The following is a 40,489-nucleotide window of genomic DNA, read 5'->3' as shown; positions in this document are numbered from 1 at the left end:
GTTGTATTTATTCCATATGCGCATCATTTTAATAATTATTTTATAAACAATTATGAAACAATACCATAATTATTCTTTTTGCGTAAGTTATTCACTATATTTTATACTCATACAAATAAATATCACTACTATCTAAAACGATATACTCCTTACAACATATAATGGATATATGATTACATATATCTATTTATAGCAGTACATATAGGTCTAGGGATACCAATCAATTCATTAGTAAAATTTTAAATAGCATACTTAATTTCACAACAAAAAACTACCCTACATAGGAAACTCCGTATATAGGGTAGTTACATTTCTCTGATATCGTCTTATCGAATAACTTTTGATAAGAAAGACTTTGTTCGTTCATGTTTTGGAGTATCAAATACTTCTGCTGGTGTTCCTTCTTCCAAAATTTCGCCACTATCTACAAATAATACACGTGTCGCTACTTCTTTGGCAAAGCTCATTTCATGAGTAACGATGACCATAGTCATCCCCTCTTTAGCCAAATCTTTCATAACGTCTAATACTTCACTAACCATCTCTGGATCTAACGCTGATGTAGGTTCGTCAAAAAGCATGACTTTTGGTTTCATCGCTAACGCTCTAGCAATGGCTACACGCTGTTGCTGACCCCCAGATAATTGTTCTGGGTACGCCTCTGCTTTATCGGATAAACCTACTTTTCCCAATAAATCACGAGCAATGCTTTCCGCTTCAGATTTTGAAAGTCCTCTAATTTTTTGTGGTGCTAAAGTAATATTATCTAGTACAGTCATATGAGGAAATAGATTAAACCGCTGGAATACCATGCCCACTTCAGCGCGTACGTTGTTGATGTTTTCTTTCACATTTAAGTTCTTGCCATCTACAATCACGTCACCTTCTGTTGGTTCTTCTAAATAGTTCATACAGCGTAATACAGTACTTTTACCAGAACCAGATGGTCCAATAATGACCACTACTTCACCAGCATCGATTTCTGTAGAAACACCTTTTAAGACATGGAGTTGTCCAAAATATTTATGTACATTCTGTAATTGAATCATTTGATATTATATTTCCTTTCTAAGTACGCTACGAGTCGGGAAATGGTTAATGTCATAATCAAGTAAATCACCGCTACAGCTGTCCAAATTTCAAAGGAACCGTAGGTACGAGCGATAATTAATTGTCCTCGACGTGTCAATTCTTCAAAACCAATAACTGCTACCAGAGAAGTATCTTTCAACATAGCAATAAATTCATTGCCCAATGGTGGAATGATGGCTTTGAAAGCTTGTGGCATAATAACATAGCGCATCGTTTGGAACCAAGTTAAACCTAAAGAGCGACCTGCTTCCATTTGACCTTTATTAATAGATTGGATACCGGCACGGAAAATTTCAGATACATAAGCACCAGAGTTTATAGAACAAGCCAAGACGGCGGCTAAATAGGGCCCAATTGGTTCTGGCGCACCATTGGCATTAACGATAGCCCCCAATAATTTAGGACCACCAAAGTAAATCATAAAGATTTGTACTAATAGTGGTGTGCCACGAAATAGTTCTACATAACATTTTGCGATCAAACGAATCACTTTAAATCGTGATAAGTTCATCAGCGCCACTACTAGTCCAATAAAGAAACCAAAGCCCACACTCATGAGGGTAATTTGAATTGTAATTCCAGCCCCTCCAATTAACAGGGGTAAAGAGTCGACAATTAACTGCCAATTAAAATCCATCGTTACCTATCCATCCTTTCATTCAACACAGATAAGGAGGCACAAAGCCTCCTTATATAGTACATTATTTTCCTTCGTATGTCACGGGAATATCCTTAGGCATGTCAGTTTTAAACCATGTTTGGTATATCTTATTTAAAGTACCATCTTGCTTCATCTCTGTCAATGCTTTATTTACACTATCTACTAGGTCTTTATTCTTTTTATTCATAGCTAAACCAAAGTATTCTTTCGTATTTGGATAAGCGATAATCGTTAAGTGTTGATCACTATGTTTGGCTACGTAATACTGTGCCACTGGCAAATCAATTAAGGCCCCTTCTACACCACCATTTTGTAATTCTAATAAAGCATCGCTAGTATGGTCAAAGTTTTTTACTATAGCTCCATTGATTTTATTTGCTAAGTCTGCCCCTGTAGTACCCATTTGTACGGCAATCGTTTTTCCTGTCAAATCATCTAAACTTTTAATAACGCTACTTTCCTTGACAACCACAGCCATACCGGATTCATAATAAGGCATACTGAAACCAACTTTTTCCATCCGTGCTTTTGTAATGGTCATCCCCGATGCTGCTAAATCAATTTCGCCATTATCTAAAGCTGGTACTAGTGCATCAAAAGGAACATTTTTAAATTCAATAGTTTTACCTGTCCGTTTCGCAATTTCTTTAGCTACATCGATGTCAAAACCTTGTAATTCTTCGGATCCTTCTTGCTTAAACTCAAACGGTACAAACGTTGCATTAGTGCCTATCTTCAAGACACTTCCTTTTTGTACTTGGTCTCCTCCTTGAGAGCCACATCCCCCTAGTAGTGCTACTACACCTAAAGCTAATAAGCCCGTACATATTAATTTTTTTACATTTGCTTTCATAATTGGTCTCCTTTACTAAATATCTTATGTATATCTTATGCACTAATTATACATCTACATGAATATTTAGTCAACATAAATTTACATATATTTTGTATTTTTATTAATTCTTGTTATATTTGTTAAATTGTATAAGCAATATATAGAAACTGATATACCAAAAAAGCATAAAAAAATACACAGCAGAACAATTTCTGCTGTGTTTCATACGGCTGACCTGGTCTTTGCCCCCACACTCGCCTGCTGGAAGGTTCGCTCTTAAGCCATGCTCCCCACTACTACCCCTCTCGACATATTTTGTCGGCAGGTCTTACATCTAAGCCGCACCATGCTCACAATTTCTCATTGCTTATGTGGATCGTTTCGCCTGCGACTGGCCTCGACTTTCAACCACAGACCCGTTATGTACTCTTATTATATCTATATTTTTTACTTTTGTCACTTAGGAACTATTATGATATTTTTCATTTTACTTATATCATTTTTATATAGTACATCTATAAAAAAGACTTGCTTTTTTTCATCAAATATACATCAGCTTTACTCCATCCCACGTTTATCACATTCTCACTTTTTATGTAAATGATGAGAACTTTTCAGTACATTTTTGTCCACTCTATAGGGTATATTCAAGGATAGAATTTTATTGTATAATGTGTGTACTTAAGTAAACGAAGAATATAAAAACGGTGGTTTTCCAAAAGAGAGTACACCGTTTCTGTTTGTTAGGAAGGGTTTGCACATGTTTATGTTATCATTAATTCAAGAATCAGGGGCTTACGAACAAGATAAAAGCACCTTAGAGTTAGTAACCTTACAACTCTTACAAATGATTCAGATGAAAAGCCAAACTTTATATGTGCATTCAGTACAGGTTGCCAATTATGCTGTAGCCATTGCTGCTAAAATGGGTTTGCCAAAAGGTGAAATCGAATTGATTCGCCACGCAGCGTGTTTACACGATTTAGGCTTAATTTGCTTACCTACCACTACCTTGATGAAGTTTCCCTACTTCAACCGTCAGGAATTATCCAAATACAAGCAACATCCTGTATTTGGGGCTAGCATGATTGAAAACTATCCATGTTGCCAGCCTATCATCCCTTACATTAAATACCATCATGAGCGTTGGGATGGCACAGGTTTTCCTAAACACTTACGAGGTGCTAATATACCATTAGGAGCTCGCATCATTGGTATTGCTGATTACTACGTAACAGCCATCGACCCAGCTTCAGATACAAGCCTACAACCTCGTAGCGAGATCAAACAAGAACTATTTAGACACTCTGGCACACAATTTGATCCAGATGTGGTGAAAGCATTCATAGAAATATTAGGATAATCATTAGGCTCCACTTGCTAAAGTGAGAGCCTTTATGTTTGTCTTCGGCAAGACAGTATGAATTGTCTCCGCTGCTTCTAATAAGGTGGCCCCTGTTGTATAGATGTCATCCACTAGTAATACACTGATTTCTTTGTCTACATAGACATCCACCATAGTAGGACGAACTAAGAAATGACCTTTCATATTTTTTCGTCGTTCTTCCTTCGTCAACGTCCACATCGGTTTAGATCCATCTAACTTCAACAATAGATCCTCCCATTTCCAACCTTGTTGCATAACCCAATTTTTGAATAGCACATCCACTTGATTATAACCCCGTTGTTTCCGTTTGCTTTCACTAATGGGAATAGGTACAACAATGGTTGGTACATACTTCATATCCAAACAAGTAACTGTAAAACGTTGTAAAAAAGGAGCGGCTCCTAGAGCTCGCTCCTTTTTTCCATTAAATTTTATATCGTGTAGCATGGTTTTAATGCCACCTATATAATCTGCTAGAATATATATACATTCTAAAGAAGAAAATTTTGGACCTATTATACAACGTTCATGCATAACTGCTTGCAAACATGCATCACACCATTCACCTTGGGTATACACATCTTTACCACAATGGATACAAGTAGGTGGACACAATACGTCCCATAATCTCATTAGATCGCCCCCTCTAAGCGTTCTTTAAATAATGTATATCGATAATTTGTATCTACTCGATTCACCGCTGTATCTACAGCCGTTTCGCTACCGATAAGTAACACCTTATCCTTAGCACGTGTAATCGCTGTATAGAGTAGATTTCGCTGTAACATCACATTATAGGCAGAAATAAATGGTAGAATGATACGTTCATATTCACTACCCTGTGCTTTATGAACCGTAATTGCATAAGCAAGTGCCATCGTCATCATATCTTCTTCGTCAAGAGTCATCGATTTATCTGGAAATTTTACATGTACCTGTTTGCCAAGTATATCTGTAATTACACCAATTTCTCCATTGTACACATCTTGATCATAATTATTTTCCATTTGAATAATCTTATCTCCAATGCGATACACTGTACCATCTACTTTTAATTCTTCTTCACCGCTTCTTCTCGGATTCAATTCTTCTTGCAAATATTTAGAAATAGCCGCACTACCTATGACGCCTTTACGCATAGGACAAACGATTTGAATATCTAGGTCAGACTCTACGTACTGTAATTCCTCTCGATAATGCTTAGTAACCGCTAATAGGACACTTTCCACATCATGAGCACTTTCAAATTGAAATTCATCACAACTCGATAGATCGGGCATCTCACCATGATTGATCGCGTAGGCATTATCGATGATTCGATTCCCCTCTTGTTGACGATATATCTGCGTTAACCCTTGATAAGGTATCACAGAACTAGTCAACATATCTCGCAAAATAAAGCCCGCACCGATAGGTGGCAATTGATCTACATCTCCCACAAGGACCACATAAGCACTAGGTGGAATCGCCTGTATCAGGGCATAGTATAGCTCTAAATTAAGCATAGATGATTCATCAACGATAACTACATCTACCTCTAATGGCTCATCTTGATTCCGGGCAAAGGTATAAATAGTATTATCAAGTTCTGGCTCTAGCAAGCGATGAATAGTATAAGCCTCCATACCCGTTGCTTCCGACAAACGCTTCGTAGCTCGTCCTGTAGGCGCACAGAGGACAATACGTTTTAGGTTTCCTTGCTGAAATCCTTCTACTAAGGCTTTGATAATAGTGGTCTTTCCTGTACCTGGACCTCCAGTGATAATAGAGAATCGATGACTAAGCGCCATATGAATAGCTTGCTTTTGCTCCACCCCTAACTCCATGGAATGCTTAATTTCATAACTTTTGCAGAAATCATCACCATCCAATAAAGGTAGTACATCATTATCTAGGAAAGCTTCTGTGAAATCTACGCTGTCTACTTCTGCTCGATACACAGTAGGGTGGTAGATATACAGTACATCGTCGTGATCTACCTGTACATAGCGCTTTGTTTCAATTAAGGTTTCTAAACGGTCTACAATCACATCGATATACTCATCACCTAATAGATTCGACAACTGTACCATCAATTCCTCTACGGGCATACAAGAATGCCCTGAAGATCCGATCTGCTCCATGGTAAAGCGAATCCCTGCATCGATGCGCTTTGGATTATCAAAGGGAAATCCTAATTCTGCTGCAAAATGATCTACTACAGAAAAAGGCAAGTTTGTATCCACCGTCAATAGGTAATAAGGATTATCTTGCAGCATTTCTATGCTTTTAGCACCGTACACTTCGTAAAGTTGGCGACTCCAACGATTACTCATATTGTATTTAGCAAAAAAATCATTAATTTCCTGCAGGACTCCTTCACCTAACAAAACCTTATACAGTTCTTGCTTTGTTCTAAGGGATATATTAGGAACTTCTAATAATTCCATAGGATTTTCGTTTTTAAGAATCTCTAGAATAGAAATTCCAAAATAGTCCAGCAGCTTATCTAATGATTTAGGCCCTAACCCTTTCACACTAAGACTTTCTAAATACCGTCTAGCACCTGCTAAGGTATCTGGCATCACACGTTGTATGCTTTGGACAGCAATCTGTTTGCCATATCTTTTATGGATGACAAACTTACCTTTAATTTCCACCTCTTCCCCTACTTTGGGAGGTGCTATATTTCCCGTACAAGTATGAGTATCTTCCTGATAATCCCGCACGATAAATATACAGTAATCTTCTTGAGGGGACTTATAGATTACACGGTATACCGTTCCTAATACCGTTATCATAGAGATGCATTGGGCAATGCAGAAATAACAGCTTGTACCACATCTGCTACATTGCTAATATTTTCAATTTTAATGTGACTCACACGTTCATAAATTGGTTGACGCTCTTCGTACAGTCGGAAAATATATTCAATACTTTCTTTTAATAATGGACGAATTTCCATATCTAAATCGTCAAGGATTTGTTTTACATCTCGTTGGATTAATACCACATAACCAGATTCACGCATCAGTTCAGCTGTGGCATCACACAATACCGTACCACCACCTGTAGCAATGACACTGGCATTTTTTTTGCTCACCAAATCTTGAATTACATTGAGTTCTAATTGGTGGAATTCTTCTTCTCCATCATGAATAATAATATTTTGAATGGATTTTCCTGTACGCTCTTGGATTTCTGTATCCACATCAAAGAACTCTAAGCCTAATGCCTGTGCTAAGGCTTTACCAATCGTTGTTTTACCTGCTCCAGGCATACCAATTAAGAAAATATGTTGATGAACATGGTTCTTTTCATACTCTTTAGAAATACGAATTACCTCATTCATAAACTCTTTTGCATAATCCGCTAATTCAGGGTTTTCCAATGCTTGTACAGCCGATGCAAGGATTTCTTGCTCTCTTTGTACATCATGAATTTTCATCTGATGCTCTTCTTTATATTTTGCAATATCTACCACAATACTCAAACGTTCTTCAAAGAGGCGAATCATTTCTTTATTAATAGCATCAATTTTTTGGCGATTTTCTTGTAATTTCATAGATATACTCCTTAGAATTTTTTATAGATAGTACTATGTAAATGCTTTAATGCAAAGGTCTTATCATCTTCCATTTGATCGATAAGGGCTTGCAGGGAATCAAACTTTACTTCTCCTCGGATAAAAGCAAGAAATTCTACCTTAGCCACTTCTCCGTATACATCATCAGAAAAATCAAATAAATGGGTTTCAAAACGATGATATTGATTTGTAAAAGTCGGATTATCTCCCATATTACCTACTGCACCATACCATTTACCACCGATGTATACTTGGTTTACATACACACCATCAGCTGGCGCTGCCATAGTATCCGGAAAATGAAAGTTTAACGTAGGAAACCCCAAAGTGCGCCCCCGTTGATCCCCTTTTACTACTGTGCCAGTAAATCGATAAGGTCTACCTAGCATGGTATTAGCTAATTCAATATCACCACGTAAAATGCTACTGCGTATGGCAGTACTCGATATAGGCGCATCAATCCAATCATAACGCACCAATTCTTGATCATGGACTTCAATAGACGGATATAACTGACGAATTAACTGAGAATTGCCTAACCCTTTATATCCAAAATTAAAGTTTGCACCTACCACTATTTTCAGTACATTACGATGGGCACATAAACCATGAATAAAATCTTCCCCTGACTGCGCTACTAATTCTTGAGTCATAGGAAGCTCCAATATATAATCAACACCCATAGCCTTTAACATATCATATCGTTCTTCTCGTTGTAACAAACGAGGTGGAATTTGTTTCGGTTGTAATATAGTAAATGGATGGGCATCGAAGGTAACAATCACAGAAACTCCATGACATGCCTTAGCGCTGTCACAGACTTCCTTAATGATTGATTGATGACCTAAATGCAGTCCATCAAAGGTTCCCATTCCATATACAATGGGCTCCTGTATCGTATCTAACTCTGATATCGTATATAAAATATTCATATTGATCCTTATCTTTTGAAATATGAAATAAAACTTTTATTTCGTTTACTCTTTATTATAACACAACCGAAGACTATAGAAAGTGTATACATGTATTTCTCTAAAAGAAATACAATGTCACCATATACAGTTTTATTTGTAATATCCTATTCATTATAATACACGCCATATAAGATTCTTTTCTATCAAATAGTATACACAAGAAAATGGTCAGGTTCCCTTGAGGTTCCTGACCATTTTTATACTTACATCATATGTATATATTTTTCTCTACTTTTAAGGTATCATCCAATCGTCGTAAGATACTCATAAACCCATTCGCATCATAGGCTCTCACTAATGTATCTACTTGGATTTCATCTGGCGACACACAGAAAGTTTCATTCGGTTTGACTGTATGGATTGGAACTTGTTTCCCTTGCACCAAGCGCGTTCGATTAATATCATTGATATACACCGCTGGCAAGTGCGTTAGCAAAGTATCTACTGGCTGCACAGCTTGTTCCACCAGTGTTTCTAGTTCTTCGATGGTCACAGACTGTTCAATGTTGCATTGTCCTACTGCAGTACGACATAGTTGTGTCATCATACCACATAGATCCAATCGCTGACATATATCCCGTAACAAAGCACGCACATAAGTGCCCGCAGAACATCGTACACGAATGGTAAAGAATGGAAATGCATAGGCTAGTAACTCAATGTCATGGATATGAATCAAACGAGATGGCAGTTCAAATTCTACTCCTGCACGGGCTAAATCATAAGCACGTTGCCCATTGATTTTGATAGCAGAATACTTGGATGGTCGCTGTTCAATCGAACCTTCGAAGGACTGCACTGCTTGTTCTAGTTCGTCCCAACTAGGAGCCTCAATACTATCTAAAGTACGTAATATATTCCCTGTGCTATCTTCTGTATCTGTTTCAACGCCAAATTTGCATTCCGCCACATAGGTTTTACCGATGGACTCTGTGTATTCGATGGCACGAGTGGCTTTTCCGACAAAGATAGGTAGCACTCCATACGCCAATGGATCTAACGTCCCACTATGACCGATACGGCGCTCTTTCAAAATGCGTCGACAAATACCGATCGCATCATGGCTCGTGATGCCTGGTGGCTTGATTAAAGAAATAACACCATCCATTAATCAATCACCGCTAAGATTTGTTCCAATGCTTCGTGGATAGGACTTTCGATAGAGCAGCCAGCTGCTCGAATATGCCCACCACCGCCAAAGTGACTAGCAATTTGATTTGCATCTCGCACTTTGGAGCGAATGCTAGCACGAGTTACCGTCTCTGTTTTCGCTTTTAAAACGATAGCTACATCCACACCTTTGATGTTTCGAATCATGTCCACAAATCCATCGGTATCATCCCCAATGCGCTCCATCAGCGGTAATGTCAAGCACATGGATACCACTTGCCCTTCATGATGAAAGGACACATTATCTAAGATCTGTTTCATCACCTCGATACGACCTGGTTCTACCATTTCTATGGCTTCAGAAATCACATGTGGTTGTGCTCCTGCTTGTAAACATAGACCTGACATCTCCATCGTATGTGCTGTTGTATTAGAGAATTTAAAGAACCCTGTATCTGTAGCCATAGCCATGTACAAAGCTTGTCCCATCGATTGAGTGATTTCCCAATTCCATATCTTACATAGGTACGCCACGGTTTCTCCAGTAGAAGAAAAATCAGGACGTAAATATAAGCCGTCTGCAAATTCTGTATTAGAAATATGATGGTCTATATTAAAAGTAGGTGCACTCACTCGTACACCTACTTCTCCAATTCGTTCAAATGTGCTAGCGTCCAAAATAAGTAGCATATCCGATGTATAACCGGTTTCTAAACTTTCAATAGGCTCAATCTTAGAGCATAGAGGAAGAAAAGAAAACTTTTCAGGAATCACATCATCTACTACCATGCGAACTGCTTTCCCTTGGGCTACCAAGGCTTCATACATAGCGAGCATGGAACCAATAGCATCTCCATCAGGACTAACATGAACGGTAAGAAGAATGGAATGGGCTGTATCAATCGATGTTTTTAGTTGATCAATACTAATTTTTGCCATTATTGTTCCTCTTGTTTAATAGAATTTAATAATCCTTCGATGTGCATACTGTAATCTAAGGATGTATCTGCATCAAAGGCAATGCTAGGAATATGGCGCAATTGAAGCACCTTTCCTAGTTCAGAGCGGAAGTAGCCAGCGCTCCTGCGCAAAGTCTCTAAGGACTGTTTTTTCTCCGCTTCACTACCGAATAAGCTTACATAAATCGTAGCTTCTCGCAAATCACCAGTAACACGTACATCGGTAACAGTGACAAATCCGATGCGAGGGTCTTTCAACCCGCGCAGTAAGATTTGACTTGCTTCTTGTTTAATAAACTCTTGTAATTTTCGTACACGAACTTCACTCATGGATACCTCCTATACTTCTGGGGCAATTTCTTCCATTTTGTACGCTTCGATAACGTCGCCTTCTTTCACATCGCGGTAACGTTCTAAGGAAATACCACATTCAAAGCTTGTCGCTACCTCTTTCACTTCATCTTTGAAACGGCGCAAGGAATCGATATGGCCTTCATGGATAACAATACCATCACGGATTAAGCGAATTTCAGAGTTATTTGTGATTTTACCTTCCGTTACATAGGAACCAGCTACAATAGCTTTCGGAGTAGAAATCACTTGGCGCACTTCTGCACGGCCTAAAATCACTTCTTTAAATTCAGGAGTTAACATACCACGCATAGCGGCTTCAATTTCATTGATCGCATCGTAGATGACACGGTATGTACGAAGGTCAACACTTTCTTTTTCTGCTTCTTTACGTACATTCGCATCTGGACGCACGTTAAAGCCGATAATAATCGCACCCGATGCAGAGGCTAACATCACATCAGATTCGTTGATAGCACCTACTGCACTGTGGATAATGTTGATGCGTACTTCTGGGTTTTTAATGCCCTCTAAGGATTGACGTAACGCTTCTACAGAACCTTGTACGTCACCTTTGATAATAATATTTAAGTCTTTCAATTCCCCTTGTTGCATTTGGTTGAACAAATCATCAAGAGTGACTTTTGTTTTCGCATTCATTTCAGTAATGCGTTGTTTTTCAATACGTTTTTCTGCAATGGAACGAGCTTCGTTGTCATCTACAGCGAATATCACTTCACCAGCTTGTGGCACATCAGATAAACCTAAGATTTCCACAGGCATAGATGGACGAGCCACTTTTACTTTTTCTCCACGTTCATTCGTCATAGCACGTACTTTACCGTAGGCTACGCCGGCAAGGATCGTTTCCCCTACACGTAAGGAGCCTTTTTGTACCAATACTGTACATACAGGACCACGGCCTTTATCCAATTGGGCTTCGATAACGATACCTTGTGCCTTACGGTTAGGGTTCGCTTTCAATTCTTGTACTTCTGCTACCAACAAGATAGTTTCCAATAGGTCTTCAATACCTTGACGTTGTTTAGCAGATACAGGAACCATGATAGTATCACCGCCCCATTCTTCTGGCAACAAACCATGTTCAGACAGTTGTTGTTTTACATGGTCAGGGTTCGCACCTGGTTTATCCATTTTATTGATAGCTACGATAATTGGCACCTCTGCAGATTTAGCATGGTTGATAGCCTCAATAGTTTGTGGCATAACACCATCATCAGCAGCTACCACAAGGACTGCGATATCCGTGGACTGAGCACCACGCAAACGCATCGCTGTGAAAGCTTCATGGCCTGGTGTATCAAGGAATGTAATTTTATTACCTTCATAGCGAACTTGGTAGGCACCGATATGCTGAGTAATACCACCTGCTTCAGAAGCTGTTACATTCGTAGAACGAATCACGTCCAACAAAGATGTTTTACCATGGTCAACGTGACCCATGATGGTAACAACTGGTGGACGAGCTTGTAAGCTTTCTGGGCTATCCTCGATTTCGATGATCTCTGTAGGATCTTGTTCAGGTTCTACTTCTACCACTTCTACACCGAAATCTTCAGCTAATACCATGGCAGTTTCCACATCAATTTCTTGGTTGATGGTAGCCATAACACCTAACATCATCAATTTTTTGATGATTTCAGATACTTCACGGCCCATTTTTTCAGCCAATTCTTTAACAGTTAATGGCCCAGACAGCTCGATAGACGTAGCGATGGCTGCTTCAGCCTTACGACGTTCTTCTTCTTTTTGTTTGATGTGTTGCTCATTACGTTGCTTAACCTTATTTTTATTTTTTTGCAACGCAGAAGATACTAAGGATTGAGTACGTTCGCCTTTTTTGCCTTTTTTATCTTTTTTATTGCGACGCTCGCTACGATTTTCATTACGATGTTCAGATTCAAAACGACGATTTTCTTTTTGACGATCCACTTCACGGCTCGCTTGACGATCACGACCTTCTGTTTTCACAGTAAGAGCTGGATCCACTTGTGGAATCTCTAAGCGGCGTTCACGACGTGGTCCATCATTGCGACGATCATTATTACGATCATTATTACGATCGTTACTACGATTGTTGTTGCGATCATGATTGCGGTCATTATTGCGGTCGAATCTGCCACCATTGTTAGGACGATTACCACCATTACGATTGTCTTGACGTTGATCATTGCGACCTTCTGGACGACGACCATCACGGTTTTGACCATTTCGTTGGTTAGAACGATTGTCTCCACGGTCATTTCTGTCATTGCGATGATCTCGTTGACCATTATTTTTACCATCACGATTGAATGGGCGGTCACGCTTTTCACCACGGTCATTACGGTCTCCACGATCGTTACGATCATTGCGATTATTTCTATCTTGTTTAGGTCCACGTCTTTCGCTATCTTCATTGCGACGGTATTCGTGTACTTTCTTTTGCGGTGCTTGTTGAGTTGCTTTTGGTGCTTCACTTTGTGCTTGTTTAGCGCCACCTGCTAACGATTGTTTAATCATAGAGACTTGTGAATCCTCCACTGTACTCATATGGCTTTTCACTTCTACATTGTGCTTTTTTAAAGCATCAATCACTACTTTATTTTCTACACCTAGGTCTTTTGCTACTTCATATACTCTTTTTTTGGACATCTACATTCCCCCTCTACTGATTCTTATCTATTTCAGCTAGCAAGGATTTAGCAAATCCAGCATCATTTACTAATATAACTGCTCGCATTTCTTTTCCCAATGCTCTACCTAGTTCCTCTTTGGTCCCTACTAAACGAAGGGGCACCTGATGAGACTCGGCTAAGTGCATATATTTTTTAGCATTATTCTGCGCACAATCTTCCGCCATAATCAACAGTGGATAGGCTTGCCGCTTCATGGACCGTTCCACTACAAAATCGCCCGATAATAAGCGACCTGCTCGCTGTGCTAATCCTAATATATTCAACACTTTTTCTTTATTCATGGGATATTTGTTCCTTTAAAGATTCATAAATTTCTTGTGAAACTTTATGTTTTAGCGAACGCTCTAATCGTTTGGCTTTATACGCCATGTCTAGGCATTCTACTTTCATTTCCATATATGCTCCCCGTCCAGGGGCTTTACCTGTGGGGTCAATAGAAATCTCTCCCGTTGGACTCAACACAACACGTGTTAACTCTTTCTTGGGAAGAAGTTCTCCACATCCCACACATACTCGCATAGGCTGAGACTTCTGTTTCATATTAGTCTTCATCTCCAAAAGCATCCAAGGAAATCATATCATCAGATTCCACATATTCACCGGCTTCAGCGGCTTGTGTTTCACTTTTAATATCAATTTTCCAATTTGTTAATTTCGCTGCTAAACGGGCATTTTGGCCTGCTTTACCGATCGCCAGTGAAAGTTGGTAATCTGGCACCACAACAGAAGATGTTTTTTCTTCATCACGAGCTACTACGCTTACTACTTTCGCTGGACTTAAGGCATTGGCAATATATACCGCTGGATCTTCATCCCATTTCACAATATCTATTTTTTCGCCATTTAGCTCATCCACGATATTTTGTACACGTTGTCCTTTAGGACCAACACACGCGCCTACTGCATCCACTTCTTCCTCGCGAGATACAACAGCAATTTTAGAACGCATACCTGGTTCACGAGCTACCGATTTCAATTCCACTGTACCTTCTGCAATTTCTGGCACTTCTAATTCAAACAAGCGTTTTAATAAACCAGGATGTGTACGGGAAATCATAATTTGAGGGCCTTTTGTGGTCTTTTTCACTTCCACAATGTAGCATTTAATACGATCTCCCACAGCATAGCTTTCACTAGGAATTTGCTCAGATACAGGTAAAATCGCCTCAGTTTTTCCTAGATTAATGAATACATTTCGACCCTCAATACGTTCCACCAAACCAGTCAAAATATCGCCTTCACGGCTGGAATATTCATCATAGACAATGTTGCGTTCTGCTTCTTTCAAGCGTTGAATCAACAATTGTTTTGCCGTATGGGCTGCACTACGACCGAAGTTTTTTGGCGTCACATCCACTTCGATAATATCGCCGATTTCCATACGTTTATCCAATTGACGAGCATCTACTAACGCAATTTCTACTTCTTCATTTTCAGGCGTGTCCACTACTGTTTTCTTAGCCAACACTTTATAATCACCTGTTTCACGATTGAAATAAATATATGCCTCTTGATTTGCTCCCACCTCTTTACGATAGGCTTGTAATAATGCCACTTCAAGAGAATCAAAAATAATCTCTGGTGCCACCCCTTTTTGTTTAGTAACTGCTAATACCGCTTGTACTAATTCTTGACTCACTGGTTTCCTCCCTTAAAAATCTAAATGTAAACGAATTTGTGCAATAGCTGCACGTTCTAGATCAATACGTTCTTCTTGCACCTGAATCGTGATGACTTCATCAGAATAGCCTTGTAAAGATCCTGTGTATTGCTTTTTACCATCAATAGGTTTAAACAATTGAATATCCACATCACGTCCATGGTAGCGAATGAAATCTTTTTCTTTTTTCAACACTCTATCCAATCCTGGAGAAGATACTTCTAACAAGTAATTTTCTTTGATTGGGTCCTTTGCATCCAATACTTCGCTTAATTTTTCACTCACCATTTGGCAGTCATCTAAGTCGATGCCACCCTCTTTGTCTAAAAATACACGCAAGTACCATTCCCGCTCATGCACGTACTCCACATCTACAAGCTCTAACTCCGTAGACTCTATAATCGTTTCTACTACTTCGGACACAAATTCCTCTACGGCGTCACGTTTCATCTTATCCCCTCCCTGCATTAGTATAAGAGAAAGAGTGAGCCGCAGCTCACTCTTTTAATAGATTCTATAAAAGTTACTTCTAGTATACCACAACTAACTAAAAATAGCTACAGTAAACCATTACGTTTTAAGGCATCTTCCCATTCTTGTTCTTTGAATCCTACAAGCACTGTATCGTCTAAGACCAAAATAGGCCGTTTCACCAACATGCCATTCGTTGCTAATAACGCTAGCTTCTCATCCTCTGTCATAGTAGGTAATTTATCCTTAATACCTTCTCCACGATAAATTTGACCAGATGTATTAAAGAAGGCTTTAATATCTGCTTTCTTGCTTTTTGGATACCATACACCTAATTCTTCCGCTGTTGGGTTTTCTTCTTTAATATCACGATGGGTATAATGAATACCATGATCATCTAAATATTTTTTTGCTCGTTTGCAAGTCGTACATTTTGGATATTCAATATATAACATTTCTCTGTCCCTCCAATTACTATATTTCACCATTAGAAAATTTTTCTTTTAATACCTGTAATAAAACTTCTGTCATTTCGCTAGCCGCAAAGACATACTCTTTTAATTTACCTCGTTCTTCTGCCACTTTCATAGCAGACACTTCAAAGGGATCTAACACCACAGATAAGACTGGAGTTTGTGCTTGTTCTAGATCTTCCGTCAAGTACCCCGAAATACTTTCACCTTCCGCAGGATCAAATCGCTCTACTTTTACGATAGGGCAATATTCATACATCAATTTACGCAAAGTCATCATAAAGTATGCCTTATCCTCAATGAATTGCGCTGCTTCATCTTTAGTCATACTAAAAATATCTACTTTCACACGTTCCATTTCACCATGTGTTGTCATAGGATTATTCCCCTTTCGCCGCTAAGAACGCTAAATAACAACGTTTTGCTTCGTAAATATCGGCTTTGCTCGTCACCTCCCAAGGAGAGTGCATACTGAGAACAGCCACACCACAGTCGATCACATTCATACCATATAATGCCATGATGTAGGCAATCGTACCGCCACCGCCAAGATCTACACGGCCTAATTCAGCTGTTTGGTAGGAAATATTATCTTGATCCATCAAATGGCGAATACGAGCCATGTATTCTGCATTAGCATCATTGGAGCCACTTTTACCACGAGAACCGGTAAATTTATTAAATACCACGCCACGACCTAAGAAGGCAGCATTTTTCTTTTCAAAGGCACCCGCATAGAGTGGATCAAAACCAGCACTTACATCGGAAGATAACATATGGCTATTAGATAAAGTTCGTCGTACTGCTAATGGTGAGGTATGACCCATGGCTTCCAATACTTCTGCCATGAAGTTCTCAAAGAAACGAGATTGCATACCTGTTGCACCAACAGAACCAATCTCTTCTTTATCTACCAATAAAGTACAGGTAGTTCGGCTCACATTCTCAGTTTCTAACATCGCTACTAAGGATGTATAAGCACATACTCGGTCATCTTGTCCATAGCCGATGATCATAGAACGGTCGAACCCTAACTCTCTAGCTGCACCAGCTGGTACAATTTCAAGTTCTGCGGATAAGAAATCTTCTTCTTCAAAGTCATATTGTTCTTGTAGTACTTGCAATACATAGGCTTTCACGCCATCTTTTAATTCCCCTTTCACAGGGCGGCTACCAATAAGAAGATCCAATTGTTCTCCTTCTACCACTTTGGCAGCCTTTTTCTCCATTTGTTCCTGTCCCAAATGTGGCAATAAGTCTGTTACGCAAAATACTGGGTCTGTTGGATTTTCACCGATGGCAAGATTGATGACGGCACCATCGCGTTTTACCACTACCCCATGGATAGCTAGCGGCATTGTTACCCATTGGTATTTTTTGATACCCCCATAATAATGTGTATCTAATAGTGCTAAATCACTATCCACATAGAATGGATTTTGCTTCACATCTAACCGAGGAGAATCAATATGAGCACCTAAGATATTCATCCCTTGTTCAATCGGCTCTGTACCTATGTTCACCATAGCTACCGCTTTTTTCATGTGCACATAATAGACCTTATCTCCTGCTTTCAGCGTAGCACCTTCTTTGATAACACTGTTCATATTGCGATATCCCGCTGCTTCTGCAGCCTCCACAATTTGGTCTACACATTCACGCTCTGTTTTACCATGATCTAGAAAATGGCGATACTTCATGGTTAAAGTATCAATCTCTTGTAATTGTTCTTCTGTATATTCATGCCAAGCATTTCTACGTTCCATACTTAGCTCCTTTCTTTTCAAATTTTAATATTTATTTTTTACGCGCATATAATTCACGCAATCCTTTGGGTGCATTGGTGACCATTTTGGAAACATAATAGCGTTTTCCTAAATGCTTGCTAATAGATTTTCCTACATACCAGTGAACCCCAAAGGTGCCATGTTCCTTGCAAGATCCCATCGATAAAAAGCGATGTTTTACCACTCCCACGATAGGGTCTAACTGCAAAGGCTCCTTACAAACAGGGCACGCAGTTTTCGCCCGATTGCTTTGCCGGAATATACGTGGCATGGTCACAATAGACTCAAATATTTTATGTTCATGCCGTGAAAGCCCATAAAAACACCGTTGTTTTCCTTGTTTATCTCGCTTCTTTTGTAAGGCTTCTAAAAATGGAAATCGTTGGCATACCATGGCTGTACAAATGGCATCATGCAGACCATTATGGGCTTGTAAATTCGGCGCTTGCACTTGCATCTCATCCATCGCTTTTTGCAATGCATATTGTTGACTACAATCGTGCATCGTTTTTGCATATAAAGATTGCGCATCAAACCAAGGTACTTCTTGATGTACATGAACCTTATGGCAAAATGCATTATCCATCAGCATGTTGATATCATCGGGCCCCCAAGACACCAATATACCATCGGGACCAACAAAACGTAAAAACTTTTCGCACCCACGTCGGAAAGATACCCCTTCTTTACGCAATTTATCCATAGTAATATGGGTCAACTTCTCCACCGAATGATGCATAATAGGTAGAAATTTAGGAGTAATAAATACTTCAAATTGGTCTACAATTTGCAGACTTTCATCTAGTTTTACAGCACCTATTTGTATAATTTCACCAATGAATGGAAATCCTGAGCGCCGTATCATATTCGGTTCTAATGTATAGGGCTGGTTCCATTCCAAGTCAAATACAATATAGTGCATCCTTACTTCATACCCTTTCTCTCTAACATCGTCCGTATGCCTGCTAATACAGATTCCTCAGAAATAACAGACAAACCTTTGTAGTTGCCCTCTTTTAAAACCTGTTTCATGTTTTTATTCACATCGTAATCTTCCATAGATTCTAAGACTACAGCCTTCTCTGTGAAAGGCCCATACAAGGCTGGATTCGATGGTCCATAGAGCGCTACAATCGGTACTCCTTGGCTCACTCCTACATGCATAGGACCTGAGTCATTTGTGATCAAACAATCACATCGTTTCATGGCTGAGGCCAATTCTCCAATGCTAAATTGCCCCGTTCCCTTAATGGCAGGTTCCGTCATCGTATCTAGTACATCCTGTACCATCTCTTCATCCATAGGTCCACCAAAGAATACTATTTTATATCCTTCTTTTGCTAAGGTGTCTGCAATATGAGCAAATCGTTCCTTGGGCCAACGCTTTTCTGGTACAGCACTACCAATATTGAACCCAATGAGGCAATCCGTTTCCGTCACTCCGTGAGAGGCATAAAATGCTTGCACCTTTTCATCCCACTCAGGACTAGTAAAGATTTCTAGCCCTTCATGTTCTATCGCATATCCTAACTGCTCTAGCACATTCATATACATCTGGGCAGCATGCACCGTTTTACGGTTCAATCGCGTTACCTTCGTCATAAACGGACGAAACAAAAAGTGACTCATCCCAGTGGTTACCTTAGCTTTCAATTTCCAAGCTAAATAGGACGTCCGTTCATTAGGATGCAAGTTGATCACAACATCCACAGCCCCTTGACTGCGAATCTCTTTGGCAATTTGATTCAGCCCGCCAATGCTATTATGGACGCCCTTTTTATCCACTTCTACTAGAGCATCAATATAAGGATTATGACGATATACATCTGCCAACTTTTTATCAATCACATAGGTAATATGGCTGTGAGGCGCCAACTTTCTAAGAGCATGGATAAACGGTGTGGTCAGCACCACATCGCCTAAATGCATCAAGAAGGTTACCACTATCCGCTTTCCATCTAACTCTATCATAAATTCCTCATTTCTTTCACTGTATCAAATACAGTGTCCACCGTAATCTGTGCCATACATTCCAAATCTTCCACCAATGGTCTCTCTAAGGTCGCCCGTGATGTAGGTGAAACAATAATATGAATATGATCGCCTCCATAAGGACCTGTCCGTTCTGGGCAAGTAGTCCCAAACAAAGCAATCAATGGTACTTTTAAAGCATTAGCAATATGCAAAGGCCCCGTATCGGCACTGATGTACAAAGCACTGTGACGAATGACCTCAATGAGTTCTTTCAAGTTCGTATCACCAATGAGATTTACCACATTGTTACTGCCGACGCCGTCCACAATGGCACGACCTTTGTCCACATCCTCTTTAGCACCAATGAGCACCACCGTCTCACCTGCTGCCACCAATCGCTTCCCAAGCTCCACAAAATGAGAAATAGGCCACTCTTTCACTGCCCAACGCGCCCCTGGAGCCATGACAATATAAGGATTTTCAATGAAAGCCCCTCTAGCATTTAACTTCTGTGTCACCGCAGTTTCTGCCTCTGTGAAAGTCGGCAATGGGAATGCGATGTCATCTACATCACAGCCCAAGGCACGAGCCGTATCTAAATAGCGCTCGATAACGTGATCCATTTTATGGTCACCTACTAGCGCTGTATTCACAAGCCAACTCCCCTCACGAAGTTCCCAATAAGCATAGCGTTTCTTCGCACCACTAAGACCAGCCACAATGGCACTTTTCGCAATAGATTGTAAATCTAAGGAAATATCAAAGTTTTTTTCATGTAGTAACTTCCATAATTGTTTCCAATAGGAAAGTCGCTTTAATTGTTTCTTATCTATGATGATAATTTCATCCACCCAAGGTTTGAGAGGGATAACATCCTTAAACTGTTCATGAACGGCCCATGCAATATGCGCCTTCGGATATTGTTGACGCAACGCATACAGCGTTGGTAAGGCATGAATAATATCGCCTAGAGAACTCATTTTAATGATTAAAATTCGTACATCTTCTTTCATACTCCAGCCCTTTCACTGACCTATAACTATACCCTCTTAGTATACCATAAGATATGCTGAAAAAGGAAAAAATGACGCTCTTCCCTAGGTTTTTCAGAAAATTATTTTTATTCACAAAAAACAGGATAAGTTTATAACCTATCCTGTTTCTCACTCTATATCTAAATATTATTATATACTATTTTCTAAGTTTTGTGCCCTTCACGCACTCTAAGCTTTCTTGCTTAGCCATAATTTTTCTATTCCCAATCCAATTGCCACACTTAAAGCAATGGCGCAGATTTCAAATATGGACGGTGTAATATATACTAATGGGCTACCTGTGAAAGCTGGCAATGCTTTCCCTGCCCAGACTTTCACAATATCTGGAATATATCCACCGAATAGGATATGTGCATTGGTTGCCACCCACCATACTGCCATGACTACGATAGCAGTAACACGAGGCCACAATGCTGTGCGCCGTGGATATAAATATAATACCATACTACCGATAGTGGTAAGCATCATGAGCACGACACCGATGTATAGGCTTGCGATTAATCCCGCAAAGCCCTGTGCATCTAAAGAGGCTTGGATGATAGGATCCTCTAGATTGAGGTACATCACATCCCCTAAAAATAGCATCGGCAATGGCAACGCATAGGTAGAAATATTCAATACTGTATCGATAAAGTAATGACGTTCTTTACGTGCCATCCAACAATCTAATAGTTTCGCCGTACCGATCATGAGTGCCACCACAACTAACATGGTCAATACCCAAACTAGCAACAAATAGATTGGCTCTTTTGGTAAGGTAAACGGCAACACACCATTGCCAAAGAAAAAGAATAGATTCCACCAAAGCCAAGAATATGTATAATGCCCTTTCCCTAAGTGAAAGTCAAATTGTCCTGCCAGTCTTGGCACCGCTTTCAGACCCAAAGGAATCCCCAAGGAGGCAATGACAAACATAATAATGCTAGATGTGTCGAACTGCCCTAAGCTAAATACTAAGCTTAGCGGAATAATCCAGAGCATGGACCAACTGTAAAATTTTATATAACTTCTCATATTACACCTCTGTATTCTTTCCACCTGCTAATGCCAATACTAAGGACAAGGTCACTTGGCAATACATGATGATGGCAAACACCACATCACGACCGATAGTAGATAGATTCCATAACCAAGATAAATCTAAATTGTTAAACACCAAGAAGGTACCACCTTGTACCAATGCCCAAGCTAGTACGTATACACAAATCGGTATTCTGCGAGCCTTAGGACCAAAGCCACTTTCACTAGAACGCAAGTAAAAAATAGGAATGAATAGAGACAGCACTGCATAGCTCACCCCTGCCACCATGGCGCTCATCCCCGTATGAATCGTATAGGCCCCTAGAGGAATCAATATAAAAAATATACTCATATACATCGTGCGTTGCACTACATCTTGTATGGTTGACATATAATTTCCTTTCTACAACAAATTATCTCTTCCTATAGTATAACAAACATCGGCCATCTTATAAATACATAGGCATTTCAATTTTACAAACAAAAAAGCACCCTTACGGATGCTAATTATGATATACTGATTATAAGAACTCGATGTGAGTTAGGTTTATCACCGAAAGGTGGTGATACTATGCGTAATTATGAAAAGATCCAATTAATCATTGCTTTTCTTACCTTAGTAGTTGCCGTATTACAGTTACTAAAATAATTAGTAGTTTGTAATATAACGACCCTAGCGCTGCACACGTTAGGGTCATCATATTTTGCTTGATTCTAAGATGAACCTAACGCCAAACACACATCGGGTTCTTCTTGTTGTTACAACTATAGTATACCATATTTTAGGCTCTCGTCAAAGACGAGAGCCTTTATAAATATGTTATGCTACAACTGCTTCTACTTCGATGCAGTCATCGTTTGTTGTTTTAGGTTTTTCCAATAATGGAGTCATGCTATACATACCCACACCTAGTGTGAACAAGTTGTGAATCCATGCAGTGGAACTTGGAGGCATTACACCTAATACACCCAACCCTACAAGGCCACCATTCACGCCTACGATGGAGTTATAGTTAATTTTAATACGATCCATTAATTTCATGGAGATACGACGTAAGTCAACAATAGCAGTTAGGTTATCACTGGATACTGTGACATTGGCAATTTTTTGTGCAATTGGTGCACCTTCATTCATACCAATGCCTACATGCGCTTCAGATAACGCCAAGGAGTCGTTGATGCCGTCCCCTACCATCATCACTGTGTAGCCTTCTTCTTTTGCTTTACGCACGTAATCAGCTTTGTCAGTTGGCATAACTTCTGCGTGAACTTCGTCAATACCAATTTCCGCTGCAACGCGTTCTGCATTTTTACGGCTATCGCCAGTCATCATAACGATTTTCTTCACACCTAACTCATGAAGTTCGCGGATAACAGTTTTCGCTTCTTCACGCACTGGGTCTTTAATACAAATAACCGCAGATAGGACGTTAGAAATCGCTAAGTATAGATAGGAACAACCTTCTGGAAGATTTTCAAATTTAGCTTCTTCTCCAGCTGGAATTGTTGTTTTTTCATCTTCAAAAATGAAGTGATGGCTACCGATACGCACTTTGCGGTTACCCACTTTGGATGCAATGCCATGTGCCACAACATATTCTACTTTGGAGTGCATTTCTTTATGTGGTAAATGATGATCTTGCGCCGCTGTCACTACTGCTTTCGCCATGGAATGAGGGAAATGCTCTTCCAAGCAAGCTGCTAATGTCAACATGTCATCTGCATCATTACCATTGAAAGGAATGATTTCTTGGAATACAGGTTCTGCTTTAGTTAAGGTACCTGTTTTATCGAAAACGATCATATCTGCTTCTGCAATGCGTTCCATGAATTTACCACCTTTTACAGTGATACCACGATTGGATGCTTCTTGCATAGCGGATAATACTGCCAACGGAATGGACAATTTCAATGCGCAGGAGAAGTCTACCATAACAAAAGATAAGGCTTTCATCAAGTTGCGAGTTAAGGCAAAGGTTGCGAAAGCACCTAAGAAACTCACCGGTACTAATTTATCTGCCATGCGATATGCTTTTTGTTCCATACCGGATTTCATTTGTTCAGATTCTTCGATCAAGTTTACGATTTGCTCGAAACGAGTATGTTTGCTTGTAGTACGTACTTCGAAGGAACATTGACCTTCTTCTACGACGGTACCTGCATACACAGATGTACCGGCATCACGACGAACTGGTTCAGGTTCCCCAGTCATGGAGCTTTCATTCACAAGAACTACGCCATCCACAACTTGGCCGTCCAATGGCACCACTTCACCTTGACGAACTACAACTACGTCACCCACTTGTACTTCACCAATTGGTTTGCTTACTTCTACGCCGTCTACAAGAACCCAAACTTTGTCTACGTTCAAGGACATGCTTTCAGCAAGGTTAAGCACGGATTTACGTAACGTCCATTCTTCCAAGATTTCGCCGATGCCTAATAAGTACATCACAGCGCCCGCTGTAGAGTAATCTTTTTGCAACAATGCCGCACCGATAGCTACGCCATCTAATACTTCTACGGTCAATTTGCGTTTCCACAATGTTTTAATAGCTGTACCGATGAACTTGATACCATCGAACCAAGACCATGCTGCTGCAATAGGGGCTGGTAAGACGATTTTTTTACCGATATAAAGCAATGTTTTATCGATCATTTCTTCTTTGTAACGCTTGTTTACAAGGCGAGGTGAAAGTTCATGCAATGCTGGTGCATTGGCTAAATCCAAATCTTGCAATCCGAATAAAGCAGCTTTCACAGCACTTTCATCACCAGTATGTTGGATGATGATATCACCAGAACGCGTATAGAAGTTCGCTTTGGTAATGGCTTCACAGGCCATCAATGTATCTTCGATATATTGAGCCTGTGCGTCATTAAACTTACGTCCCTCAATGCGTACATGAAGACGACGGGACAAGCGTTGCAACATTTTAAATTGCATCATGGATTATTTTCCTTCTGTTAACACTTCTTCGTCACGAGTTTCGTTGATTTCTTGTGCTTCAGCCAAGATGCTGTCTGTGGAAGCTTGTAATTTTTCAGTTGTTTTTAAGATGCTGTCTTTTGCACGAAGGCCAGCTGCAACTACATTAGCGTATACTTTGCGCGCATCTTTAGAAGTTAATACTTTCAAACCTACTGTGCCTAAAGCTAAACCAGCTGCGAATACATTAGCGTCTCTTAAAGTTTCTTTTTTTACGTTGAACATTGTTAGTTCCTTTCTGTGATCTCCGTCACATTAATACATGATAATATAATACAATTAAAAATTGTAAAGATAAGAGGGCCCCGTGTTACCGAGTCCCCTCTTACCAAACTCATGGTATATAGTTATTTATGTTCTTCAGCTTCGTGGCCGCCACCGCAACCACAACCACCACAACCAGATCCAGAGTCTTTAGAGCCACCACAGCCGCATCCGCCACCGTCATGTGTTGCACTTTTATATACTCTGTATGCTACATAGATAACTGCTACTAGACCAATTGCATAAACAATAATACCACTACTCATAGTATACACCATTCCTTTCTCATTTTCAAGCAGCAATTGAAAATATTTTTTCATCAACAATAAACAGCTTAGTTACAAGGTTATTTGAAATAAAGTATTTCTCAATAAAACTATATTTCATATCCAACTATCATTATTGATTAGCCTAATCCTAAAGCACGTCCTAAGTGAACTGCAATATACGCGCCCACCCAAGCCAATGTACTAGTATAGGCAAACACAGCACCAAACCATTTCCAAGAGTCAGTTTCACGTTTTAATACAGCCATAGTTGCTAAACATGGTAAGTATAATAAGGCGAATACCATCAAGCCTAAGCCGATAGATGGTGTGAAGTCTGGGTCATTAGTTAGAAATTCTTGTAATGATGTAGAATCGTCTTCACTAGCCTCGATCGCATAGATCGTACCTAATGTACTAATCATTACTTCTTTTGCTGCTACTGCCGCAACTACTGCGATATTAACACGCCAGTTAAATCCAAGTGGTTCCGTTACCGGTTCAATGAAATGACCAATTTGTGCCGCATAAGATTGTTCAATTTTTTCTTTACCTTGTTGAAGATCTAATTCTTTAATTTCATCTTCTTCTGCTTTATGGTTTACATACAAGTTCCACGCTACAGGGTATAATTCGTCAGCTTTTAATTCTTCGAAGTAGGCAGGTTCTTCTACTTCTTCTTTTTCATCAGTAGCTTCTGCTCCATCTTGTGTAGTTTCTTCTGCTGTCGCTTCTTCCTCATCTTTTGGATCATCTTTATGCTCTTCATCTAAGGCAAGCATTTGATCATAAATAGCAGAGACTTTATCTTTGTCTTCGTCATTTGCTAATTGTGCTTCATCAAGAATAGAATCAGCTTTTTGCTCATGCATAGCTGTTACTTCTGCTTTCGCTGCATCATAGTCTTGAGAGTATTCTACATCTTGTGGGAAGGATGTTAAGAACCAAATCAATACGGATGCTGCCAAGATGAATGTACCTGCTTTTTTAAGGTACATTACGGAACGTTCCCACATATGAATGCCTACGGAACGAAGTGTTGGCATATGGTATGGAGGCATTTCCATTACGAATGGTTCTGCTTCACCTTTAAATACATATGTACGTAGTACTTTTGCAGTTACAACGGCTACTATGATACCCAATGCATAGATACCCAATAAGATCGTTGGTGCATATTGTGGAGGGAAAAATGCTGCTGCTAATAATGTATATACTGGCAAACGAGCACTACAACTCATGAATGGAGATACTAAAATCGTAATCATACGGTCTCTTGGGTTATCAAGGATACGAGCACCCATGATGGATGGTACGTTACAACCAAAGCCCAATAACATAGGGATAAAAGATTTACCATGTAACCCTACGCCACGCATCACGCGGTCGATTACGAACGCCGCACGAGCCATGTACCCAGTATCTTCTAAGAAGGAAATACATACGAATAATAGAACGATATTAGGGATAAAGCTAATAACAGCCCCTACACCACCGATGATACCGTCATTAATCAATGATTTTAACAATTCATCTTCTATATTTGCTCCAAGATAATCAGTTAACATCTTGAAGCCATCTTCAATCCAATGTTGAGGCGTTTCTGCTAAAGTAATAACTAAGTAGAACATTACCCACATAATGAGCAAAAAGATTGGAAGCCCCAACCAACGGTTCGTTAAGATTTTGTCGATGTTGTCAGATTTAGTATCTTTATGTTTAGGCACTACTTCTAGTACGTTATTGAATACGTCTACTGCAAAACGGTGACGATATTCTGGGAACACAATATCCATGTCAACAGATTTGTTTAATTCTGCGCGCAATGCTTCTGCTTTGCTTACCACCGCACCAGATTTGTCTAACTCTTGTACTTTTTCTAAGATATCTGTATCTTGTTCTAACAATTTGATAGCTACCCAGCGATGTGGATAACGACCAGTGTCAAGTTTCGCTACTTCTGCTTCTAATTCTGCGATAGCTGGCTCTAATACTTCGCCATAGTTAACGCGAACATTAGGGATTTTGCGTTCTTTAGATACTTTCACAATGCCACGTAGGGCGTCTTCTGTACCTTTATTAACACGGCCGATAGTTTCTACTACTGTGGAACCTGTTAATTCTTCTAATTTTTTATTATTGAACTGTAAACCCATTTCTTTTGCCACGTCTACCATGTTTAAAACAAGTAGCAATGGTTGTTCTAATTCAATTAATTGCGCTGTTAAGTATAGGTTACGCTCTAGATTGGACGCATCCACTACATTGGCAATCAATTCTGGATTTTCATTGATGATAACGTTACGTGCTGCCAATTCATCGAGAGAACGTGCTGTTAAGGAGTACGTACCTGGTAAGTCGATGATTTCAATGTCATGACCATCAATTTTCGCTTCCCCAACTTTTTTCTCTACTGTAACACCTGCGTAGTTACCTACGTGTTGACGGGATCCCGTCATATTGTTAAAAATACTTGTTTTACCACAGTTAGGGTTACCCGCTAAAGCAACCTGAATCTTGGTATGTGTGTTGTCTGCCATCTTAGCAATTCTCCTTATTAGACTTCAATATCGATCATTTGTGCTTCACTTACGCGTAGTGATAATTCGAAGTTTTTCACTTTGATTTCCACTGGGTCTGCTAATGGCGCATACTTCATAACGCGCACAGCCGTTCCTGGTACAACACCCATGTCCACCAAGCGATGCTTAATGTTGCCAAATCCATTGATAGCTACAACAGTACCAACTTCACCGGGCTTCATCTCGGATAATTTCTTAACCATAGTACACCTCCTACATACAAAACATAACAACCAAACCTATCATATATAATTATATGAGTAATACTTATATTATAGCACATTATAAAATATTATCAATAATGAATCTCGTTTTATTTTTATCGTTTTGTGAAATTATAAATCTATTTTTATCAAGTGTATTTTGTGCAAACAATCTATTTATCAAGAGTATATTAATCATGCCTTTTTATTATTCTCAATTTTTTCTTTTTAATTAATAATGATATGTAAGGTATATATTTCTCATTATCTATAACTAAAAATGATTCTATAAATACTTATAAAGAATACCTATTTGGAGCTAATACCCTTTCCTTCACAACTAAACCATCTATTCCATGGCATTACATCACTATGTGAAAGAACTTTCACAGGTCCACCTAGCTAGAAATATGATATAATAATACTATTAAGTCATTTAGAAACGGAGATACATTATGAAATCATTTCAATCCTTAGGCATCGTGCCTGAACTGATACAAGCATTACAAAAGGTGGGCGTGAAAGAACCAACGCCGATCCAAGAAAAATCGATTCCCCTCATCTTCAAAGGACAAGATGTAATCGCCAAAGCCCAAACAGGGACAGGCAAAACGCTGGCATTCTTGTTACCACTATTGCAACGCATCCACGTAGATGTGCAACAGGAGCAAGCCCTTATCATCGCCCCTACACGTGAGTTAATCCAACAAATTGCAGAGGAAGCACGTCACTTAGGCGCTATCTTAGGAGTAGACGTATTACCCCTGATTGGAGGCAGAACGATCGAAGGCCAATTGCAAAAGCTAGGTCGCCGTCCTCATGTCATCATCGGTACACCTGGCCGTTTGCTGGATCACGTCAATCGTGGTACGTTACACTTGAACTCCATCCGCCGTGTTGTGTTGGACGAAGCGGACCAAATGCTTCATATGGGATTCTTACCAGATATAGAAAAGCTTATTAGTGGCACTAACGGTAAACGTCAACTATTAATGTTCTCTGCCACCATCCCTGACAAGATTCGTAATTTGGCAAAAGCCTATATGCAAAAACCGACGTCCGTCACTGTCCAAGGGGAAAATATTACCCTCGATACGATTGAACAAAAAGTATACATGATGGAAGAGCAAGACAAAGTAAACCGTCTTGTGGCGATGCTGGAGGCAGACAATCCATATCTAGCTATCGTATTCTGTAACACCAAAGAGGGAGCCATTAAACTCTCCTACGATTTAGCTCGCAAAGGTGTAGAGCTTGGTGAAATTCATGGAGATATGACACAGGGCCGTCGTACGCAAGTCTTGAAAGAATTTGCTAAAGGCAATCCCCCTATTTTAGTAGCTACCGACATTGCCGCTCGTGGTATCGATATTGAAGGTGTTAGCCACGTATACAACTTTGATGTACCGCACGACATGGATTATTACATCCATCGCATCGGCCGTACTGGTCGTGCTGGCTCCACTGGTATTGCCGTAACCTTTGCTACGCCAGCTGAAGAAATTTGGGTACGCCGCATCGAACGATCCATCCAAGCTACTTTGACAAAATACACCAAGGATGGACAGGTGAAAACAAAAGGTTCTGGCTTAGCGCCTAAGAAGGAAACTGCTAGCAAGAAACCTAAAATTAAAAGTACCTACCAAGCGACGAAAGCAAAAGCTCACAAAGCTCGTGGTCATAAAGGGGCCAACACACGGGTACGCCGTACAAAATCTAGTGGCTCTAGCAATCGTGGTCGAGGTAAACGATAAGTTTCTAGTACCGGCAGACGGTTCTTCTAAGAGAGGTGTCCGTTGCTTAACAGTATATTACAAAAAAGGCTATAACCAAACAGCCCCAATACAAGGGACGGTAACAAAATAGCCCACATATAAAATAGAGGAAAGTTGAACCAAAAGCATCAACTTTCCTCTATTTTTATATTCTAATCAGCAAAAAGGCTCCCCTGTTATTGACACCCCCACTATGCCGAATACCTGTGCTTACTTCCGATTCGCATAAATAGCAGGCTTCCCCTCTACATCGGCACAAGTAGTTCTACAAGCTTGACCTTCGCTACATTTCCAAACTGGTTCAGGTTGTGATTCATACTGTATAAGGTATCCCTTTTTACATCGTGGGCATATGTATTCCTTATGAGTATCATCCAATATTTTTCCATCCAACAATGATATCGGAGGCATTATCTCTTCCCTAGGTCCTTGTGGCATCGACACTTTAGCCGTTGATGATGTGTTTCCCTCGGTAACTCTTGATTCCCTAGCTCCTGATACATTTTCCTTTGGTGATAATACATTTTCCGTGTATTTGCATGTTGGGAACCCAGAACATCCATAAAACTCTCCAAACTTTCCTTTCCGTAGGAGCAACTCCCCTGTTTTACACTTTGGACAAGATCGTCCTGTTTGTTGCGCTATGGAAGGGGTCCGGTTCGATCCCGTTCTCTTGCCACCTGTCAACGACTTAGGCATAGCTGTCTTAGCTGTATTTCCTACCCGTTGTTTTACATCCTCAATCAGTTGTACAACGAATTTTGTTTGGTCTTCTAAAAACACATCAATCCGTTCAGTTCCTTCGCTCATTTTTGCTAAGCGTTCTTCCCACTGTGCCGTCGCATCAGGGTACAGCAAGGAATCTGGCAGTGCATCTACCAAGGTATAGGCAGACTCTGTAGGAATTAAAGTTTTCTTTTTTCCTTCTTCTTTAAGGAAAGGGTTTTTCTTATTGTGGATTAAATCTTCAATAATCGTAGCTCGCGTGGCTTCTGTGCCAATACCTGACACATCTTTTAATTGTTTCTTTAACTCTTCATCTTTTACATATTTGTGAATTTCCTTCATTGCCTGCACCAAGGTTGCAGAAGTAAAACGGCTTGGCGGCTTTGTTTTCCGTTGGTCCACCTTGCTATCCTTCGCTGTTACAGCATCCCCTTTACGTACAGGGGGCAAGGACTTTTCTTCATCCTCTTGATTTTCTTCCGATTCTTCCGTGGATTTTACCTTTTTATATAATGCTTTCCATCCCAAATCGATAACGACACGTCCCGTTGTGGTAAACAGTTCCTCTTGGTGCGTCACTTCGATACGAGTATGCTCATATACATGCTCTGGGTAAAATTGTGCAATATAGGCTTGCGCAATGAGAAAGTAAATATTTTGCTCCCCTTTAGATAAGGTATGCAGTGGGCAACGTACAGTGGTCGGAATAATGGCATGATGGGCCGTAACCTTACTATCATTCCAGGCCCTGCTTTTAATAGTAGGATTACTATCCTTTGCCCATGCAGCTAATTCCTTATGTCCCATATTGACCAAATTCGAAAGGATTGCTTTTCCATCTGAAAGTTGGTTCACTGGCAAATATTCACAGTCTGAACGGGGATACGATGCATATTTCTTCTCATATAGTTTCTGTGCGAAGTCCAATACTTCCTGTGGCGTATAGTTATATAGCTTACCAGCCACAATTTGTAGTGATGATAAGGAAAAAGGCAGCCGTTGTCCTTCCTTTTTCTTTTTCTTTTCCACTAAAGAAACTGTACCTTCTGGTGATTGCATCAAACGGTCACGCAAGTCATTAAGAATAGTCTGATCCAGCATATGCCCATCAGGGTCCAATCCTTGCTGCGTATCTTTCGGTTTCCAAGTGGCCCAAAAATCTCCCTTTTCATGACCATATTGTACTTGCAACACGTAATATTCTACAGGCACAAAGTTTTGTAGCTCACGTTCTCTCCGTACCACCAGTGCCAAAGTTGGTGTTTTCACACGACCAATCGGAAAGGTCACTTTGTTTCCTAAATGCTGTTGCTCTAACGTATAGGCCCGAGATAAATTCATTCCCATCAACCAATCCGCACGGGATCGTGCTAAGGCAGAATCTTTTAAAGGTTGGTATTTCTTATTATCCTGCATATGCTCTAAAGCGTAACGCATAGATTTTTCGTCTAACGCATTCAGTAGAATACGCTCTACTGGTTTGGTGTTCCCCAAATAATCGAGCATTTCGTCTATCAACAATTGCCCCTCTCTATCCGGGTCACCTGCATTTACGATGGTCGTCGCTTTTTTGATTAAACCACTAATAACCTTAAACTGCTTAGCACTAGATGATTTAACTTTTAATTTCCAAGAGGTGGGCAAAATTGGCAAAGATTCAAATCTCCAAAATTTATATTTCTCATCATACTCACCTGGCTCTACTTGTTCTAGCATATGACCAAAGGCCCAAGTAATCACATCGTCACCTTGTACGATATACCCATCATGACGTTTAGCACTCTGTGGGTTCGGTAACACTTGGCTCAATTCACGCCCTACACTAGGTTTTTCCGCAATAAATAAACGCATATGCTCCCTTTTCCTATCCATTACTAGCTACTATTTATGTATTACATTATTTTATAATAAATCTTCTCTACATTAACTTTCATTATACTACGAATGAGCTAAATAATTAAACAGACCTCCATTTCTTAACTTCCATTTAGAAAAATTTTACTCCCCCATTACTCAGATCATATAATACTGATAATGTAGGAGCTCTCATTTTAAACCACAATACTTTCTAACCTCATACTTCTCTCGCTATCTTTCATACTCCTCTAAAATTTCCTATCAGTGCTACTTTTGCACGGAATTTTATAAACCTATGACTTATCTTATTCATAACCATATCTGCCGTTTTTCAACTTTCAGTATCATATCCTATACAGGGAGGGTTCAAATAGTATATAATTTTAAAGATATGAAAGTATATAACATACACATGTATTTATAGAGGTGAATTATGACATTTTTAGAAGAAGTAACTCGGCGCCGTACGTTCGCCATCATTTCTCACCCAGATGCGGGTAAAACAACATTGACGGAAAAGCTTTTGCTATACGGTGGTGCTATCCACTTGGCAGGGTCTGTTAAATCTAGAAAAACACAAAAATATGCCGTATCTGACTGGATGGAAATTGAAAAGCAACGTGGTATCTCTGTGACGAGTTCTGTATTGCAATTCGATTACGATGGTCATCGTGTGAACATCCTAGATACGCCTGGTCACCAAGACTTCTCTGAAGATACCTACCGCACCTTAATGGCAGCAGATAGCGCTGTCATGTTGATCGACGTGGCAAAAGGTGTGGAAGCGCAGACGAAAAAACTATTCGCCGTTTGTAAAGAACGTGGCATTCCTATTTTTACCTTCGTCAACAAGATTGACCATTTCGGACGCAATCCATTTGACTTGATGGAAGAAATTGAAAACTCTCTTGGCATTCGTGCGGTTCCTATGAACTGGCCTGTGGGCATCAACGGCGAGTATCAAGGGGTATATGACCGGGAAACGAATACTGTAGAATTATTTGAAAAAGACGAATCCCATGGTCAAAAAAAGCTAGCTTCCACCAAAGGCGATGTGCACGACCCAGCATTCCGTGAGCTATTAGGGGAAGAGGTGCATCAATCCTTAATCGATGACATTGAACTTCTCGACGTGGCTGGTGATGCTTTTGATTTAGACAAAGTAAAAGCTGGTGAATTAACACCTATGTTCTTCGGTTCTGCGATGACAAACTTTGGGGTTAAACCATTCCTTGAAAAATTCTTGGAGTTAGCTCCTATGCCAGCCCCACGTGTAGCCCGTGAGGAAACGGTAGAACCTACGTCTGAAGATTTCTCTGCCTTTGTCTTTAAGATCCAAGCCAACATGAATCCGAACCATCATGACCGCATTGTATTCATGCGCATTTGTTCTGGTAAGTTTGAAAAAGGCATGAATGTACTTCACCAACAATCTGGTAAAACCTTACGCTTATCTCAACCACAGCAATTCTTAGCCACAGAGCGTACTATCATTGATGAAGCCTATCCAGGGGACATCATTGGTGTCTTCGATGCAGGTACTATGGGTGTAGGTGATAGCTTATGTGCATCCAATCACAAAGTGACATTCAGTGACTTCCCTGTGTTCCCTCCAGAATTTTTTGCTCGTGTGACACCAAAAGATTCTATGAAACGGAAACAATTCTTAAAAGGTATGACTCAATTAGCGCAAGAAGGGGCTGTACAAATCTTTGAACCCCTCTACTCCATGGATTCTTTCGTAGTAGGTGCTGTAGGTATGCTTCAATTTGAAGTATTACAATATCGCTTGAAACACGAATACGGCGTTGATCTTGTGAACAACTCCTTACCATATGGCGTAGCTCGTTGGATCGATGGTGAAGTAGATGTAAACAGCTTAAAAGGTATGGACAATGCCATGATCGTAAAAGATAACCGTGGTCGTCTCGTCGTTCTTATCTCCAATGAATGGCAAATGGGTTGGGTTGTAGAGCGTAATCCAGATGTTACCTTCTTACATACCCCTAAAATAGAAGCATAAGTGCGAATACAACTAAAATCGTATTCCTATCGATGTGGTTGTTCTTATTGGTTCACCCCATGTATAGTAAACGTAAAAACCGCCTAGGCGATACTATCTCGTATCATCTAGGCGGTTTTAATTTGATCCATATATGTGTTATATATTATGTATTCTTGCTAGTTGTGTGTCATTTCAGTATCTGGAAAGACTCTAAAATAACGGTTCCAAATCTGCTAATCCTTTTAAATTCCATTCTAACAATTTATCATGAATACGCCACATAAAAGCATTTTCCCATGGATAATGAAGGCGAACCCAAAAGTTTTGAAATGGTGTGTCATTGAAGAATACAGCTTGTCGTGGCAAATTAAATAGATTCTGTCCTGGCTCTACATTCCCTGCTTGTACTGTAAAAGCCATACGATACCCACTTTCTTCTGCCATCCTATCTATATCTTTATTGGAAAACCCACCTGGATACGCAATGTAACGAACAGGGTGCTTCATACGATCTTCTAACACCGCTTTCGAGCTAATCAATTCATCATGTGCTTGGTCTAGGGACATATTTCGCAAGTCTTTATGATTCACCGTATGGCTTTGGATATCGATTCCATTAGCTTGCATTTCTTTCAACTGTTCTACATTGACAAAGCGACTTTCACCAAATGCACTAGTAATCATAAACAAGGTAGCTTTCATATTGTATTCTTTTAAAATAGGGAATGCATACTTATAGTTGTCAATATAGCCATCATCAAATGTAATGAGAACTGGTTTATCAGGTAATTCCGTTCCCTTTGTCATGTAATCATATAACTCATCCATAGTAATTGTATGATATCCCTCATCATGGAGATATTGCATTTGTTTCTTAAACTCTTCTGGGGGAACCACCAAGGAGTGACGTATACCTGTATCGATTCGATGATAATTTAAAACTGGTACACCTACAGCTTTGTAATCCCAAGATCGCTGATACTGTATTCCTAAATATATACCGATGACCACAATTAGCCCTAGTATACCTACAATAATTCGTTTCACATTAACCTCACGTGTCAGTAACTTTACTTAATACATAAAAATTAAAATAGCGATGTAAATCTATCTTTATTATAGTACCACAGTTCGCTAAATTTATCAGTTATTTTTCATAAATTTGACATATAGTAATAGAATTATTCATCATATTTCCTTTTATTATTATACTTTTTTTGCATTAGTTTTATGATTTTTTTGCATTATAATGCTAGCATGTATACATCATGCATTATTATCTATAAGCCACTATCTACTTATTTCTCTACATTCTATAGAATTTATATTGTCATTGTTTACAATTAATCTATTTTCTATTACATTTACAATCTATGAAAAGAGCGCATACAAAGCACTATAGTGCCAAAAATCACTATGACGAAGCCCCCTATTTCATGCTATGATAAAGGCATAAGTTTTATCTAATGTGCTTCTTATTCCAAAGGGGGTTGTACTATGAAAGGTCTTATCGACTTGAGTCTAGTCAATGGAATCTGGACATTAAAACTGTCCATGATTCAAACGGTGGCATTAGCTATTGTCACATTGTATTTAGGGGAATTTATCAAAAAACATTCTCCATTCTTACAGCGTGTGAGCATGCCTGCACCAGCCGTAGGTGGTTTACCATTTGCATTCTTATGTGCATTCTTATCCTATTATAAAATCGTAAACATTACCTTCGATGGTGCTTTACAATCATTCTTAATGTTGGCTTTCTTTACCACTATCGGTCTTATGGCAAGTCTAAACGTACTTAAAAAAGGTGGCGTCGCTATTATCTTCTTCTGGATTGTGTGTACTATCTGGATTGTCTTCCAAAATGGCGCTGGCATCTTAATTGCGAAAGCAATGGGTATTGAGCCAATCTTTGGTATTATGGCTGGTTCCGTTTCTATGATGGGTGGTCTTGGTACAGCAGGTGCCTTCGGTCCTCACTTTGAAGAATTAACAGGTATCCCTGGCGTGGCTTCCGCTGCTATAGCAGCCGCTACCTTCGGTATGGTGGCTGGCACATTATTAGGTGCTCCTGTAGGTGACCGCATCATCAAAATGCACAATGTCCCTACTCCAGTGGATCATCCTGAATTATTAGAAGCTGACGGTATTGATATTAATGAATCCGATAGTGAAAGTAAATTATTCGACTTACATTCCTTGATGCATGTCATTGCTTTCGTAGGTATTTCTCTTGGTCTCGGTACACTTGTGAGTGCCCTTCTATCTTCCGTATTTGGTCCATTACCAGCTTACATCGGGGCAATGATCGTCGGTGCATGTATCCGAAATTATGCTGACTTCACTGGTCATATTACAATCAACAGTGCTGCACTAGATGCTGTTTCTAATGTTTCCTTGAGTATCTTCGTTACGATGGCAATCAACAGCTTGAAATTAGCACAATTAGTTGATCTAGCATTACCTTTAATGGCAATTTTAGCAGCACAAATGGTGTTGATTACTATCTTTGCATACTTAATCTACTGGTTGTTCAAACGCAACTACGATTCCGTTATGTTAGGTGCTGGTGCTATTGGTTTCGGCTTAGGCGCTACACCAAATGCTTTAGTAAACATGTTGTCCTTGGCTTCTAAATACGGTCCATCTCCAAAAGCATGGTTAGTCGTATCCTTAGTAGGTGCCTTCCTCATCGACTTTACTAACGCATTCTTAATCACATTTATGGCAAAATTGATTTAATCAATTCTCCCATATACTACCCTAAACGAAAAAGGATTCTACAACCTCTGTTGTGGAATCCTTTTTTAATATTGTACTTATGTATTCTTTTGCTCCAATTCATACCAAGCATTGCCGATGAGAGCAAATTCATCTAATGTAAATGTCTCTCCACGACGTGATCCATCAATATTAGCTTTTGCCAAAATAGCTTCGATGGCTTCTTTGTTCAGTCCAGTGGTCTTCATTGTGTTGCTGAACGTCTTACGCCGTTGTGCAAAGCCTGCTTTCACAGCACGGAAGAAATACGCTTCACTATGGACTTTCACAGGTGGTTCACTGCGCAATGGACAACAAATCACGGCACTAGTCACCTCAGGCGCCGGCAAAAACGCTTTAGGTGGCACATCCATGACAATATATGGGTCTGTATAATACTGCACCGCCACCGATAAAGCGCCATACATTTTTGTACCTGGCTTAGCAATCATACGCTCTGCCACTTCTTTTTGCACCATTACCACTAATCGTTCAATAGGTAATTTAGATTCCAGTAAAGACATAATAATTGGTGTCGTAATATAGTATGGTAAATTCGCTACTACCTTGAACGGTTTATGATCCATTAATTCTGGGATATTGACTTTTAAAACATCCCCATGAATGATGCGTACATTATCGTATGCCTCTAAGGTCGTGTCTAAGACCTCTAACAAACGTCTATCTAGCTCTACAGAGGTAACATTAGCCCCACTTTGTGCCAAACCTTGTGTTAAGGTACCAATCCCAGGACCTACCTCTAACACTGCATCGCCTACTTCTAATTCCGCAGCCTGCACAATCTTATCCACCACAGTGCGCTTAATCAAAAAGTTTTGCCCTAATTTTTTACTCATTTGAATGCCAAAACGTTTACATATATAATGTACAACCTCTGGACTTGCAATGACTGATTCTATCATGTATTCTCCTACTGTATTTCTTCTTCTGAAAGTGCCTTCAAAAAGGCTTCACGGCTAATACCGTAATGATTTAATCGATACAAAAACTGCTTCCCATTCCCATAGCCTATACCCAGCTTAGCACCTATACGAGCCCTCATAGCAGCACTGCTAGGGCCTCCACTCAAATCATGTTGTACTAAATCTTGCATCGTAAACAACTCTGAAGATTCCATAGATTCTATGTGAAGCACTTCTAAGGCCTTACGGATGGATTCAGGGCTTGCCTGCTCAATCCCAATATCATCATTGGCATAGGCTTCTTCACGTGGTACAAAGGCATGCTGAGCCAAAGGGAATCGCTTCGTCAAAAAACGACGAATCCGTTCACCTGCATAATCTGGGTCCGTCAGAATAATGATCCCTCTCTTTTCATAGGCATCCTTAATCCGACTGAGCACAGGCTTACGCAAATTAAACCCTTCCGTAGCAATACACTCCACCTCTAAGGCTTGTTGCACCCGTTGAATATCTGATTTTCCCTCAACCACCAAGACCTGTTTTAACATAAGCTCCTCCACAATATAATATTCTATTATTATACCATACATCGAAACCTATGGCATGCTCTAACAAATCACACTACAGCTAACAACAAACCACACATAGCCCAAAATTGCCAAATAACGCTGCTCCGAGACGAACGCAATTAGACGTAGTAGTCTATGGCGTTTTACTTTTAAATGTTAAACATACAGAAGAGCACGGTATGCTATACTACAAATAAAAACTTGCAATATAGCCATTAACTATCCTCCTGAGGAACGCAGTTACGAGTAGAACGTCTTGTGGTACTTTATCCTCATACATGCACATGCAAAAGACCGCAATATACCTCCGAAGAAACATTATGAAATACCGTTTCTGAGGGGGTGTATTGCGGTCTACTCTTTATCCATTTATCCACAAACTGCCACAAGACAGAATATCATTGCAAGTGACAATTCATTATGAAATACCGTTTGCGAAGGAATGTGCCGTGTTCTTTTATTGCACTATACAGAAATATCTGAACATGACATTATGAATAAGATATATTGCGGTCTATCCTTATGGACTTTTACAATAAAACGCCATAGATACATAGACTAAGAAGAGAGGATATACACATCTACTGTGCGTCGTCCAAATTGCATGGCAGATCCATAGTCTTCTAACACTACATCAATACGATTCCCAACAATGTCTCCACCTGTATCGGCAGCAATAGCCTCACCATATCCAGGTATATATACTCGTGTTCCTAAGGGAATCACATTAGGATCTACAGCTACTACTCCATGACGAGCACGAATACCTGTGGCAGTAATACCATCTCCACCACCATCTGTTGGCAAGTATGCTGTAGCTTCCATGGTAATAACTTCTCTCACACGATCATAAGAACGTGAGACTTCTACTTCTCGAGTACCAACTTGAACCACTTTTGGTTGCATTGGAGTAATCGTTTTACGTTGTAATTCTTTTGTATCTATCACATCGCCTTGCTTATAGTGAATTTCTTCTTCCACTTCATCAAGTCCTACTGTACCTTCTTGTAAAACTTTTTCTTCACCTTTTGGTAAAGTATCTACTCGTTCATATTGTACCACTACTGGCACTTCTACTGTTCGTGTTTCTATCTTCGTAGTTTGGAATCCATGATTCCACATAAAGCCTGAGACTGTAACAAAGACTACTAGTAACAGTGTGAGCATAAGCACTGCTTTTTGCTTTTTCTGTATTAATTGATTTGTCATCTATTACCTCCATGGTTGGCATTCTACCATAGATGGATATATAAAGTCAAACATATGCTCCAAAAACGCCTATTAAAGCCATTTTTTAGTATATTATTTATTTAAAAATGAATTTTCTCTCCATTTTCAGTCCACTGTATAAAGACATTTTATTTTGATTGATTCAGCTATTAATTATGCTCAAATATTCTCATTTTGATAATTGATGAGTTATCCATAGTTTTAACATATAATAGCCGCTTAACTTACACACATCAAAAAGCATGTGTATCACTATGTCTATAAGGC

37 protein-coding genes are annotated in these 40,489 nt (G+C 39.7%); 4 read left to right on the top strand and 33 right to left on the bottom strand.

Annotated elements, in window-relative coordinates:
- Nucleotides 1-326 precede the first annotated feature (326 nt).
- The 3 genes from EO119_RS05665 to EO119_RS05655 form a co-directional block, all read right to left on the bottom strand.
- Nucleotides 327-1,049, bottom strand: a complete 723-nt coding sequence (locus tag EO119_RS05665; protein ID WP_009372145.1) for an amino acid ABC transporter ATP-binding protein — start codon at nt 1,047-1,049, stop codon at nt 327-329.
- Entirely contained in the window at nt 1,046-1,729 is a 684-nt protein-coding gene (locus EO119_RS05660) for an amino acid ABC transporter permease (RefSeq protein ID WP_009372151.1), read from the bottom strand. The genes EO119_RS05665 and EO119_RS05660 overlap by 4 nt, the downstream gene beginning before the upstream one ends.
- Nucleotides 1,730-1,793: 64 nt before the next feature.
- Entirely contained in the window at nt 1,794-2,609 is an 816-nt protein-coding gene (locus tag EO119_RS05655) for a basic amino acid ABC transporter substrate-binding protein (protein WP_369813347.1), read from the bottom strand.
- A gap of 739 nt (nt 2,610-3,348) precedes the next feature.
- Between EO119_RS05655 and EO119_RS05650 the strand changes: the two genes are divergently transcribed.
- On the top strand, nt 3,349-3,951 hold the full coding sequence (locus EO119_RS05650) for an HD-GYP domain-containing protein (protein ID WP_062403170.1): 603 nt from the start codon (nt 3,349-3,351) through the stop codon (nt 3,949-3,951).
- Nucleotides 3,952-3,954: 3 nt separating this feature from the next.
- Here EO119_RS05650 and EO119_RS05645 read toward each other — a convergent pair whose 3' ends face one another.
- From EO119_RS05645 to EO119_RS05525, 25 genes are all read right to left on the bottom strand, one after another.
- Complete coding sequence (locus EO119_RS05645; protein ID WP_126940977.1) at nt 3,955-4,608, bottom strand: ComF family protein; 654 nt, start codon at nt 4,606-4,608, stop codon at nt 3,955-3,957.
- Nucleotides 4,608-6,755 carry an ATP-dependent RecD-like DNA helicase gene (locus EO119_RS05640; protein ID WP_126940976.1) on the bottom strand — a complete coding sequence of 716 codons (2,148 nt, stop codon included), beginning with the start codon at nt 6,753-6,755 and terminating at the stop codon, nt 4,608-4,610. The genes EO119_RS05645 and EO119_RS05640 overlap by 1 nt, the downstream gene beginning before the upstream one ends.
- Nucleotides 6,752-7,519 (bottom strand): shikimate kinase, encoded by a 768-nt coding sequence (locus tag EO119_RS05635; RefSeq protein ID WP_062403179.1) that lies wholly within the window; start codon nt 7,517-7,519, stop codon nt 6,752-6,754. The genes EO119_RS05640 and EO119_RS05635 overlap by 4 nt, the downstream gene beginning before the upstream one ends.
- 11 nt (nt 7,520-7,530) lie before the next feature.
- The gene (locus tag EO119_RS05630; protein WP_126940975.1) at nt 7,531-8,472 is read right to left on the bottom strand and encodes a bifunctional riboflavin kinase/FAD synthetase; all 942 of its coding nucleotides are present in this window, start codon (nt 8,470-8,472) and stop codon (nt 7,531-7,533) included.
- Between the two features lie 250 nt (nt 8,473-8,722).
- On the bottom strand, nt 8,723-9,622 hold the full coding sequence (gene truB / locus EO119_RS05625; RefSeq protein ID WP_126940974.1) for a tRNA pseudouridine(55) synthase TruB: 900 nt from the start codon (nt 9,620-9,622) through the stop codon (nt 8,723-8,725).
- Complete coding sequence (locus tag EO119_RS05620; protein WP_126940973.1) at nt 9,622-10,563, bottom strand: bifunctional oligoribonuclease/PAP phosphatase NrnA; 942 nt, start codon at nt 10,561-10,563, stop codon at nt 9,622-9,624. Before EO119_RS05620 ends, truB begins: the two co-directional genes overlap by 1 nt.
- Nucleotides 10,563-10,913 carry a 30S ribosome-binding factor RbfA gene (gene rbfA / locus EO119_RS05615; RefSeq protein ID WP_126938196.1) on the bottom strand — a complete coding sequence of 117 codons (351 nt, stop codon included), beginning with the start codon at nt 10,911-10,913 and terminating at the stop codon, nt 10,563-10,565. Before rbfA ends, EO119_RS05620 begins: the two co-directional genes overlap by 1 nt.
- Before the next feature lie 9 nt (nt 10,914-10,922).
- Nucleotides 10,923-13,589 (bottom strand): translation initiation factor IF-2, encoded by a 2,667-nt coding sequence (gene infB, locus EO119_RS05610; RefSeq protein ID WP_126940972.1) that lies wholly within the window; start codon nt 13,587-13,589, stop codon nt 10,923-10,925.
- 13 nt (nt 13,590-13,602) lie between these two features.
- Nucleotides 13,603-13,914, bottom strand: a complete 312-nt coding sequence (locus EO119_RS05605) for a ribosomal L7Ae/L30e/S12e/Gadd45 family protein (RefSeq protein WP_009372159.1) — start codon at nt 13,912-13,914, stop codon at nt 13,603-13,605.
- On the bottom strand, nt 13,907-14,173 hold the full coding sequence (gene rnpM, locus EO119_RS05600; protein ID WP_038145077.1) for an RNase P modulator RnpM: 267 nt from the start codon (nt 14,171-14,173) through the stop codon (nt 13,907-13,909). Before rnpM ends, EO119_RS05605 begins: the two co-directional genes overlap by 8 nt.
- A gap of 1 nt (nt 14,174) precedes the next feature.
- Nucleotides 14,175-15,272, bottom strand: coding sequence for a transcription termination factor NusA (gene nusA, locus EO119_RS05595; protein WP_009372179.1), 1,098 nt, complete (start codon nt 15,270-15,272; stop codon nt 14,175-14,177).
- A 12-nt stretch (nt 15,273-15,284) separates the two neighbouring features.
- On the bottom strand, nt 15,285-15,743 hold the full coding sequence (rimP, locus tag EO119_RS05590) for a ribosome maturation factor RimP (RefSeq protein ID WP_009372209.1): 459 nt from the start codon (nt 15,741-15,743) through the stop codon (nt 15,285-15,287).
- A gap of 107 nt (nt 15,744-15,850) precedes the next feature.
- Complete coding sequence (locus EO119_RS05585; protein ID WP_126940971.1) at nt 15,851-16,219, bottom strand: arsenate reductase family protein; 369 nt, start codon at nt 16,217-16,219, stop codon at nt 15,851-15,853.
- 19 nt (nt 16,220-16,238) lie between these two features.
- A complete protein-coding gene (locus EO119_RS05580) occupies nt 16,239-16,613 on the bottom strand; it encodes a hypothetical protein (protein WP_062403195.1) in 375 nt (124 codons plus the stop codon).
- 4 nt (nt 16,614-16,617) lie between these two features.
- On the bottom strand, nt 16,618-18,003 hold the full coding sequence (locus EO119_RS05575; protein WP_126940970.1) for an aminopeptidase: 1,386 nt from the start codon (nt 18,001-18,003) through the stop codon (nt 16,618-16,620).
- 31 nt (nt 18,004-18,034) lie between these two features.
- Nucleotides 18,035-18,946, bottom strand: a complete 912-nt coding sequence (locus EO119_RS05570) for a 3'-5' exonuclease (protein WP_126940969.1) — start codon at nt 18,944-18,946, stop codon at nt 18,035-18,037.
- Between the two features lie 2 nt (nt 18,947-18,948).
- A complete protein-coding gene (locus tag EO119_RS05565) occupies nt 18,949-19,992 on the bottom strand; it encodes a glycosyltransferase family 9 protein (protein ID WP_126940978.1) in 1,044 nt (347 codons plus the stop codon).
- Nucleotides 19,992-21,011, bottom strand: a complete 1,020-nt coding sequence (gene waaF, locus EO119_RS05560; RefSeq protein WP_126940968.1) for a lipopolysaccharide heptosyltransferase II — start codon at nt 21,009-21,011, stop codon at nt 19,992-19,994. The genes EO119_RS05565 and waaF overlap by 1 nt, the downstream gene beginning before the upstream one ends.
- A 210-nt stretch (nt 21,012-21,221) precedes the next feature.
- A complete protein-coding gene (locus EO119_RS05555; protein WP_126940967.1) occupies nt 21,222-22,067 on the bottom strand; it encodes a hypothetical protein in 846 nt (281 codons plus the stop codon).
- Between the two features lies 1 nt (nt 22,068).
- Nucleotides 22,069-22,464: a hypothetical protein gene (locus EO119_RS05550; RefSeq protein WP_126940966.1), complete on the bottom strand. Its 396-nt coding sequence runs from the start codon at nt 22,462-22,464 to the stop codon at nt 22,069-22,071.
- 429 nt (nt 22,465-22,893) lie between these two features.
- Nucleotides 22,894-25,023, bottom strand: coding sequence for a heavy metal translocating P-type ATPase (locus EO119_RS05545; protein WP_126940965.1), 2,130 nt, complete (start codon nt 25,021-25,023; stop codon nt 22,894-22,896).
- Between the two features lie 3 nt (nt 25,024-25,026).
- Nucleotides 25,027-25,287 (bottom strand): DUF6110 family protein, encoded by a 261-nt coding sequence (locus tag EO119_RS05540; protein ID WP_126938499.1) that lies wholly within the window; start codon nt 25,285-25,287, stop codon nt 25,027-25,029.
- 122 nt (nt 25,288-25,409) lie between these two features.
- Nucleotides 25,410-25,592, bottom strand: coding sequence for a FeoB-associated Cys-rich membrane protein (locus EO119_RS08165; protein WP_206168795.1), 183 nt, complete (start codon nt 25,590-25,592; stop codon nt 25,410-25,412).
- A 140-nt stretch (nt 25,593-25,732) separates the two neighbouring features.
- Nucleotides 25,733-28,132 (bottom strand): ferrous iron transport protein B, encoded by a 2,400-nt coding sequence (gene feoB / locus EO119_RS05530; RefSeq protein WP_126940964.1) that lies wholly within the window; start codon nt 28,130-28,132, stop codon nt 25,733-25,735.
- A gap of 17 nt (nt 28,133-28,149) precedes the next feature.
- Nucleotides 28,150-28,377: a FeoA family protein gene (locus EO119_RS05525; protein ID WP_126940963.1), complete on the bottom strand. Its 228-nt coding sequence runs from the start codon at nt 28,375-28,377 to the stop codon at nt 28,150-28,152.
- Between the two features lie 455 nt (nt 28,378-28,832).
- On the opposite strand from EO119_RS05525, the gene EO119_RS05520 reads away from it, so the two are divergent.
- Complete coding sequence (locus EO119_RS05520) at nt 28,833-30,131, top strand: DEAD/DEAH box helicase (protein ID WP_126940962.1); 1,299 nt, start codon at nt 28,833-28,835, stop codon at nt 30,129-30,131.
- 231 nt (nt 30,132-30,362) lie between these two features.
- Here EO119_RS05520 and EO119_RS05515 read toward each other — a convergent pair whose 3' ends face one another.
- Nucleotides 30,363-32,729 carry a DNA topoisomerase 3 gene (locus EO119_RS05515; protein WP_126940961.1) on the bottom strand — a complete coding sequence of 789 codons (2,367 nt, stop codon included), beginning with the start codon at nt 32,727-32,729 and terminating at the stop codon, nt 30,363-30,365.
- Between the two features lie 439 nt (nt 32,730-33,168).
- Here EO119_RS05515 and EO119_RS05510 point away from each other — a divergent pair, with 439 nt between their 5' ends.
- Nucleotides 33,169-34,758: a peptide chain release factor 3 gene (locus EO119_RS05510; protein ID WP_062403221.1), complete on the top strand. Its 1,590-nt coding sequence runs from the start codon at nt 33,169-33,171 to the stop codon at nt 34,756-34,758.
- A 192-nt stretch (nt 34,759-34,950) separates the two neighbouring features.
- Here the strand turns inward: EO119_RS05510 and EO119_RS05505 are convergent, their stop codons facing one another.
- A complete protein-coding gene (locus tag EO119_RS05505; RefSeq protein WP_126940960.1) occupies nt 34,951-35,787 on the bottom strand; it encodes a polysaccharide deacetylase family protein in 837 nt (278 codons plus the stop codon).
- 450 nt (nt 35,788-36,237) lie between these two features.
- On the opposite strand from EO119_RS05505, the gene EO119_RS05500 reads away from it, so the two are divergent.
- Nucleotides 36,238-37,482, top strand: coding sequence for a sodium/glutamate symporter (locus EO119_RS05500; protein ID WP_009372238.1), 1,245 nt, complete (start codon nt 36,238-36,240; stop codon nt 37,480-37,482).
- A gap of 77 nt (nt 37,483-37,559) precedes the next feature.
- On the opposite strand, the gene rsmA is transcribed toward EO119_RS05500, so the two are convergent.
- The 3 genes from rsmA to EO119_RS05485 form a co-directional block, all read right to left on the bottom strand.
- The gene (gene rsmA, locus EO119_RS05495; RefSeq protein WP_009372210.1) at nt 37,560-38,423 is read right to left on the bottom strand and encodes a 16S rRNA (adenine(1518)-N(6)/adenine(1519)-N(6))-dimethyltransferase RsmA; all 864 of its coding nucleotides are present in this window, start codon (nt 38,421-38,423) and stop codon (nt 37,560-37,562) included.
- 8 nt (nt 38,424-38,431) lie between these two features.
- Complete coding sequence (gene rnmV / locus EO119_RS05490) at nt 38,432-38,971, bottom strand: ribonuclease M5 (protein ID WP_009372195.1); 540 nt, start codon at nt 38,969-38,971, stop codon at nt 38,432-38,434.
- Between the two features lie 579 nt (nt 38,972-39,550).
- Nucleotides 39,551-40,201 (bottom strand): G5 and 3D domain-containing protein, encoded by a 651-nt coding sequence (locus EO119_RS05485; protein ID WP_009372246.1) that lies wholly within the window; start codon nt 40,199-40,201, stop codon nt 39,551-39,553.
- Nucleotides 40,202-40,489: the final 288 nt, after the last annotated feature.

Source organism: Veillonella sp. CNR 79/14 (assembly GCF_003992185.1).
In the GTDB taxonomy this organism is placed as follows: Bacteria; Bacillota; Negativicutes; order Veillonellales; family Veillonellaceae; genus F0422.
Note: the sequence above shows the minus strand (reverse complement) of the source record. Positions and strands in the feature narration are given on the sequence as shown.

Excerpts from the sequence above, each read along its gene's own strand:
- EO119_RS05580 (WP_062403195.1), bottom strand. The coding sequence starts at position 16,613 with ATGACAACACATGGTGAAATGGAACGTGTGAAAGTAGATATTTTTAGT.
- EO119_RS05515 (WP_126940961.1), bottom strand. The coding sequence starts at position 32,729 with ATGCGTTTATTTATTGCGGAAAAACCTAGTGTAGGGCGTGAATTGAGC.
- EO119_RS05545 (WP_126940965.1), bottom strand. The coding sequence starts at position 25,023 with ATGATGCAATTTAAAATGTTGCAACGCTTGTCCCGTCGTCTTCATGTA.
- EO119_RS05585 (WP_126940971.1), bottom strand. The coding sequence starts at position 16,219 with ATGTTATATATTGAATATCCAAAATGTACGACTTGCAAACGAGCAAAA.
- feoB (WP_126940964.1), bottom strand. The coding sequence starts at position 28,132 with ATGGCAGACAACACACATACCAAGATTCAGGTTGCTTTAGCGGGTAAC.
- EO119_RS05510 (WP_062403221.1), top strand. The coding sequence starts at position 33,169 with ATGACATTTTTAGAAGAAGTAACTCGGCGCCGTACGTTCGCCATCATT.
- EO119_RS05525 (WP_126940963.1), bottom strand. The coding sequence starts at position 28,377 with ATGGTTAAGAAATTATCCGAGATGAAGCCCGGTGAAGTTGGTACTGTT.
- EO119_RS05650 (WP_062403170.1), top strand. The coding sequence starts at position 3,349 with ATGTTTATGTTATCATTAATTCAAGAATCAGGGGCTTACGAACAAGAT.
- EO119_RS05665 (WP_009372145.1), bottom strand. The coding sequence starts at position 1,049 with ATGATTCAATTACAGAATGTACATAAATATTTTGGACAACTCCATGTC.
- rnmV (WP_009372195.1), bottom strand. The coding sequence starts at position 38,971 with ATGTTAAAACAGGTCTTGGTGGTTGAGGGAAAATCAGATATTCAACGG.
- EO119_RS05620 (WP_126940973.1), bottom strand. The coding sequence starts at position 10,563 with ATGGCAAAAATTAGTATTGATCAACTAAAAACATCGATTGATACAGCC.
- EO119_RS05520 (WP_126940962.1), top strand. The coding sequence starts at position 28,833 with ATGAAATCATTTCAATCCTTAGGCATCGTGCCTGAACTGATACAAGCA.
- truB (WP_126940974.1), bottom strand. The coding sequence starts at position 9,622 with ATGGATGGTGTTATTTCTTTAATCAAGCCACCAGGCATCACGAGCCAT.
- EO119_RS05540 (WP_126938499.1), bottom strand. The coding sequence starts at position 25,287 with ATGTTCAACGTAAAAAAAGAAACTTTAAGAGACGCTAATGTATTCGCA.
- EO119_RS05605 (WP_009372159.1), bottom strand. The coding sequence starts at position 13,914 with ATGAATAAAGAAAAAGTGTTGAATATATTAGGATTAGCACAGCGAGCA.
- EO119_RS05660 (WP_009372151.1), bottom strand. The coding sequence starts at position 1,729 with ATGGATTTTAATTGGCAGTTAATTGTCGACTCTTTACCCCTGTTAATT.
- infB (WP_126940972.1), bottom strand. The coding sequence starts at position 13,589 with ATGTCCAAAAAAAGAGTATATGAAGTAGCAAAAGACCTAGGTGTAGAA.
- EO119_RS05640 (WP_126940976.1), bottom strand. The coding sequence starts at position 6,755 with ATGATAACGGTATTAGGAACGGTATACCGTGTAATCTATAAGTCCCCT.
- EO119_RS05645 (WP_126940977.1), bottom strand. The coding sequence starts at position 4,608 with ATGAGATTATGGGACGTATTGTGTCCACCTACTTGTATCCATTGTGGT.
- EO119_RS05570 (WP_126940969.1), bottom strand. The coding sequence starts at position 18,946 with ATGCACTATATTGTATTTGACTTGGAATGGAACCAGCCCTATACATTA.
- rimP (WP_009372209.1), bottom strand. The coding sequence starts at position 15,743 with ATGAAACGTGACGCCGTAGAGGAATTTGTGTCCGAAGTAGTAGAAACG.
- waaF (WP_126940968.1), bottom strand. The coding sequence starts at position 21,011 with ATGAAAGAAGATGTACGAATTTTAATCATTAAAATGAGTTCTCTAGGC.
- rsmA (WP_009372210.1), bottom strand. The coding sequence starts at position 38,423 with ATGATAGAATCAGTCATTGCAAGTCCAGAGGTTGTACATTATATATGT.
- EO119_RS05575 (WP_126940970.1), bottom strand. The coding sequence starts at position 18,003 with ATGGAACGTAGAAATGCTTGGCATGAATATACAGAAGAACAATTACAA.
- rbfA (WP_126938196.1), bottom strand. The coding sequence starts at position 10,913 with ATGAGTGAAGTTCGTGTACGAAAATTACAAGAGTTTATTAAACAAGAA.
- EO119_RS05550 (WP_126940966.1), bottom strand. The coding sequence starts at position 22,464 with ATGTCAACCATACAAGATGTAGTGCAACGCACGATGTATATGAGTATA.
- EO119_RS08165 (WP_206168795.1), bottom strand. The coding sequence starts at position 25,592 with ATGAGTAGTGGTATTATTGTTTATGCAATTGGTCTAGTAGCAGTTATC.
- EO119_RS05500 (WP_009372238.1), top strand. The coding sequence starts at position 36,238 with ATGAAAGGTCTTATCGACTTGAGTCTAGTCAATGGAATCTGGACATTA.
- EO119_RS05630 (WP_126940975.1), bottom strand. The coding sequence starts at position 8,472 with ATGAATATTTTATATACGATATCAGAGTTAGATACGATACAGGAGCCC.
- rnpM (WP_038145077.1), bottom strand. The coding sequence starts at position 14,173 with ATGAAACAGAAGTCTCAGCCTATGCGAGTATGTGTGGGATGTGGAGAA.
- EO119_RS05635 (WP_062403179.1), bottom strand. The coding sequence starts at position 7,519 with ATGAAATTACAAGAAAATCGCCAAAAAATTGATGCTATTAATAAAGAA.
- EO119_RS05555 (WP_126940967.1), bottom strand. The coding sequence starts at position 22,067 with ATGAGAAGTTATATAAAATTTTACAGTTGGTCCATGCTCTGGATTATT.
- EO119_RS05485 (WP_009372246.1), bottom strand. The coding sequence starts at position 40,201 with ATGACAAATCAATTAATACAGAAAAAGCAAAAAGCAGTGCTTATGCTC.